37 protein-coding genes and 1 tRNA gene (2 of these 38 running past the window's edge) are annotated in these 57,671 nt (G+C 50.2%); 19 read left to right on the forward strand and 19 right to left on the reverse strand.

The window, feature by feature from the left end:
• On the reverse strand, positions 1-1,142 hold the 5' portion of the coding sequence (locus B0I18_RS02730; protein WP_106521104.1) for a peptidylprolyl isomerase. 982 nt of this gene lie to the left of the window's left edge; 1,142 of the gene's 2,124 nt are visible here — the first part of the coding sequence; it begins with the start codon at positions 1,140-1,142; the stop codon falls past the left edge of the window.
• 206 nt (positions 1,143-1,348) lie between these two features.
• Here B0I18_RS02730 and B0I18_RS02735 point away from each other — a divergent pair, with 206 nt between their 5' ends.
• The 4 genes from B0I18_RS02735 (at position 1,349) to B0I18_RS02755 (ending at position 5,539) form a co-directional block, all read left to right on the forward strand.
• On the forward strand, positions 1,349-2,083 hold the full coding sequence (locus B0I18_RS02735; RefSeq protein ID WP_106521105.1) for a T9SS type A sorting domain-containing protein: 735 nt from the start codon (positions 1,349-1,351) through the stop codon (positions 2,081-2,083).
• 105 nt (positions 2,084-2,188) lie between these two features.
• Positions 2,189-3,817 (forward strand): ABC transporter substrate-binding protein, encoded by a 1,629-nt coding sequence (locus B0I18_RS02740; RefSeq protein WP_245882037.1) that lies wholly within the window; start codon positions 2,189-2,191, stop codon positions 3,815-3,817.
• Positions 3,818-3,941: 124 nt separating this feature from the next.
• A tRNA-Met gene (locus B0I18_RS02745) sits at positions 3,942-4,018 on the forward strand.
• A 999-nt stretch (positions 4,019-5,017) separates the two neighbouring features.
• Positions 5,018-5,539, forward strand: a complete 522-nt coding sequence (locus B0I18_RS02755; RefSeq protein WP_146146636.1) for a hypothetical protein — start codon at positions 5,018-5,020, stop codon at positions 5,537-5,539.
• 131 nt (positions 5,540-5,670) lie between these two features.
• On the opposite strand, the gene B0I18_RS02760 is transcribed toward B0I18_RS02755, so the two are convergent.
• The 3 genes from B0I18_RS02760 to B0I18_RS02770 all read right to left on the reverse strand — a co-directional run bounded on the left by B0I18_RS02760 (position 5,671) and on the right by B0I18_RS02770 (position 8,917).
• Positions 5,671-6,141 carry a nuclear transport factor 2 family protein gene (locus tag B0I18_RS02760; RefSeq protein ID WP_106521109.1) on the reverse strand — a complete coding sequence of 157 codons (471 nt, stop codon included), beginning with the start codon at positions 6,139-6,141 and terminating at the stop codon, positions 5,671-5,673.
• A gap of 136 nt (positions 6,142-6,277) precedes the next feature.
• On the reverse strand, positions 6,278-7,570 hold the full coding sequence (locus B0I18_RS02765; RefSeq protein WP_146146637.1) for an amidohydrolase family protein: 1,293 nt from the start codon (positions 7,568-7,570) through the stop codon (positions 6,278-6,280).
• A 126-nt stretch (positions 7,571-7,696) separates the two neighbouring features.
• Positions 7,697-8,917, reverse strand: a complete 1,221-nt coding sequence (locus tag B0I18_RS02770) for an MFS transporter (protein ID WP_106521111.1) — start codon at positions 8,915-8,917, stop codon at positions 7,697-7,699.
• Between the two features lie 167 nt (positions 8,918-9,084).
• Here B0I18_RS02770 and B0I18_RS02775 point away from each other — a divergent pair, with 167 nt between their 5' ends.
• Together B0I18_RS02775 and B0I18_RS02780 are read left to right on the forward strand one after the other, a co-directional pair.
• The gene (locus B0I18_RS02775) at positions 9,085-10,026 is read left to right on the forward strand and encodes a hypothetical protein (protein ID WP_106521112.1); all 942 of its coding nucleotides are present in this window, start codon (positions 9,085-9,087) and stop codon (positions 10,024-10,026) included.
• A gap of 15 nt (positions 10,027-10,041) precedes the next feature.
• Complete coding sequence (locus B0I18_RS02780; protein ID WP_181358312.1) at positions 10,042-11,106, forward strand: NAD(P)/FAD-dependent oxidoreductase; 1,065 nt, start codon at positions 10,042-10,044, stop codon at positions 11,104-11,106.
• A 4-nt stretch (positions 11,107-11,110) separates the two neighbouring features.
• On the opposite strand, the gene B0I18_RS02785 is transcribed toward B0I18_RS02780, so the two are convergent.
• The 3 genes from B0I18_RS02785 to B0I18_RS02795 all read right to left on the reverse strand — a co-directional run bounded on the left by B0I18_RS02785 (position 11,111) and on the right by B0I18_RS02795 (position 17,306).
• Positions 11,111-12,715, reverse strand: coding sequence for an NAD(P)/FAD-dependent oxidoreductase (locus B0I18_RS02785; protein WP_106521114.1), 1,605 nt, complete (start codon positions 12,713-12,715; stop codon positions 11,111-11,113).
• 65 nt (positions 12,716-12,780) lie between these two features.
• The gene (locus tag B0I18_RS02790; protein ID WP_146146638.1) at positions 12,781-14,517 is read right to left on the reverse strand and encodes a hypothetical protein; all 1,737 of its coding nucleotides are present in this window, start codon (positions 14,515-14,517) and stop codon (positions 12,781-12,783) included.
• Positions 14,518-14,858: 341 nt separating this feature from the next.
• Complete coding sequence (locus B0I18_RS02795; RefSeq protein WP_181358313.1) at positions 14,859-17,306, reverse strand: T9SS type A sorting domain-containing protein; 2,448 nt, start codon at positions 17,304-17,306, stop codon at positions 14,859-14,861.
• Between the two features lie 548 nt (positions 17,307-17,854).
• Here B0I18_RS02795 and B0I18_RS02800 point away from each other — a divergent pair.
• The 6 genes from B0I18_RS02800 to gltX all read left to right on the forward strand — a co-directional run bounded on the left by B0I18_RS02800 (position 17,855) and on the right by gltX (position 31,529).
• On the forward strand, positions 17,855-18,646 hold the full coding sequence (locus B0I18_RS02800; RefSeq protein ID WP_106521117.1) for an OmpA family protein: 792 nt from the start codon (positions 17,855-17,857) through the stop codon (positions 18,644-18,646).
• 83 nt (positions 18,647-18,729) lie between these two features.
• Complete coding sequence (locus B0I18_RS02805) at positions 18,730-20,184, forward strand: TlpA family protein disulfide reductase (protein WP_146146639.1); 1,455 nt, start codon at positions 18,730-18,732, stop codon at positions 20,182-20,184.
• A 318-nt stretch (positions 20,185-20,502) separates the two neighbouring features.
• A complete protein-coding gene (locus B0I18_RS02810) occupies positions 20,503-21,483 on the forward strand; it encodes a hypothetical protein (protein ID WP_146146640.1) in 981 nt (326 codons plus the stop codon).
• A 140-nt stretch (positions 21,484-21,623) separates the two neighbouring features.
• Entirely contained in the window at positions 21,624-22,208 is a 585-nt protein-coding gene (ruvA, locus tag B0I18_RS02815; RefSeq protein ID WP_106521120.1) for a Holliday junction branch migration protein RuvA, read from the forward strand.
• A 173-nt stretch (positions 22,209-22,381) separates the two neighbouring features.
• The gene (gene sov / locus B0I18_RS02820; protein ID WP_181358314.1) at positions 22,382-29,767 is read left to right on the forward strand and encodes a T9SS outer membrane translocon Sov/SprA; all 7,386 of its coding nucleotides are present in this window, start codon (positions 22,382-22,384) and stop codon (positions 29,765-29,767) included.
• A gap of 238 nt (positions 29,768-30,005) precedes the next feature.
• Entirely contained in the window at positions 30,006-31,529 is a 1,524-nt protein-coding gene (gene gltX, locus B0I18_RS02825) for a glutamate--tRNA ligase (protein WP_106522032.1), read from the forward strand.
• 76 nt (positions 31,530-31,605) lie between these two features.
• Here the strand turns inward: gltX and mfd are convergent, their stop codons facing one another.
• Positions 31,606-35,088 carry a transcription-repair coupling factor gene (gene mfd, locus B0I18_RS02830; RefSeq protein WP_106521122.1) on the reverse strand — a complete coding sequence of 1,161 codons (3,483 nt, stop codon included), beginning with the start codon at positions 35,086-35,088 and terminating at the stop codon, positions 31,606-31,608.
• Positions 35,089-35,367: 279 nt separating this feature from the next.
• Here mfd and B0I18_RS02835 point away from each other — a divergent pair, with 279 nt between their 5' ends.
• On the forward strand, positions 35,368-36,963 hold the full coding sequence (locus tag B0I18_RS02835; RefSeq protein WP_106521123.1) for an FMN-binding glutamate synthase family protein: 1,596 nt from the start codon (positions 35,368-35,370) through the stop codon (positions 36,961-36,963).
• Positions 36,964-37,059: 96 nt separating this feature from the next.
• Here the strand turns inward: B0I18_RS02835 and B0I18_RS02840 are convergent, their stop codons facing one another.
• Entirely contained in the window at positions 37,060-37,752 is a 693-nt protein-coding gene (locus tag B0I18_RS02840) for a riboflavin biosynthesis intermediates N-glycosidase (RefSeq protein ID WP_106521124.1), read from the reverse strand.
• Between the two features lie 21 nt (positions 37,753-37,773).
• The gene (locus B0I18_RS02845; protein WP_106521125.1) at positions 37,774-39,432 is read right to left on the reverse strand and encodes a helix-hairpin-helix domain-containing protein; all 1,659 of its coding nucleotides are present in this window, start codon (positions 39,430-39,432) and stop codon (positions 37,774-37,776) included.
• A 138-nt stretch (positions 39,433-39,570) separates the two neighbouring features.
• Between B0I18_RS02845 and B0I18_RS02850 the strand changes: the two genes are divergently transcribed.
• Positions 39,571-43,335 carry a DEAD/DEAH box helicase gene (locus B0I18_RS02850; RefSeq protein WP_106521126.1) on the forward strand — a complete coding sequence of 1,255 codons (3,765 nt, stop codon included), beginning with the start codon at positions 39,571-39,573 and terminating at the stop codon, positions 43,333-43,335.
• Positions 43,336-43,430: 95 nt separating this feature from the next.
• Here the strand turns inward: B0I18_RS02850 and B0I18_RS02855 are convergent, their stop codons facing one another.
• From B0I18_RS02855 to B0I18_RS02895, 9 genes are all read right to left on the reverse strand, one after another.
• Positions 43,431-44,228: a DUF4197 domain-containing protein gene (locus B0I18_RS02855; protein ID WP_245882038.1), complete on the reverse strand. Its 798-nt coding sequence runs from the start codon at positions 44,226-44,228 to the stop codon at positions 43,431-43,433.
• 58 nt (positions 44,229-44,286) lie between these two features.
• Positions 44,287-44,751, reverse strand: coding sequence for a thioredoxin-dependent thiol peroxidase (gene bcp / locus B0I18_RS02860; RefSeq protein WP_106521127.1), 465 nt, complete (start codon positions 44,749-44,751; stop codon positions 44,287-44,289).
• Between the two features lie 8 nt (positions 44,752-44,759).
• Positions 44,760-45,566 (reverse strand): TatD family hydrolase, encoded by an 807-nt coding sequence (locus B0I18_RS02865; protein ID WP_106521128.1) that lies wholly within the window; start codon positions 45,564-45,566, stop codon positions 44,760-44,762.
• 15 nt (positions 45,567-45,581) lie between these two features.
• Entirely contained in the window at positions 45,582-45,881 is a 300-nt protein-coding gene (locus B0I18_RS02870; protein WP_106521129.1) for a hypothetical protein, read from the reverse strand.
• Between the two features lie 34 nt (positions 45,882-45,915).
• Positions 45,916-46,650, reverse strand: a complete 735-nt coding sequence (gene flxB, locus B0I18_RS02875) for a flexirubin biosynthesis SDR family reductase FlxB (protein ID WP_106521130.1) — start codon at positions 46,648-46,650, stop codon at positions 45,916-45,918.
• Between the two features lie 122 nt (positions 46,651-46,772).
• Positions 46,773-48,392: a tetratricopeptide repeat protein gene (locus B0I18_RS02880; RefSeq protein WP_106521131.1), complete on the reverse strand. Its 1,620-nt coding sequence runs from the start codon at positions 48,390-48,392 to the stop codon at positions 46,773-46,775.
• Positions 48,393-48,463: 71 nt separating this feature from the next.
• Complete coding sequence (locus tag B0I18_RS02885) at positions 48,464-49,336, reverse strand: PstS family phosphate ABC transporter substrate-binding protein (RefSeq protein ID WP_181358315.1); 873 nt, start codon at positions 49,334-49,336, stop codon at positions 48,464-48,466.
• A 256-nt stretch (positions 49,337-49,592) separates the two neighbouring features.
• Positions 49,593-50,165 carry a DNA-3-methyladenine glycosylase I gene (locus B0I18_RS02890; protein ID WP_106521133.1) on the reverse strand — a complete coding sequence of 191 codons (573 nt, stop codon included), beginning with the start codon at positions 50,163-50,165 and terminating at the stop codon, positions 49,593-49,595.
• 51 nt (positions 50,166-50,216) lie between these two features.
• Entirely contained in the window at positions 50,217-51,410 is a 1,194-nt protein-coding gene (locus tag B0I18_RS02895; RefSeq protein ID WP_106521134.1) for a pyridoxal phosphate-dependent aminotransferase, read from the reverse strand.
• Between the two features lie 348 nt (positions 51,411-51,758).
• Between B0I18_RS02895 and B0I18_RS02900 the strand changes: the two genes are divergently transcribed.
• The 5 genes from B0I18_RS02900 to B0I18_RS02920 form a co-directional block, all read left to right on the forward strand.
• On the forward strand, positions 51,759-52,187 hold the full coding sequence (locus B0I18_RS02900) for an FKBP-type peptidyl-prolyl cis-trans isomerase (RefSeq protein WP_106521135.1): 429 nt from the start codon (positions 51,759-51,761) through the stop codon (positions 52,185-52,187).
• Between the two features lie 228 nt (positions 52,188-52,415).
• Positions 52,416-53,117, forward strand: coding sequence for a MotA/TolQ/ExbB proton channel family protein (locus tag B0I18_RS02905; protein WP_106521136.1), 702 nt, complete (start codon positions 52,416-52,418; stop codon positions 53,115-53,117).
• Positions 53,118-53,238: 121 nt separating this feature from the next.
• The gene (locus B0I18_RS02910) at positions 53,239-54,288 is read left to right on the forward strand and encodes a glycosyltransferase family 4 protein (RefSeq protein WP_106521137.1); all 1,050 of its coding nucleotides are present in this window, start codon (positions 53,239-53,241) and stop codon (positions 54,286-54,288) included.
• A 10-nt stretch (positions 54,289-54,298) separates the two neighbouring features.
• Positions 54,299-55,624, forward strand: coding sequence for a UDP-glucose dehydrogenase family protein (locus B0I18_RS02915; RefSeq protein ID WP_106521138.1), 1,326 nt, complete (start codon positions 54,299-54,301; stop codon positions 55,622-55,624).
• Positions 55,625-55,827: 203 nt separating this feature from the next.
• Positions 55,828-57,671, forward strand: partial view of an SLBB domain-containing protein gene (locus B0I18_RS02920; RefSeq protein WP_106521139.1) — the 5' portion only. Its footprint extends 622 nt past the window's final position; only the first 1,844 of its 2,466 coding nucleotides appear in the window; its start codon is at positions 55,828-55,830; its stop codon lies off the right edge, out of view.

Genomic DNA, 57,671 nt, shown 5'->3' on the forward strand with positions numbered 1-57,671 from the left:
ACACCGGCTTTAGCCATAGCCATAACGCTGTCGATCCTTGCTTTGGCAGCAGAGTCGGACATTACGGGTTTTCCGCCTTCGGAAGTCTTCACCAGGATGTGGCGGCATTTTACAGAATCAGGAAGGGTTTTCCTTTCTTCGATACGGGCCAGCATAAAAGAGTTGCCGTCATAGAACGGACCTACTACGGTACCGGCAGCAGCATTCATCAGTTCGTCTACATTCGGTAAACCCTGCAGCTGTGTTTTGGTAAAGAAGTTGGCCGGCATCGGGTTTTCGGAATTCTTATTTACGAAAGTTTCGATATCGGTAGTGGTTGCAAATTCAGTTTTGATCTTCTCGAGGTCGCCCAGCGAACGGGCGGAGTCATCGTGCGAAGGCACAACGGTAAAGCTTACATATTCTGCGCTACGGGACGGATCTTTGATCTGGAACATGGCTTTGTGCGCTTCCATGTATTCTTTGATCTCGGCATCGGTTACTTTTACCTGGTCGTCGGCGATCAGGGAGTAAGGCAGTTTTACATAGTTGATATTGGCCAGGGTATTACGGGCTGCAGCCTGGTCGTCTACCATAAATTTAGGAACATACATAGCGCCAGCAACAAGAGCATTGAATTTTGAAGCATAACGACGTTTTACCAGGTCTGCTTCGAAGGCAGCCCAGTTATCTTTCATGTTCGGGTCTTTTTTGATCTGCTGGATCTGTGCAGCAGCCTCCTGCGGGTTAAACACGCCGGTTTCCCGGTTGGTGAAAGCCTGTTTTACCGTCGGATCGGGATTCGGTCCGGTAAGCAGGTCGTTCAGCTCTGCTTTACTTACTATGATACCCAGTTTATCATTGATACCACTCAGCAACTGTTCGTTGACCAATTGGTTCCAAACCTGGTCGCGGATCTGCGCCTGGTTGTTATCATCGATATTGGCACTAGGGTTTTGTGCTTTTATCTCGTTCTCTCTTTGCTGCACCCTGGCTTCGTATTCGGTATAGTCAATTTTTTTACCGTCGATCTTACCAATGGTGGTAGAGCGGGTTCTTCCTCCCTTACCATAGTCCATCAGTATAAAGCCCACAAGCGCTAAAACAATGACGCCACCGGCCAGCTTTGCATATTTATCCCGAATTTTCTGAATTATTGCCATAGTAAATAAAATGCACAATTATTTATTAAAAAGTGCGCAAATGTAATGATAAAAATGGAAAAACGCATACCTGGATGGTCCTAAATATAATAATATAACAAAAAATCTAAACCCGGCCGAAATGCCCGGAGCACCGGACATATTAAGCTTTTTTTGATTTTCAAACAAATTTATTTTATGTATTTTTAGGGCAAATTTAAATACTGATGGATATTAAGAAATTGATCCTCCCCCTTGTATGCTCGGTGTTCTCGGTTGCCGGTGCATTTGCACAACAACGTAGCTGTAATATGGCAGTTACCCTTATTTCCCCGTCCGAAGGAGCAGTGATCGCGGCTTTTGCCCAGTTCGACGTAACGGTAAATATTAAGAACAATGGTACTGCCGATCTCGTAGTGGGCGATACCCTGTGGTACAATACACCACTTATGTTCGACTTTAACCGCCAGCCTTTTGTGCTTACGGAAGGCATAGCCGCCGGGCAGGCCCGTACCATAAAGCTGGCCACGATTACCAATGTGGACGGAAGCTCTACCGACCAGGAACAGGAATTCTGTGTACGGGTAGAAAGTAACCCTACCGGCAACGGCGCATACATAGACCCCGATTTTGCGGATAACCGCGATTGCAATACGATTATCCAGAAAGCCACGCCAACCGCGATAAACGATGTGGATAAACACGGCCGCATGAAACTGCAGTTGTCGCCCAACCCCACACCGGCCATGGTAAAAATGACCTTCAGCACCGAACGGGCCACCGAAGTGAACCTGAGCGTTAAAGATATGACCGGCCGCGAAGTGATGACCCGCAATATGGGTAAAGTAAGCCAGGGTGCCGCCGAACTTCATGCCGATGTATCGGGTCTTGCCCCGGGCATTTATATGCTGGAATTGCAGGGTGGCGGACAAAGCGCCATAGGCAAACTGGTAAAACAATAACATACAACATCAGGATATTCCATTTTACATAAGAACAGATGACTTTCGGGGGGAAGGTCATCTGTTTGTTTTTTGTACATTGCAGGCACAATGCATTTTTCCCGTTTGTTTTTAGCAATACTGGCCGGCACAGGCCTGGCGCTGCTTCCGGCCTGTGGGCATAAGGCGGGCAGCGAAGAGGCCGTGTTCCGTTACAACCAGATCGGCGGTATGGAAACCCTCGACCCGGCCTTTGCCAAAAACCTGACGGTGATGTGGAATGTGCACCACATCTACAATACGCTGCTCGAAGTCGACAGCGCCCTGCATGTAACGCCATCGCTGGCGCATAACTGGGAGGCCTCGGCCGACGGCCTGCAGTACACCTTCCACCTCCGCAGCGATGTTTACTTCCAGGATAATGAAGCCTTTCCCGGGGGCAAAGGCCGTAAAATGGTCGCGTCCGATGTGGTATACAGTCTTGGCCGTATTATCGACCCGGCCACTGCTTCGGCGGGCGCCTGGATCTTTAACGACAGGGTGCGCGACCAGCAACCCTTCGAAGCGCCCGACGATTCTACCTTTGTGCTGCACCTGCGCGAACCCTTCCGCCCGCTGCCCGAGATCCTGACGATGCCCTATTGCTCGGTGGTACCCCGCGAGGTAGTAAGCCGCTGGGGCAAGGATTTCAGGAACCATCCCTGTGGCACCGGCCCTTTTTATTTTAAATACTGGGACGAAGGCAATATGCTCGTATTGCACCGCAACCCGCATTACTGGGAAAAGGATGCTGCTGGCAAGTCCCTGCCTTATCTCGATGCCATACAGGTATCCTTCCACGAAACCCGCGCCATGGAGTTCCTGTTGTTCAACCAGGACAAGATCGATTTCGTAAGCGGTATCGACGGATCGATGAAGGACCTGGTGCTGACGAAAAAAGGCACCCTGCGGCCCGAATTTGCCGACCGGATCAACCTCTCCAAAAAGATATACCTCAATACCGAATACCTGGGTTTTATCGTCGACCCGGATAATAAACTGATCCGCAACAGCCCTATACGGTTATTGAAAATCCGGCAGGCCATCAACTATGCCATAGACCGGAGCAAGATCGTTACCTATTTCCGCAACGGAGTGGGGGTACCCGCTACACGGGGTTTTATTCCGCCGGGTATGCCCGGTACCGAGCAGTCGCCGGTTAAAGGCTACGATTATAACCCGGCGCGGGCCCTGCAACTGTTGCAGGAAGCGGGTTTTGAAGGGGGGAGCAACCTGCCCGTTATTATCCTCACGGCCTCGGATGCCGATGCGGATATCTGCAATTTTGTAGCCAGTCAATTGAACGATGTGGGTATAAAGACCGAAGTGCAGGTGATGTTGAAAAGCTCGTTGCGGCAACAGATCAGCCAAAGCAATATTGCTTTTTTTAAGGCGCAGTGGATTGCCGATTATCCCGACGCGGAGACTTATCTCGCTTTTTTCTATGGAAAGTTCCCGGCGCCGCCCAACTACTCCCGGTTTAAGAATGCCACCTTCGACCGGTGGTATAACCAGAGCCTGCAGACCAATAATGATTCGCTGCGTTTTGCATTGTACGGTAAAATGGACAGCCTGGCCACCAGTATGGCGCCGGTGGTTCCGCTTTTCTACGACGAGCTGTTGCATTTTACCCATCGTGATATCAGCGGCTTGCAAAGCAATGCTTTAAATATGATCGATCTCAGGAGGGTCGTTAAGGAAAAGGGGCATAAATAGTGCAGGTATTATAGCCTTAATTTCCCTGTAAAAAACTGGTTTTCAATTTTATAAAAATTGGAAGACTTAATTTCCATTTTAATTTTTGAACTTTTAAAATTCTGTTTTACCTTTGCAGCCCAATGGCGGGATAGCTCAGATGGTTAGAGCGCAGGATTCATAACCCTGAGGTCACGGGTTCAACTCCCGTTTCCGCTACCAGAGATACAAAGCGTTACAGATTTTTTCTGTGACGCTTTTTTTATTTTTCCGCAACACGTCTCCTGTAATAAATTTTGCGAAGGGGGTGGATTTTGGATGAAGTGGAAAAGTTGGGGGACTCTGGGATACTTACCCTGATTTTTTTATTCTTCTTTGTCTTAATACAAAGAAGCAAAAATCAAGACTGTAGAAAAGGGCTAAAAATGCCTTGTACGCCTAAAAGAAATAAGTCCGGGCGGTAGCAAAAAATGGACGAAGGAATGACGAACGAACTAAGGTACAGGGCCAGACTGTGGGAACTGTATTTCTTTTTATACGGCGTCCTGCAGCATTTATTCGCTGTGTTTTTTATTTTCCTATTGGTGCTCATGAGCGCTACGCGGTTTATTAACGCCCTTTTTCTAAAGGTCGGTATGTTTGGTTGTTTTCTGGCTTGACGTCCCGGCAGTGTATGTAACGGGTGTTGAACGAAGAATGCCTACGCGGTTGGTGACCAGATGTTATGACCAATATACACCCGTTCGCTGCGTCGCCGTATCGCTGCGAGAAAAAACTCATATTCTACTGCTGCAATTAGCAGTAGCGGCCAGGCCAGGTAAATTGGTAGCGAGACACTACGAATAGCTAAGCAAATAAATAGGTATCTGGCAAAACGATGATTCGTTTTAAGAACAAGGCTTTTTATCCCACAGGAATTCCGCTTGATCCCAGATTTTCTCGCAGAGATCTACTTTTTTTTTCGCCATGAGCGCCGCATCGCATCGAGCCATTGACTATAAATTGTTTCCCCGCGACGTTTCCTGCAAGGAACGTTGCGGACAGGAGAGGATAAACATAGATACCTGCAATTTGCTTCTGGCCTTCTGCGATCAGGATGGGTTCTATTGTCCCGCTATGAGCGCTGCGCCGCATCGGGATTATAAAACAAATCGCACAAAACTTGTTCAAGGGATTATGATTAAAAATTATAATTTATTATATTTGGTCAAAATAGCCCCTATGAAAACAACAAGTACATTTAGACTTTATTTGTCCCTTTTCCTTTGCCTGGTTGCGTTTTCCGCTTGTAACAAGCCCAACCAGTTTGATGTAAATTTCTTCTTTCCGGAAGCAAAAACGAATGGGACTTTCACGCGGTTTGTTGCTAAATACGCACTTAGCGAAAGAGGAATACCCGTCGATGGCGACGATCTGCTATCGATTACCGATGGTCTTCAGAAAGAATTTTTCGGAGGTGTGGGTATGAGTGGAACGATCACAATAGATGATCAGAACATTTCGTTCGAACCTACTATAGGAAGTTCCCTGTTGGGAACCGGGTTTAAAAGTTTTCAGATTCCCATCCGGGACATCACGGAAGTCGATAGCAAGTCGTTCCTGGTTATCAGCAAAGCAGTGCTTGTAAATACGCCGAACGGCAGCTTCTCGTTTTACCTTACCAAAGCCAAACATTGGTACAACCCCCTAAAGTACGAAGACGAAGAAATCATTAAGATGATAAAAAGTAAAATGGGTAGATAAACGGAAGTAAACACAGGATCGCAAAGCGCTATTCTCTGCGGCTGTTTGTCTGAACGGCAAGTAGGTACCGCAAAGGGACAAAACAGATCCGTTCTGTTTTGTCCCTTTGTCTTTCTATGGCTTCTTCGTTACTAGTGATTATAACTCAACACCCTTTTTAATTGCCAGTGTGTACCATCGTAGAGCCAGAGGTGTACAAACCGGGCGCTGCCGGTTTTGGTCCAGTCGTTTTTTGATCGGATATAAAAACTATGCAGGCCTTCCTGCACCGCGCCGTATATCTTGCCCTTATCCTTTAGCGGGTATACCTTCATATGATCCAGGCTCCGTTTCATTTTCTCCTTACCGCCGCAGATATTGTTCTTTACGGAACGGATAAAGTCGGCGCGGCCCTGTGTAATACCACCCAGGTCGTGGTAAAATTCCAGGTCTTCGGCAATAATCTCGTCGTAAAAGCTATGGTTACATTTATTGAAACCCTCTTCGAACACCAGGCTGTCGAGTGATACGATCTTTTTGTAGACAGAGTCGGATGGGCGCAGCTGGGCCAGCACTAATTGGGCGAAAAGGCAACAGGCAGCAAGCAGTACATACTTTTTCATGAGAGATTATTGTTTTTGTTTCCTGCTGCATTTGGTGCAGCATAGGCGCTACAAATGTAGGGCTTGTTTTTATGTGGCGAACATATGCAGAACAGGCGACCCAATGGCCGCCTGTTGCGTATTGCTTGTTGAACAGCTACAGCTGCGCCATAATATCTTTTTTATGATAAATGCGGCCGTCGATCAATGTCGTGCATACCGTGGTTATATTGCTGATATCCTCCAGCGGGTTTTGTTCCAGTATGATGAGATCCGCATCCTTACCGGCTTCTATGGTGCCCCAGCGATCGGCCTCGCCGGCAAATAAAGCGGCAGTATGCGTGGCTGATTTTAAAATGGTATAGTTGTCGAGTCCCGCCCGGCTCCAGTTCATCATCTCTTCATATACATTAAAACCATCGGCCTGGAATACGCCCGTGGCATCGCTGCCGATCAGCAGCGGACAGTTATTGGCGGCAAGTTGTTTCAGGACTTCCTGTTTGCGGGCCAGCACCGGGCGGTGGGCATCGCGGTCGGCTATTACCTTGGCACTACCGCCGGCCTTTTCGATGTCTTCTGTATATTTCTTTTCCCAATAGCCGGTATACTTTGCCGGTACCAGGTTATACGTAATCCTTTGCCGGTAGGCATCGGGGTACAACTGGTCGAAACCGATCATATCCCAATCGAGGGTGGGGCAATTAAATACCCCGTGTTGCCGCGTCTGTTTTACTGCTTTGCTGATCGCTGCAGCCTGCTCCAGGTCTTCGTAGCCGCCCAGGTGTTCGATACTGCCAAAACCCGATGCCAATACCTTGTCCATGGGAAGGGGTATCATTTTTTCGCCCTGTGCATAAGCGGGGTAATGGCCGTAAACAGTCATGCCATTGCGCCGGGCTGCGGCCATCAGCTGATCGAATGCTTTTTCGTCGGCCACGCTGAACAGTTTGATAAAGCGGATCTGCTGTTGTTTGAGCGCCAACATCAGGCTGTCGAGTGTTTTTTCGTCGCGTTGCACCTGTTTACCGATCAGGTAACTGTATATAATTTTCGGGCTTACCGGCGCCGCAGCCTGGGCCAGGCGCTGTTTAAGCTCCTGTTGCTGCAGCTTGCGGGCATTCGTTACCCGTATATGCGTAACACCTGCGGCAATGTTCATCAGCAGCAGGGTGTCTGTCCTGGCGGGTTCCGGCAGGTGCACATGCATATCGGTAAGGCCCGGCATCAGGTACCTGCCCTTGCCTTCGATAACCTGTGCGCCGGCCTCCGCCCGGCTGCCGGCGTTTTTACCGATCGCCAGGATCCTGCCATCGCGGATCAGTACGCTTTGCCCGGCAATTACTTTTTTGCCGGTCATCGGTATCAGGTTAATGTCGCGGATCAGGATGTCGCCGGCATGTAATGCCAGTGCCCCAAACATGCAGGAAATAAATGTGGCTATCTTTTTCATAAATACGGATTTGGTTCGCACAAATTAAAGCATGCTTTTTCTTTAGCATGTGTTACTAACCTCCGCTTAACAGCGCCAGGGGCAGGATCGGCCGATCCTGCCCCTGGTTTATACAAGAGAAAAATGTTATTGCTTAACCGGGTTACTTTTTCGGATGCCGGGAAAGGTAGCCAGCACGATAATGCCTAAAACCACCAGCACGAGATAGCTATAGCCCAGCTGGGCCTGGTTTTCGGCCCTGATAAGATAAGTAACGCCATAACTCAGCGTAGAGGTAACGATATAAGCGCCGCCGCCCGTAATGCCGCCGGCCATAGCGGCATTCTGCGGGAACATGGTAATACTGCGGGCAAAGTAATTGGTGAAAGTAAAGCCTGCGGCCATATGCAGGATATAAGCCAATAGGATCAGCACATAGATATTGGGTCCCATGGCCGCGCTTGCAATCAGCAAACCGGCTGCTGCGAGTTGTATCGCTGTTGCCCATGCCGTTTTGCGCAGCAGCGGCCGCCCGATCAGGAACTTGCCCAGGAAGCCGCCGGCCATCCAGGCCGAGCCCAGCAGCAGCGAGATATAACCTGCTGCTATGGCGGAGTAGCCCAGTTTATGCTCCAGGATAAAAGTGCCGCTCAGCCCATACAGCATTACCGTGCCATAGGAGATGCCCAGCATAAGCAGGCCCCAGGTAAAGCTGCGTTGCCCCAGCATCATACGGTAAGCATTGAGCACGGTTGCAAAACGCGGCTCGGAGCGGCGTTGCAGGGTCTCGCCGGAAAAAAGCAGTTCGAGCAGGAACAGCAGTGTGCCGAATATGCCCAGGAAGTAGAAGTTGGCCCGCCAGTTAAACAGTCCTTCGAGATAACCGCCGATATAGGGCGCCACGATTGGCGCTACGCCCCAGACGATGGTAATGATGCTGACATATTTTTTCTGTTTATCACCGCTATATACATCGACAAAAAGTGCGCGCTTCGCTACCAGGATAAAACCTACCGTTATGCCCTGCACCACACGCATAGCCAGGATAAGGTTTATATTATTGGTGATGGCAATCAGATAACAGGATATGGAAAACAACAACAGCGATACCAATGACAGCCGGTAACGGCCGAAGGTATCGAGCAGGCTGCCCACAATACATTGCGATAGCCCGTAGCTGATCAGGAACAACGAAAGGGTAAGCTGTACCGATTGTTCGCTTACCTGCAGTCCCGTAGCCATATGGGGCATCGAGGGCAGGTAGATGTCCGTAGCGAGACCGGAAAGCGGTATCAGCACATAAGCCAGTACCGTGGCGATAGGTATATTGCCGGTTTTAAGGTGCCGGACTTTTGTTGAAGTCTGCATATACCAGGATCAGGTGAGGGCGCAAATTTAGGACAAGCCTGCGATACAGCCGGTGAGAATATACAAATGGTAGTAATCATAAAATTGATAGCACAGCGGGGCCGGGGCTTGGATGGTGCAATAGCGCTTTGAGAAGATGTGCTACATTTGTGGCTCAATTTGTTGCCATGAAACGTATTATACCTTTCCTGCTGTTGCTGGGCGGCATGCTCCAGGCCGGCCGGGCACAGGCTACCGACGAAGAACTGAAGAAAAAGAACCTCAGCGATACCATCCTGTCGAGGACACGCGAGCTGCTGGTACCCGATCCATTCGATGCACAAAAAGTCTTGCTGCAACTGTTTCCCGGTTATTATTACAACCTGTCGCACGATAATTACACCAACGAGCTGATCAGCTGGGAATGCAGGAGCTGCAAGCCCGCACCCGTTTTCGATGCCAACCAGATCGAAGAAAACACTTTTCCCAATGAAAACGGGGTGGCCACCCGGCTGATCAATGTAATGGACTATAAGGATGCAGCAGGCCAGCAATATAAGGTGATGAGCTTTAACCATTCGGAATATGACGCCGACGGTATTACAACCGGCCGGTTTAGCGGTGGCATACTGGGCATGGCTAAATTTATGCGGACGCCTGCCGGCTGGAAGATGCGGATATTCCAACCCGTTATACGGGCTTATGGCGCTTTTTCCCAATGTCCCGAACCTGAACTGTTGCAGATCGGCGAAGATCAGTATGCCTTTATGCTCCGGCACATTAATGGTGGCGCCGGTGGGCCCTTTGACGGAGACTACTACCTGGTGGCCGGCGCCGACGGTGCTTACCGCGAAGTAATGGCTGCTTATAATACCGAACGTACCGAAGGCGAAGGCACCTGTTACTGGAAAAGTGAATACAGCTGTCCGCCCGGCGACAAGAAATTTTTCCGCGATATCGTTATCCTTACCCGCGGTACTTATTATGCCCCGGATAAGGAAGGCCTGCCGCAGATCGTGCGCAGCAAGCTGAAAGGAAAAGCAAAAGGCACCTTCAGCCTGGAGCAAAGATATATTTACAAAGGTGGCAAAGGCTACGAGGCCGCAACACCGGTATGTACCGTAAATTAGAACAAGCCGATGCATGTGGATTTCCTGATTGTGGGGCAGGGCATAACCGGTACCCTGCTGAGTTATGAACTGCTAAAGGCGGGTAAGCGGGTGCTGGTGGTCGACCGGCCCGATGCCCGTAAAGCCAGCCTGGTGGCCGGTGCGGTAATTAACCCGCTATCGGGCAAGGGCTTTCGTGCGGCGCAACATGCAGCGCTGTTGATCCCGGCTGCCCTGCAAACCTATAGATCGCTGGAAACCTTGCTGGACAAAGCTTTGCTGCGGGAGCAAACACTTTATATTTTCCCGGGGGATGAAGAAGAAGTCCGGGCCTTTGATGCGGCTATACAACGCGAAGCGGGCAGCCATTTGCATTGGATGCCGGAAGCAGCCCGCGACGAATGGGGCAATTATTTTCATATGGAGCAAGGTATCGGTATGCAACAACCGGTATGGCAGGTAGATGCAGCCTCGCTGCTGGAGTGCTGGCGTCAATACCTGGTTGCACAGGATGCTTACCGCGAAGAGGTATTCGCTTATGACCAACTGGTGGTTAACGAAACACAGACGCAGTATAAAGATATAACGGCAGGTACTGTTGTGTTTTGCGAAGGAACGGGCGCTGTGCATAATCCTTTCCTACAAGGTTTGCCTTTTACCCGCAACCGGGGCGATGTATTGTTGTTATCGGCGCCGGGCCTGCCTGCTACGGGCATCTATCACCGCGGGCTGCGCCTTGTGCCCCGTGCCGACGGCCTGTTTTGGTGCGGCAGTAATTACCGCTGGCAGTTCGACGACCTGGAGCCCGATACCGGTTGGCAGGCGTATGCGGAAACCCTGCTGGGACAATGGCTGCGGGTTCCGTTTGCTATAGAAGCCCATCTCGTAGCCGAACGCCCGACTACCGCGGGCCAGGTACCGCTTATCGGTCGTCATCCGCGCCACGCGGCACTGGCCGTTTTTAACGGACTGGGTACCCGGGGCTTTTCTTCCGGGCCTTACTGGGCGGCGCAGCTCTGCCGGCTATTGTGCCAAAAAGAATATAGCCTGTCCAACTACAGTAAAGACTGGCTGGACAGGCATTGGAGCAAACAGGCTTAAGGGCTTATTTATCGTCTTTTTCCTCGTGGTATTCCATCTCGGTATTGATCTCCCAGATGTTCTTTTTATCCTTCCTGCCGGCGATGATATTGTCTACCGCCGTCATGGCTGTAAGCATGGAGTGATCGCTGTTGTTGTATTTGTGCATACCGTTACGTCCCACCAGGAACAGGTTTTCGAACTGGTCGGTATACGTCTTCAGTTCGTCGAAACGGTTATAGGTGCCGAAATAAGCCGGGTAGGCTTTTTCCATACGCAGCACGGTACTGTCCAGCACATCGGCTTTATCGATGATCTCGATCTGGGCCAGCTCATCGATGGCGAATTTCTTCAGGGCCTCGTCTTCCATGGTCCACAGCGGATCGCCTTCGTTACAGAAGTATTCCATACCGATCCATACATGGTCAGGGTTGGCTACCATAAAAGGACTCCAGTTATTGAAGATCTGCAGGCGGCCTACTTTTACCTCCCGCTCCTGGATATAGATCCAGTTATCCTTTACGGTATTGGTATTGGCTGCAGGCATTTTTTTATCCCTGCGTATTTTCAGCTTATCCATCAGCAGGCCTACGGTAATAAAGTCGCGGTACAGCAAGCCCTCGGCTACGGTACGCACCGACTGCGGCACGGCGGGTTGCATGGTGGTCAGCAATTGCTTCATCGGCATGGTGGAGAAGAAGTAATCGCAGGCTACGGTCGATTCTTCGCCGGTTTTGCAATTACGCACCGTTACCGCTTTTACGGTATTGCCTTCGTTATGGATGTGGACCACTTCGTGTTCCATATGGATGATACCGCCTTTGGCTTCCACCTGCCGGGCTACTTCTTCCCACATCTGGCCGGGGCCAAACTTAGGATACAGGAAGCGTTCGATCAGGCTGGTTTCCGTTTCTTTCTGGCTGATATTATCGGTTGCTTTGGGGCTTTTCTTTTTCGCTTTCAGGGCGTGTTGTATCGCTTTAATGATCGAAAGCCCTTTAATACGTTGCGCGCCCCAGTCGGCCGATATTTCCTTACAGGCAATACCCCATACCTTTTCGGTATAGTCTTTAAAAAAGGTGAGGTACAGTTCTTTGCCGAAGCGGTTGATAAAGAAATCTTCCAGCGATTTTTCGTCTTTGATCGGGCTGATCTGCGCTGTCATATAAGAGAAAAATATCTTTATGGAGCGGAAAAGGCCCAGTCCGCGCAGGGTTTCAGCAGATAAAGTAACCGGGTAACTAAAAAACTGTTTCAGGAAGTAAATGCGGGACAGGCGGCCACGCACCAGCATGATCTTATCCTGGTCGTTGCTGCTTGCCGTTTCGACATGATGGGTATCGACCAGCCTGGTTTTATTCTGGTATTGGATGCGTACCTGGTCCTCGGAAGTTTTTTCCATGGGCAGGATATGCAGCCACCAGTCCATTACCCGGTCGGATTTGGAGAAAAAGCGATGCCCGCCGATATCGATACGATTGCCTTTATAATTTATGGTTTTACTGATACCGCCGATATCCGTCGTTTTTTCGTAAACGATGGGAATAATATCAGTACGGTGTAACAGCTCGTAAGCTGCTGTTAATCCAGCCGGACCTGCGCCGGCAATAAGGGCTATCTTTTGCGCCATTAAAACTATTTACCTATTTTACTTACGGTTGGCGAAGATAAGTATTCGCAACCTATTATAATCGTCTATTCGTTAAAACCTATTACTTTAAGGTTATTAATAACGCAGGTAGTAGGCCCGTTATTTTCGTTGCTGAAAAGAATTTCCACCTGGTCGAAGTCCTGGTTATCAACCTGTATATCCACATTTATCGTTTGCCATACGCCCTGTTCCAGGAAGCGCTGCACCCGTATACTGCGCTCCTCTAACTGTTGCCCGGCCTTTTTTAACCGGATCCTGAAATGGGTCATAAACCATAAATTCGATTCTTTGGCGGGTGTAAAAAATGCCGCTTCAGCCCTGATCCATTTAAATTTTTGCGCGGGCGCCGGGAAAACAAAAGATTGTTGTACCTCTTTTGTGACCGTAGTCGTATCCGTAAGCGCATTTTGATACAAGACAACGGCGTTCGTAACCGTTCCCTGGAAGAGGTCCTTATTGTCTTTAAGTTTCTGGATTTCGGGTGGCAGGTCGTAGCGGAGCACGGTAGCCCAGAAGTAAGCGCTGGTACCGGGAATATTGCCTGCCAGGCTACCTTTATGGGCCTGGTAGGTCCACCAGAGGTTAAAGTAAATAAACAGTAAGGCAACAGGCGCTACTATCCAGGTCAGCAGTTTGCGGGACAAAACGCTTTGCATAAAGGATGCCAGCGGAAACATAAGTACCGGGTAACTCTGGATCATGGCCCGGCCGCCATAATCCCAGGCGTTCCAGGCACATACGATATAGTAGTTGATTGCAATTAAAGCAAGAATCGCCAGCTTGTTTCTTCCCCGCTTTACAAACGGGATAATGCCGATAAGCGCAAAGAACATAACCGGTGTGTACACCAGCCAGCCACATTGAAAGTTCAGCGTATACTGCCTGAAATGGGGACTAAGCCAGGAGAACCCCTGATCGCCGTAGCTATACACGAACCAGTGACCGGAGGCGTACTTCCAATAAATAAACTGCAGGCTCACGATACACAGACCGATAAACGAAGCGGCCAGCAGGGTCCGGATATGTGTTTTAAACAACCGTATTCTTTCTTTCAGCGCGGTGCGCGAAACAGCCTCCAACCCCCATAGCAGCGGTATCAACACCGCAATGGCTTCTGTTGGGCGCACCAGGGTAATCAACCCGATCAAGGCGCCCAGCCTGAGTGCGTATTTCCGTTGAAACGACTGGTAGTAAAAATGCGTGTTCCAGAGTATAAACACATAAAGCGAAAAAAGCCAGCAATGCGTCATGCCGACGTCTATGCTTGCGTAATTCAGATAACTGGTGCCTAAAACCAGGAGCAGGAGCACAATAGCAGTTACCAGGTCGCTATAATAAAGTAACAGTAACCGCCTCAGGTACCATAGCCCGATGAATACAAAAAGCATGGCACCGGCATAGATCATAAACTGGTAAGGCCTGGAAAACCCGTCGGCATCGTAGCCAAGCGGTTGTGCAGAAACATGCGCGATCGCAAAAAACGGCAATTCCATAATAGCCATTCCTGCAGTGTATTTCATGACATAATCACCCGATGGAAGCTTAAAGCCTTGCTGGAAATCCTCGGGTGGTACGGGATGATATTTTTGTAATATGCTGTCTTTAAATGTCTGTGCCTTCAGGTCATGATAAATAAAAACCGAAGGTAAGTACCAGTAGTATCCCGAGGCATCCCAGGATAACTGGGCTTCGCCGCCTCCCTTTTCCCAACGGGGATAAAACAAAGAACCGGCGTAGGCCATTAAAAAGGCACAGAAAAAGAAAGAAATTTTTGATTTCATAGATGAGGGAGACTACTGGTGTCTATCCAAAAATGTTATAAATATCGGTTTGTGCCGATACGCGTTATACGGTCTGGGCCTGCGACAGGATTAAGGGCACCAAGATACACTAAAAAATAAAGACGTAATTAATAGCATGGATATTATAACGCGGAACCACCGGCCTGCAATTTCTTGTAAAAACGGAAGGTACAGGAACCTGTATGCCCATAATACTGTGGCCGGTAAACCAATTGCCTCCTGTTATAATCTGAAAAAATGCCCCTTTACACAATGGCGCACATCGTGTAAAGGGGCATTCAAATAATGACGCCGGGATGTTTACCCGTTTAAACGCCAGCCTATTTCTTAACGATTTTGTACGTCGTTATATTGAACCGGTCCTGTATTCTTACCAGGTAAAGCCCCGGATTGTAGCCTGAGAAATCAAGTACGATTTCTTTGGGTTGCGGGAATTGTTTTTCAAACAAAGCGCTTCCCCTGAAGTCGACGATAGATATGGTGACATCTGTCGTGATATGATCCGGCTCAATCCTTAATACGTTTTCTACCGGGTTGGGCCCGATTTTATAGGTTGGCGCGCCCAGGTCCTTATTACCGGCTATATGATCGATGGTATAGGCCGGCAATTCGGATATTCCTGTTTCTTTCGGCGGTGCAGGGCGGTTAAGGTTTTTGCTGCCAAAGCAGTTAACGGAATACTCGCAGGCCCGGTATTCAAAAAAGCGCAGAATGCTTTCGCTCGAATTATAAATGATCTGGTTTTGGGTCCATTTGCTTTGCAATATGGAGGACTGGGTTCCGGAAGCGCCAAAGCCAAGATATTCGGGAGCGTCCACGTAATCATTGACGAAATTATGAACCCAGACATAGCTGAATTGTCCGTTTATAAAACTGAGCTTCTGGTTGAGCGATTGGATCCGGTTGTCGGTACCCATGTAGTACAACATATTATGCGTATTGTCCCATTCCAGGCTACCTTTGAGCAGTTCCCCAGTACCATAGGTATAGTTGATCAGTTCGTGCGTCCAGTTATTGGGGCCAAAATAGAACTGGTGTAATTTTTCGTCTGTTCCTATGTAATAAACCTTGCCGCCTGCGCATTTTAATACGCCCTGCTTGTTGCTGTTGATCAGGTAAGCACTGGTATTCCAGTTCGCATCTATATAGGCATTTTCATAATTACTGCCATTGAACCATTGGCACTGCAGCCTGTTGTCCCAGCCCCTGTAGAAAACCGTGATGTTGGCGTTGTTGTCCTGTTCGTCGAGCGTCAATTCTCCGGCGGTGATATTGCTCGGATTGCCATACGAGCCGATAAGCTGGTGGTACCAGGTTCCCCCGGATAGTCTTAACCTGTGGATTTTGTAATCTATACCCACGTAAAAAATATCGCCGTATTTGGAGTTGACTACGCAATTGGGTCCGTTGAGCACTTTAAGGTCGTTGGGCCCGGCGCCAACGGCATTAAAGAAATTAACATGAAAAGTGCCATCGCTCCAGGCATTTATAAACTTAAGGATACCGTTATTGTCACGATAAGTAATAACGCCATATTTCGAATTAAAGGTGATGCCGGAAGTTGTCGTTTCTGCGCCCGATATAACGGTTTCGTTATGTATGATGCCCAGGCGGCGGATTACTTTCTGATCCGGTCCTACAAAGAAAAGCTCGTCCTCATTGGTGTGGTTTATGGCCATACAGTTGTAAAAGCTGGAACTGACATAACGTGGAGGTGGCGGATTCTGAACGAGGTTTGCCGCATAATAATCATTTACCCAACCCTGGGCCGTTTTAAACGGCGAAGTACTGTAGTTACCGTTGTTGGGTTTCCAGACCCTGATGTAATCGATATCCATGTATGCGTTATTCATGTTCGCCGTTTCTCTCATCTGCAGGCTTGCCCGGATGTCTGCTGCACATTGATAGGTTTGCACAACATTGGGGTTTACGGTATAAACCTCCCGGCCATTAAAGAAGAAGGTAACTTTATCCGGCGTCCAGGCAACAGTGTACGTGTTATAGTCATAAGAAAGTCCTCTCAGACCCTTCTTGTAGGCACCCATATTACAACATATATTTTTGGTGGCATTGATGGACCGGTAGATTTTGCCGTCATACTTCACGTACTGGTTGGCGTTATAGTTCGATTCACAATTGAACTCCGGGTAACTACATCCGTTACAGGCACCAATGAACTGCCAGTCGGTTGGATTACCATTGGGAAATCTGCCCCAGTCGATAAGGCCCGACATCCAGCGCCGGTCGGTATCCATATTAACATCATCCATGACATCGATTTCGGTTGGTCCGGTATAGAGCCAGAATGTAGGCCATACGTCGTATATGCTTTCTGAGCCCTCCATGGGTAGCCTCGCCCTCATCTCAAAAATGCCGTAGGTAAATCCCTGGTTTTCGGCCCAGCAGCCGGCGTCCGGGAACATTTTAGACCGGAGCATGCCTGAAACATATTTAACGGTCCGTGTTCTCCCGTCTAAAAGTGTTGCGGTGTAGGGCGATGCAAGTTTGGTCGCGGTTATCCGGCATATACCGTTGCCATCAGGCAGGTTATACAGGCTGATCTTGCTGGCATCAAAAATCTCCGCGCCATAGCCACTTTGAGGATCTCCGCCCGCATTTGAAAATTCCCACCGGGTAGCAAGGTCTGCCTTGGTGGTGCTAAATTGTTCATCGACGATCAGGTGATACCTGGAATAGTCGATCTTGCATTGCGCATGTGCCAGTGCTGAAAAAAGAACCAGCAACGCTGTGTTAATCATTGATTTCATGGTAAACATAGTTTTGAGATGATTACTAAATAAAGGATGGTAAAGAGCGGAAAAATTACCGGGGCCGGTTGTGTAAGGGAATAGTTTTTGAATGCACCTGTGCGATCAGCGTTAATGCCATTGTTATAAGCAATAGCGTTGTTTTTTCTATGGCATTTTTTCAAGTATTAAATATTTTCCGAAATATACACACGGGTTTTATGGAGCAGGGATTATTCTCATAAACGGTAGGAAAAACTGTATTACTGGTATTATTCCTTAAACAAGCCATCTGGCGCCAACCAACCATTTATGACTGTCGTGCATGCAGAAAGAACAATCCGGCAAGGCGAAGAAGGCATTAGTGGAGTATTGAATAAAGTGGCGATCAACACATGATCCCGGTAACTACAAGTGCAGAACAAAACAAGGATTTCAGATTCATAAGAAAGTGAATTTGAGTTTAGTAACCGAACAAAATAATGATAAGCACCAGAGGATACTAAAAGAAAATTTAGGATAATGAAATGTTGTCTTACTTTTAGGTCATCATTTCAAAATGATCTGTCATGACCTACCCTGTTAAAAGTATTTTCGCCCTGCTGGTGGGTGCAGTAATCCTGCCCTCCTGCGTATCCAACAAGAAATTCAACGAATCACAGGCTTCCCTGGCGGCCATGCGTAAGCGTGCCAGCGAGTTACAGGACGACCTGAGCAACGCCAAAAGCAGGCTGCGCCTGATGGAAGAGGCTAACGAATCGGCTGCCAACCAGCTCGACGAAAAAGACAAAAGAATATCGGCTAACCAGCAGGAGCTGGCCGATCAGCAGGAAAGACTGCGCCAGTTGCAGGAGCTGATCGACCGGCAAAAAGCACAGACCGAAGCGCTGCGCGGCAAAATGGCCCAGGCCCTCGGCAACTTTACCTCCGACCAGTTATCGGTATTTACCAAAAATGGTAAGGTATATGTGAGCCTCTCCGAAAAACTGCTGTTCCCCTCGGGCAGCGCCGTAGTAAACCAGGAAGGTAAAGAGGCGCTGCAAAAAGTGGCCGAAGCCCTTAACGAAAACCGCGATATCAATGTGAATATCGAAGGCCATACCGATACCGTACCCATCCGGATCAAGTTTGAAGACAACTGGGCGCTTAGTGTTGCCCGCTCTACCGCTATCGTACGCCTGCTTACTACTACCTACCAGCTGGATCCTACCAGGATTACCGCCAGCGGCCGCAGCCAGTATGAGCCGGTGGCAGACAACAGCACACCCGAAGGACGAGCCAAAAACCGGAGGACCGAAATTATCCTGGCGCCTAAGCTCGATGAACTGATGCAGCTTATCGACGACAGCAAATCCAAATAATACGGACCGCAGACCGCAGGGCATCGTGTGTACCGCGATGCCGCATTTTGTTTACCCAATACCCGCTTGCGGGCCCTACCGAAATGAAAAAGACCTTATTCCTGTTATGCACCTTATGGTGCGGCTGGCAGCAGGCCGCAGCACAGAAGGAGATCACGCTGAAGGGTGTAATCCGCAACCCTGCCGATAAGCGCGTGATCGTTGCCAACCTGAGCGCCAGCCAGCTGGAGCAAAAACAAAACATTAAAGAAGCGACGCTTGCCGACGACGGCACGTTTACCGTAAGCATACCCGCCACCGAAGCCTATAACTGGATGGTAATTCTGAACGGTCGGCAGCGCAGCGATTTTATTGCGCCCAATGGCGCGCAGCTGACCATCAATGCCGATGCCGGCAACTGGGAAAACGCCATACAGTACGCCGGTAAGGGCAGGGAGATCCCCGAATTCTTCGCGGCCTATACCCGCGACAGGGGCATGACCGTGGCTTACAGCAAAAATACCCAGGACCTGGGCCGGCTGGAGCCCGGGGCTTATGAAAAAGCGCTGGACTCGCTGATGGCCGACGAATATGCTTACCTCGACAAGAAGAAAGCAACGATACCGAAGGATTTCTATACCTATTGGAAAGATTATATCCGGTATATGAATTACAGCGCGATGCTGATCTACCCGATACGGCACGAAATGATCCGGCAGAATACGAACAATATCCGTTCTATAGCGCCGGAGCTATATGCCGTGCCCCAAAAAGTGCCTGCAGCCTTCGATGATAAATTCCTGACGCTGGGGCCCTACCAGTCCTACGTGGAAAGTTATTTTGCGGCGAAGCTTAATGCCGCCGGTTTTACGAATGTATTGCGCATGGACCCCACAAACAATACGGAAGACCGTAGCCAGGCCCTGCAGCAAACCGACAGCATATTGCAGCTCCTGTATAAGACCACGCCGAAGAAAACAGCTGAACTGATGGCCGCGAAAGCCATCCAGGCAGGTATGCCCACCTGGACTACCGGAGAGATGCAGCAACGACTGGCCGCTTACAAACGCCAATTTCCCAAGAGTCCCAATAACGAAATACTGGAAAGCGTATACAAGGACGCGAAAAAATTCAATCCCGGCGAGCCGGCAGTCGACTTTGCCTTTACCACGATCGATGGTAAACCGATGAAGCTTTCCGACCTGAAAGGCAAAGTGGTATATATGGACTTCTGGGCCAGCTGGTGCGGACCTTGTAAGGGAGAAATGCCTTACGCCAAAAAGCTCAAAGAGCATTTCAAGGACAAAAAGGATGTGGTGTTTCTCTACGTTTCGATAGATGAAAAAGAAGATGCCTGGAAAAAGGGGATCGAAGCCATGGATATTTCGGGCATTCATACCCGTACACCGGGTTGGCAGGGCGAGATCGCAACCCGCTACGGGATCAGCAGTGTGCCTTCCTATTTCCTGATCGACAAGAAAGGCAATTTCGTGTTGAAAAAGACGCCACGGCCCAGCCAGAGCGAAGAACTGAAAAAAGAGATTGAGAAACTGTTATAAAAAAATGCCGGCATCAGCCCGGCATTTTTTGCCTGGATCAGCAGAAAAACCGGATTTGAAAACTGCGGTTTTTACCTGCTAAAAAAATTGCAATTTTTAATTTATCTTTTTATCTTGCCGGAGAATTGTATGTGCGGTGCGGCAAGGCTTTTGAAAGATACTGGGCGCTTATGTGCCCATTGGGCGCTTTTTTTAGAAAAAATTGGAGGAAAACATACAAGCGAATAACTTTTTTTTTACTTTCAAGGCTCAAATTTTAATTCCATTATGCGGAAATCATTACAAAGTATTTTTATTGCTGGCTTGATGACGGTTGGTTTGGCGACAATCCACACCCGTTCTGACGCGCAACAACACGAATACGATTTTGGAAATCCAGATATTCCCTATATCGAGCAAAGAGGATTTTCGTTGGGTTTGAATTTCGGGCAGACCGACCTGTGGGGCGATGTTGGTACCAAATCGGTATTGGATCATTACAACAACTCGGTATACAAGGACGATATTTTCAAGAATATGCGCTTTATGGGCGGCATGTTCGTACGTTATACCTATGTGCCGGGTATCTCGTTCCGCCTGGGGGTTAACTACGGGGCCTTATACGCTACCGACCAGTGGAACCAGGAAAAAGCGCTTAAAGCCAAAACGGTTGCCGACGATGCTTACCAGCGTTATGTGCGCAACCTGGATATTAAAACAAACCTTTGGGAAAGTAACCTGTTGGTCGAGTTTGCCCCGCTGCGCATCAGCAACTGGGAATTTGGTAAGCTGGCCAAAATGAGGTTCCAGCCTTACCTGCTGGCAGGTGTATCGGGCTTCTACTTTAACCCGAGAGGTACGTTCAAAGATTTCGAAACCGGCAGGGAAGTAGAAGTAGATCTGAAACCGCTGCATACAGAAGGTCAGAACTTTTCTGCACCGGGCACTACCTTTCCAAAAAATTACAGCAATTTCTCCTGGGCCGCTGTGGGCGGTATCGGGTTTAAATTCGATATTGGCAAAGGTCTCGCCCTTGGCCTGGAATACCAGCTACGCTTTACCTTTACCGACTACCTCGATGACGTAAGCGGTAAATATGTAGATCCGCTTAACTTCCAGGTGGCTTACCTGAACCAACCCGGTAAAGGTAACCTGGCTACCAAAATGGCGGACCGCTCCGGCGAGATCATGCCGGGTTATAAGCACCAGGCCGGCGAATTCCGCGGCGATCCCAACAACAAGGATAAGTTCTCCTCCATTTCACTGATGTTCTTCTGGAAGATCAAGAAGCGCGCAAGCCCCTGGTGGAGCACGTATTAATAATAGTTGCTGATCTGCGCAGTTTATCCGCGCAGGACATATAGATTTAATCATTCAAAAAAGCGCTGTTTATCATTTACAGCGTTTTTTTATTTAATACATTTGCACGATTTTAAAAAGGTATTACTTACCACAGTACTATGTTTGGTTATTTAGAGGGTAAATTGGTCGGTCTTTCTCCTATGCAAACCTATCTCGATGTTCATGGGGTAGGTTATGAACTCCAAATCACACTCCATACCTACGACGTCATTAAAGGGAAAGAAACCTGCAGGTTGTATACGCATTTGCAGATCCGGGAAGACGCATGGGTATTATATGGCTTCGCTACCGAAAAGGAGCGTAGCGCCTTCCAGAAATTATTGTCCGTATCGGGGGTTGGTGCCGCAACTTCCCGTATCTTGCTGTCCTCTTTGTCGGCCGAAGAGCTGCATGCAATTGTATGGAACGGAGACAGTAAGGCATTGGAAAAGGTAAAAGGTATAGGGGCCAAAACCGCGCAACGCATTATCCTGGAACTGAAGGGCAAATTGCCACAGGAAACATATGCTGAATTTAATACTGCACCGCACAATACCGATGAGATTGATGCGTTAAATGCATTACTGGGCCTGGGTATCGGCAAAACCCTTGCAGAGTCGGCTGTGAAAAAAGCAAAAGAACAGGCAGGTGATAAAGAAATAACAGTTGAAGAGTGGATTAAGTCTGCTTTAAAAAATTTATAGTTCATAGCGGAGTAAGCATAAAAGACCGGGAAAAACAGGCGACATCCTGACAAACAGTTCCGGACCCTACTGTTCTTTGCTCGTATTCGATTATAGCATTGGTAAAAAGGAAAACAACAAATTTTGGTTATAAGCTGCTGGCAGGAGTTATTCTCATTATAACCCTGGCACAGGTGTTTACTGCCCGTGGCTTTGACGATCCGTTGTTTAACCCGGATCCTACGCCTACGCCCACACCAGCTCCCGACGATTCGCTGCGTTTCCCCATTGAAGAAAAGGAAAACCTGGACCCCTCCCGTAATGCAGGCCGCAGCTCCATAGACCTTAAAGATCCCGCAAACATAAAAAAGGGCGTAGAATACGATCCCGATGAAAAACGCTATTACCTTAATGAAAAAGTAGGGGAGGAGAATATTAAGAACCCGACCTATATGGATGCGGAGGAATACCTGAAATACCGCGGACAACAGGACGAAACAGACTACTGGAAAGAACGGCTCGATGCCCTGAGCATGTTCAACCAGAAACCTAAACTGCCTACGCTCTACAAAGAAGGTATTTTCGACCGGCTGTTCGGTAGCAATAAGATCAGTGTTAAACCCCAGGGTAACCTCGACCTGACCTTTGGCGGTAACTGGCAGAATATGAAAAACCCGAACCTGACCCAGCGGGCGCAGAAGTACGGCATCTTCGATTTCGACATGCAGATGAATGTAAACCTGCTTGCTCAGATCGGCGATAAACTTAAACTCAATATCAGTAACAATACCCAGCCCACCTTTGGCGAGCAGAACCTGCAAAAGCTGGAGTATACCGGTAAGGAAGATGAGATTATTAAGAAAATAGAGGCGGGTAACGTAAGTTTCCCCCTGCACAGCGCCCTGTTACAGGGTCCCCTGGCCCTGTTCGGTCTTAAAGCCCAGTTACAGTTTGGTAAGCTCTTTGTTACCGGCGTAATATCCCAACAGAAATCGCAGCGCAAAAGTATAAACCTGCAGGGTGGGGCGCAAACCCAGGCCTTCGAAATAAAGGCCGACGACTATGAAGAGAACCGTAACTTCTTACTGGGCCAGTATTTTTATAATAACTACGAACCGGCGCTGAAGAACTTCCCGATAATTAATTCGCAGGTCGTGCTTACCAAGGTGGAAGTGTGGCTCACCAATCGTACGGGCGCTACCCAGGGCGTACGCGACATCCTCGCCTTTATGGACCTGGGTGAAAAAAATCCTTACCTGCCTTCGCTGGTTGATCCATCGGGTGGCCAGTTGCCCGATAACCGGGTAAACAGGCTTTACCAGCAGATTACCCAGCTGGCTTCCGCCCGTTCGCAGGCTACAGCCACCCAATCGGCTTTGAGCCTCGGCCTGGCCGAAAACCAGGATTTCCAGCGTGTAACCATGCGCCAGCTGAGTTCTTCCGAATTTACCTTCCAGCCGCAGCTCGGTTATATATCGCTGAATACACAGATCAACCCCGACGATGTGCTGGCGGTGTCCTACCGCTATACCTATAATGGCAAGATCTACCAGGTAGGTGAGTTTGCGGAAGATATGCCGCCCGATACGGCCAATGTAAAAGTAATGTTCCTCAAGTTGCTGAAGGGTACGGCTGCAAGGCCGGTGCTGCCCATATGGAACCTGATGATGAAGAACGTTTATTCTATGGGCGGCGGTAATATTTCGCAGGAAGACTTCCGCCTGAATGTGTTGTACCAGGATCCGGGTGGTGGCGAAAAACGGTATATTCCCGATGGCCCGAGTGCCGGTGTCCCGCTGATCACACTGCTCAACCTCGACCGGCTTAACCCGCAGCGCGACCCCGCGCCGGATGGGATATTTGACTTTGTGGAAGGCATTACGATAAATACCCAGCAAGGCAAGATCATCTTTCCGCAGCTCAAACCGTTTGGCGACGGACTGAAACCTGCAATGGGCGGTGATCCGAGGCTGGAGCGCAGGTACCTGTTCCCGATGCTCTACGATTCTACCAAAACCGTAGCGCGGCAGTTCCAGCAAAACAACCGCTTCCTGATCAAGGGTAGCTACAAAGGCGCGGCGGGTAACGATGTGAGCCTTGGCGGTTACAACATACCCCAGGGCTCGGTAACGGTAACCGCCGGCGGCCAGCGCCTGGCTGAAAATGTGGACTATACCGTAGACTACAGCCGTGGTAGTGTGAAAGTGATCAACCAGGGTATACTGGCTTCCGGTATTCCCATCAATATCTCTTACGAGGATAATGCCACTTTTGGTCTTGTGGCCCAGAACTTCTGGGGTACCCGCTTCGACTATTTTGCAAACGAGCACCTTACTATCGGTAGTACCATTATGCGCCTTACCGAAAGGCCGTTTACCCAAAAGGTAACCTTCGGCGACGACCCGATCAAAAATACCGTTGTCGGTTTCGACGCCAATTACCAGAACGAATTTCCCTGGCTGACCCGCACGCTCGATAAGCTGCCGATCTACAGCACCACCGCACCTTCTCTTATTTCACTGAGCGGTGAAGTGGCCGGTATCTTCCCGGGCCACCAGCGTTTTATCAACGCCATCGATCCGGAAGGCTCCGTATTTATCGACGATTTCGAAGGTACCAACAGCTCTATCGATCTGCGGTTCCCGGTTACCAGCTGGACCCTGTCGAGCACACCGGTAGGAGCAAAAGATGCCAACGGCAGGACCCTGTTCCCGGAGGCTACCCTTAACGGCGACCTGAAAAGCGGTACCAACCGCGCCAAACTGGCCTGGTATATGCTGGAGCCTACACTTATCGACGGTAGCTTCGGTACGCCTGCCAATGTAAAGGCCGATACCAGTATGCAGGACTACTGGCGTATGGTAGAGCAGCGCGACGTGTTCCCCCAGAGAACGCAGATCGCTTCGCAAAATAACCTGTCGACCTTCGACCTGGGTTATTATCCCTATGTGCGCGGACCCTACAACTTTGACGTGAACAACGTCAATATGACTACCGGTAACTTTACCAACCCACGCGATCGCTGGGGCGGTATACAGCGTGCCATCGACAATAACAGCAGCGATTTCGAAGCCGCCAACGTGGAGTACATCACGTTCTGGATGCTCGATCCGTTTATCTATAATACCAACAGCACCGGGGGCGACCTGTACCTCAACCTGGGTAATGTATCGGAAGATGTATTGAAAGACTCGCGTCTCTCTTTCGAGAATGGCATTACCTATCCCAAGGATTATACCAAACTGGATATTACCCCCTGGGGTTTTGTGCCGCGTTTCCAGCAGCAGATCACACGGTCCTTCGACAACGACCCCGAAGCCCGTAAGATACAGGATGTGGGTTATGATGAAATGGACGATGAGGAAGAGGGGCGGAAATTCGCAGACTTCCTGCAGCGGATGCAAGACATGGGCGCCTCGGGCGCAGTGTTGAGCAAGTTGCAGAGCGACCCGGCCTCGGACAATTTCCACCATTTCCGCGGACAGGACTATGACCAGCTGGCTAATCGCCAGGGCGAGGCATTGTTGCGCTATAAAGATTTTAATAACCCGAGTGGTAACTCCCCGGTTACTGATCTCAACTCGCAATTTACCTCCTCCGGTTCTACCATACCGGAGTCGGAAGATATTAACCGGGATAACTCGCTCAACGAGACGGAAGCTTATTACCAGTACCGCATACGGATGATGCCCGCCAATAACCCGGCCATGCAGGTGGGGCAAAACTTTATCGTGGATAGAAAAATATCCGATGTAAAGCTGGCCAACGGCCGTACCCAGAGCGAGACCTGGTACCAGTTCAAGGTACCCATCCGGCAATACGATAATGTGGTCGGCGGTATCGGCGATTTCCGTTCCATACGTTTTGTGCGTATGTTCATGTCCGGCTTCCAGGACAGCGTGATCATGCGTTTTGCCCAGCTGCAACTGGACCGTAACCAGTGGCGCCGTTACCTGTTCTCCCTGGTTAAGCCCGGCGAAAATATCCCCGAAGAAGATCAGCGGACCACTACGTTTGCAGTGAATTCGGTAAGCCTCGAGCAGAACTCGCAGCGCATACCGATACCTTATGTTATTCCCCCGGGAGTTAGCCGGCAGAATACGCCCGGTGGTATCGGCGGACAAAACCTGCAGCTCGACGAGCAATCGTTGTCGTTGCAGCTCTGCGGCCTGAAAGATGGCGATGCCCGGGCGGCATTTAAAGAAACCCGGGTAGATATGCGGCAGTATAAATCGCTGCGTATGTTTATCCACGCCGAATCGGTACCCAGCCAGGCGCCGGTACGCGACGGCGACCTGATGGCTTTCATCAGGGTGGGTAGCGATTTTATCAATAACTACTACGAATACCAGATCCCGCTGAAAATTACCCAGCCGGGTGTTACCTCTTCCGATGCGGAGCTGATATGGCCTGCAGCCAACAGGCTGGACATATTGATGAGCAAGCTTATCGATATCAAAACCCAGCGTAATGCGCAGAATTACCCCAGCTACCTGCCTTTTATTACAAAAGATGATGTGGGCAATACCGTAGTGGTAGTGGGTAACCCCAACTTCGGCGATGTGAAAAACATTATGCTGGGTGTTGCCAATCCTAAAAAGACCCTGCAGACACCGCTCGACGATGGCCAGCCCAAATGTGCCGAGGTATGGTTCGATGAACTGCGTATGGCAGGCCTCGACGAACAGCCGGGTTATGCGGCTTCGGGCCAGACCAATATCCAGCTGGCCGACCTGGGTAATGTACACCTCGGCGCCAGCACGCACACCATTGGTTATGGTAATATCGACCAGAAAGTGGACCAGCGGTTCCGCGATAACTTCTATGCCTACGACGTATCGTCTAACCTGAACTTCGGTAAATTGCTACCTAAGAGCCTGGGCCTGCAACTACCCGTATTCTTCGGTTATACACAAACCGTAAGCAATCCCAAATACGACCCTTACGATAAGGACGTAGTCCTGAGCGACAAGATCGCTTCCGTTGCCGATTCCCGTCAGCGCGATTCCATCCGTAAGGCCTCGCAGGACTTTACCTCTGTAACCAGCTTCAACCTGAGCAATGTGCGTTATATGGGTAACCCTGAAAAACAAGGTAAGGCGCCTATGCCCTGGAGTCTTAAAAACTTTGACCTGAGTTATGCCTATAACCGTTCCTTCAAACGTAACCCCTTGCTGGCGCACGACGAGATGGAGGACCAGCGCCTGGGCATCGGGTATAACTATTCGATCAAGGCTAACCCCATCGAGCCGTTTAAGAAACTGATCAAATCGAAGTCGCGGTGGTGGGCGCCGATCAAGGAGTTCAACTTCAACCTGCTGCCCAGCAGCTTCTCCTTCCGTTCCGATTTGCACCGTATTTTCGGGGAAACCCAGGTGCGCAATATCGACGGCGGCCCTTATGCCATACCGTCTACTTACTTTAAGAATTTTACCTGGGACAGGACCTACAACCTGCGCTGGGAGCTTACCCGCGCCCTGTCGTTCAGTTATACGGCCAATAACCAGTCCCGTATCGACGAGCCTTACGGACGCCTGGATAGCAAAGAGAAGAGAGACTCTATATGGCGTAATATTGCCCGCTTCGGACGTAATACCTATTTCTCGCAGAGTCTTAATGTGACGTATACCCTGCCTACGCAGAAGTTCCCCATCCTCGACTGGACGCGGGCAACAGCCACCTATACCTCTACCTATAACTGGACTGCTGCTTCGCTGCTGGCTAACGACCAGGGTAATATTATGGCCAATACCCAGCTGAAGCAGATCAACGGTGAGTTTACCTTTAGCCAGCTATACAACAAGTCGCGCCTGCTCAAAGCGATCAACACACCAAAAGTGCGGGAACGGACACTGGATTCGAAAACCATGCAGGTGGACGATCCCAGCGGTAAATTGTCGCCTGCAGGCGGGGGCAAGAGCATGATGACCGTGGCGCAGAAAAGCGGTACTAAAGACCAGGCCAAAACCGGGCAGGTACCGCCGCGGCCTAAGAAAAAAGAGATTAAGAAAAAAGACGTGCCCGGCTATGATACTCTGTCGGCAGGCGACCTGCGTGCTGCCTGGAAAAAGCTGAAGAAAGCGGAGAAGGTACGCTTCAAGAAAGAGCTGGCAGCCTGGCGGGCCAAAAAGAAAAATATACTGCCCGAAATATCGGACGGGGTACGCGCTGTGGGCCGTCTTGCGACTATGCTCAAACGCGTAACCGTAAGTTATTCGGAAAGCGCGGGAACCATATTGCCCGGCTTTATGGACAGCACCCAGTTCTTCGGTGTAAACTCGCGCTCAGGTAACTCCTGGTACGACTTCGCCTTCGGCGCCCAGCCCGACCGCGAATGGCTCGACCGGCAGGCTGAATTGCAAAGAATATCCCGGAACCCGATCTTTAACGGCCAGCTGCAGCAAACCTTTAACCAGAACCTGAACCTGGTGGCTACCGTAGAGCCGGTACCCGACCTGCGTATCGATCTTACCTGGACGAAACAGTTCTCCAAAAGTTATTCGGAGACCTTTAAGTTTGATACCTCAGTTAACAAATATGAGCACTACAGCCCGTATAGCATGGGTACCTTCAATGTATCCTTTATCGGCTTAAAAACTATGTTCACCCCGCTGCGTGCCAACGAGCTGTCGGAGCCGTATATGGACTTCCTCAATTACCGGAAGATCATTTCCGAGCGCCTGGGTAATATCAACCCATACACCGGTGGCCTGAACGATCCGGACGATCCGGAATACAAGAAGGGGTATACCCGCTATGCCCAGGATGTGCTGATCCCGGCATTCCTGGCGGCCTACGGCGGCCGCAACCCGGCTACTATCCCGCTGATGAACAACAACAGCAGCAATATCCGGAGCAATCCGTTTAAATATTATACGCCGATGCCTAACTGGCGTCTGACTTATAATGGCTTGTCCAAGCTGCCGTTCTTCAGCGACTATGTAAATACCTTTACGATCAATCATAGTTATACCGGTAACCTGTCGATGAACAGTTTCGTCAGCTCCTTCTATTACCTGGACCAGCTGGCGGTGGGCTTCCCATCGTTTATCGATTCCAACTCGCATAACTATGTGCCGTTCTTCCAGGTGCCCAATATTACCATATCCGAAAGCCTCGGCCCGTTGCTGGGCTTCGATGTGGCCTTTAAAAACGGCGTGAGTATCAGTATCAAGTTCAATAAGACGCGTATGCTGAGCCTTAGCCTGGTAGACTACCAGGTGAGCGAGACCAAATCTACCGAACTGGTAGTGGGTGGTGGTAGCCGTATCAAAGGCCTCAACCTGCCCTTTACGATATTCGGAACCCGCAGGCTGAAGAATGATATCAACTTCCGTATGGATATCGGTTATCGCGACGATATTACCTCGAACAGTTACCTGGCGCAGAATACCAATATCCCGACGCGGGGACAGAAGGTAATCACCATTTCACCATCGATCGACTATATCATCAACGATAACCTGCAGCTCCGGTTCTTCTACGACCGACGGCAAAGTATACCGGTTATGTCGACGTCCTTCCCGATAACGACGACCAGGGCGGGGATGACGCTGCGGTTCCTGTTTGCACCGCAATAAAAATGAAGTTATACCAAGGGAGCCCTGCGGCTCCCTTTTTTATAAGTCTCCGTTTGTCGCATACTAACTGTTACATGCCCAAGCACGAACGGTATCTCAGATGCAAACCGGCAGCAGGCCATTGCCTGGTCCGGGCAAAAGCAACCGGAACACGCACCGGCCTTAGCTTCCGGCATTAGTTTGTGGGAATGTGAAAACCGGTTCATTGCATTCCGTCTTTTCTTTTTATTTTCGCAGCATGACTACACCAAATGTTCGGGTACGATTTGCGCCCAGCCCCACCGGGGGACTGCACCTTGGCGGTGTGCGCACCGTACTGTTTAATTACCTGTTTGCAAAAAAGAATAACGGAACTTTTGTACTGCGCGTCGAAGACACCGACCAGGGGCGTTATGTAGAAGGCGCCGAAGACTATATATTTGATTGCCTCGACTGGTGCGGCCTTACGCCCGACGAAAGTGTGCGTAAGGAAGGTCCTTACGCCCCTTACCGCCAGAGCGAGCGCAAAGTAATCTACCACGACTATGCGGAGCAATTGCTCAAAAGCGGTCATGCCTATTATGCATTCGATACGCCGGAAGAGCTCGAGCAAATGCGCGAGCAGTTTAAAACTGCCGAAAACCCCTCGCCGCAATACGATCACCGTACCCGTGGCCTGATGCGCAACTCGCTGACCCTGCCTGAAGAGGAAACAAAGCAACTGCTGGCTGCCGGCACGCCTTACGTGGTACGCATCAAAATGCCGGAAAACGAAACCGTGCATTTTACGGATATGATCCGCGGCGATATTGCACACGACACCAATGTAGTGGACGATAAAGTACTGATCAAAGGCGATGGTATGCCTACCTATCACCTGGCGGTGGTTGTAGACGATTACCTGATGAAGATAACCCATGCCTTCAGGGGCGAAGAGTGGCTGCCGAGTGCACCGGTGCACATTATGTTGTGGAAAAACCTGGGCTGGGAAAAGGACATGCCGAAATGGGCGCACCTGCCGCTGATCCTGAAGCCCGATGGCAATGGTAAGCTGAGTAAAAGAGACGGCGATCGCCTGGGTTTCCCGGTATTCGCTATGGACTGGACCGACCCGCGTACCGGCGAAAAAACAACCGGTTTCCGCGAGCATGGTTTCCTGCCCGAAGCCTTCGTAAACATGCTGGCCCTGCTGGGCTGGAATCCCGGTACCGAACAGGAGATCTTCTCGCTCGAAGAGCTGGGCCAGGTCTTCAGCATGGAGCGGGTGCATAAAGGCGGCGCCAAATTCGATTATGAAAAAGCAAAATGGTTCAACCAGCAGCATATACAAAGAGCCGATAACGAGCGCCTGGCCACGCTTGCAGCGCCTTTCTTCGAAAAAGAAGGCATCGTTACCGATCCAGCTACACTAGTAAAAGTGGTAGGCCTGATCAAAGAACGTTGCCACCTGCTGGCCGACTTCGTGCCGCAGGGCCGCTTCTTCTTCGAAGCGCCACAGAGCCTGGACCTGGATTCCATTAAAGGCAAATGGAGCGACGAGAAGACCAGCTTCTTCCGTACCTGGAGTGCGCAGCTCGATACCGTTGAATGGTCGCACGACGCACTGGAAGCCTCTTTCAGCGCATTAGCCACCGAAACGGGTATTAAAAAAGGCGAACTCATGCTGCCGCTGCGTATTATGCTGGTCGGTGGTAAGTTTGGTCCTGGTGTATTTGATATTATCGCGATGATCGGTAAAGAAGCCACCCAACAGCGCATCGCTACTGCCTTGGCTGCACTGTAACCCTGTTGAAGACATAACTGTAATACAAGAACGGCCACGCGATAAGTGTGGCCGTTCTGCATCTGGTTAAAGTTCTTTACTTTTTGGTCATGCCCTGCAGGAACCACTCCACATCGCTCATCGATTTGATATGATCGACGATCAGCATAAAGTTTTTACCCACTTGTTTCAGGCGGGCGTTATTGGTTTGCGTCTGGATATACTGCATGATATAATTGAAAGTTTCGCTTTCGAAATAGGGCGAGTCCGGGTTGCTTACAAAGTACAGGCGCATCTGTTCATTCTTCAGGATCAGCTTCTCGAAGCCCAGCTCCTTAGCCATTTTGCGGCAACGCAGTGCCCGGAACAGGTCGTTTACCTGTGCGGGTATCGGGCCAAAACGGTCGCGCAACTCTTCTTCGAACAACTGAAGTTCAGCTTCATCCTCGATATCGTCCAGTTGGGTATACAGCGATAAACGTTCGGTAATATTTTCGATATAACTATCGGGGATCAGGATCTCGAGATCGGTATCGATCGTACAATCGGTAACGAAATCTTTTTTACGGTCCATTTCCTCGGCAAACACTTCTTTAAAGTCCGTGCTCCTGAGCTCGTGCATCGCCTCGGCCAGGATCTTCTGGTACATTTCAAAGCCGATCTCGGCGATAAAACCGCTCTGCTCGCCGCCCAGTATATTGCCGGCGCCACGTATGTCAAGGTCGCGCATGGCGATCTGGAAACCGCTGCCCAGCTCGTTAAACTGTTCGAGGGTTTGCAGGCGTTTGCGGCTGTCGTTAGGCAGGGTAATCATCGATGGCGCCACCAGGTAACAGAAGGCCTTTTTATTGTTACGGCCCACACGGCCACGCAGCTGGTGCAGGTCGCTCAGTCCGAAGTGGTGTGCGTTATTGATGATGATGGTATTGGCATTCGAAATGTCTACACCACTCTCCACGATATTGGTACAGCACAGCACATCGTATTTGTAATTGATGAAATCGAGCAAAGCCTTTTCCAGTTTGCTGCCTTCCATCTGCCCGTGGGCCATACCGATCTCCAGGTCGGGACAAAGCTCGCGCAGCTTCTCGGCCATAGCCGGCAGGCTCTGCACGCGGTTGTGTACAAAGTATACCTGGCCGCCGCGTTCGGTTTCGAAATAGATGGCATCGCGTATAGTAGCCTCGTCAAAGCCCATCACCTCGGTATGTACCGGCTGGCGGTTAGGCGGCGGCGTATTGATAATGCTCATATCGCGGGCATTCATCAGCGAGAATTGCAGGGTACGCGGTATGGGCGTGGCCGTAAGTGTAAGCGTATCCACATTGGCTTTGCGCTCGCGCAGCTTCTCTTTGGCGCTTACACCAAACTTCTGCTCTTCGTCGATAATCAGCAGGCCCAGGTCTTTAAACTTCACTTCCTTACCCAGCAGCGCATGCGTACCGATAATGATATCTACTTTGCCTTCTTCGACCCGCTTCAGTGTTTCCTTTTTTTCCTTGGCCGATTTAAACCGGTTAATAAAGTCCACATTGGCGGGGAAGTCCTTCAGCCTTTCTTTAAAAGTCTGGTAATGCTGGTAAGCCAGGATGGTGGTAGGTACCAGGATGGCGGCCTGTTTGCTGTCGCCTACCGTTTTGAATGCTGCGCGTACCGCGATCTCCGTTTTACCAAAGCCTACGTCGCCGCATACGAGGCGGTCCATAGGTGCGGGGGCTTCCATATCGCGTTTCACATCGGCCGTGGCCTTGCTCTGGTCGGGCGTATCTTCGTAGAAGAAGGAGGCCTCCAGCTCGGTTTGGATATAACTGTCGGGCGAGTGTGCAAAACCTGGTGAGGCTTTGCGGCGTGCATACAGGCGGATCAGGTCGGCGGCAATATCTTTTACCTGTTTCTTGGTCTTGTTCTTCAGCTTCTCCCAGGCATCGCTACCCAGTTTGTTGACCTTGGGTACCGTACCTTCCTTACCGGTGTACTTACTGATCTTGTGCAGCGAGTTGATGTTGACATACAGTACATCGTTATCGCGGTACAGGATGCGCACCGCCTCCTGCATATTGCCGTTCACTTCGATCTTTTGCAGGCCGCTGTATTTGCCTACACCATGGTCGATATGGGTTACAAAATCGCCGGGCTGCAATTCTTTCAGGGCTTTGAGGGTAATGGCCTTGCCCTTGCTGTAAGCCTGTTTGATGCGGTATTTATGATACCGCTGGAATATCTGGTGATCGGTATAGGCAAGGATCTTATGCTCATGATCGATAAAGCCCTTGCTGAGCGAAACCGGTATGGGTACGAAGTTGATCTGTGCATTCGAATCTTCGAAAATAGTACGCAGGCGCTCCAGCTGCTTCGCGTTCTCGGCAAAGATATATGGGGTGTATCCCGCGTCTATATAGCGTTTCAGGTTGCCCGTCAGGATCTCGAAGTTCCGGTTGAACACCGGTTGGTGTTCGGTAGAGAAGCTGACCGGTTGGTAGGCCGAGAAATTGATGGGTTTAAAGGTCGACAGGTCGATCACATTATTGCGTTCGCGTTCCCGGTCTGCTATGGATTTGGTCTCTTCGGTACTGCCCGTGCTTTCATTTTTATCGGCGGTGGCAAACCATTCGATAATGTGTTTGTGCTGCAGTTTGTCGCGCCATTCGCTGGCGATCTCGAAGTCGTCGGCAGCCAGTTCCTTCAGCCATTGCTCCTCCTGCTCTACGGCTGTAATATTGCCCTGGGGCAGCTTTTCGGCCAGGTCCAGCTCCATCTTTGACAATTTGCCCAGGGTAAAGTCGAGGTCCTTAAACCAGAAGGTGGTGTGTTCGGGCAGGTAATCGAGCAGCGATATTTTCTCCTGTGTTTCAAACCGGGTCTCTATATTGGGCAATATGGAAACCTGTAACAGTTTACGTTCCGAAAGCTGGGTTTCGGGATTGAAGATCCGGATGCTGTCGACCTCGTTGCCAAACAGCTCGATACGGTAAGGGTGTTCGTTGCCGAAAGAGTAGATATCTAAAATGCCGCCGCGCATGGCAAACTGCCCGGGTTCGTATACAAAGTCTTCCCGCTTAAAACCCAGTTCCACAAAGCGTTTCATTAGCTCGTCCACTTTCAGGATCTCGCTGGTCTTGATGTGGATCATATTGCTGGAAAGCGACTGGGCGTTGACCACTTTTTCAAACAGGGCTTCGGGATAAGTTACCAGTACTTTCCGTTTTACATTGGCCCCGCTGCGGGTCTTACTTTCCGAAAGGTGGGCCAGGGCTTCGGTACGCAGCATGATATGGCTGCTGTTGAGCCCGGTATATACCCCGGTTTTCTTAAACGAGTCGGGAAAAAAGCAGATATCCAGCGCCTGGGTCAGGCTTTCGAGATCATTATGAAAATAAGCGGCTTCTTCCCGGTCGTTCAGGACAAACACATGGTTGGTTTCGGCTTGCTGCCATACGGCGGTCGCAATAAAGTTGACGGAAGAGCCTCGCAGGTTACGGAGCGATATACGCATCTTGGGTTCCGGCAATGAAAGGCCGGCCGCTAATTGTTTTAAGCGGTTATCGTTGAGATAAATACCCAGCAAAGTTTGCAGGTTCATGAGGGCGCAAAGGTACGCAGAATTGTGCTGTTTCTGTAAATACAGGCATCAACGGGAACTATAACCCCGCCCGGCATGCCTGTTTTATAATCCCTGTTTTATGCAGAATATATAAAATAAATATTTGTATTTTTAACTAAAATTTCGGTTTTATGCATTCGGACCTGCACAAAAGGCGCTTTATTCGTTAAGAAACAGAAAAGGAGCGGCTTTTAGTTGGAAAATCGGGATAATCTTCCGTGCTTAGCCGGATTATTCACTACTTTATGTTGTAAAGTTATGCGTAAACTTTTCGTTATCGTCTCTGCCATCCTGGTATTGAGCACCCTCTTGTTATCCATATTTTTTAGCCCTTACTGGTATCCCTTCTTCGTGATCTTCCTCTTTTTTACCCTCATGGGGTATTACGACATGGTGCAGAAGAAGCACAGTATTATGCGTATTTACCCCGTATTTGGCAGGCTGCGCTACTTTATGGAAGAAATGAGGCCCAAGGTGTACCAGTACTTCGTGGAATCGGATACCGATGGCCGGCCGATCAACCGTATCGACCGCTCTACCATTTACCAGCGCGCCAAAAAAGAAACCGATACCATGCCCTTTGGTACCCAGATCGAAGTGTATAACGAAGGCTACGAATGGATGTGTCATTCTATCGCCCCCAAAAACTTCGATGAGCTGGATCACAACCCCCGCGTGGTATTTGGCAACAAGGACTGCCGGCAGCCCTATTCGGCCAGTGTGCTCAATATCTCTGCCATGAGTTACGGCTCGCTCAGCTCCAATGCCGTAGAGGCCATGAATGCAGGTGCGCAGATCGGCGGTTTTGCCCACAATACCGGCGAGGGCGGTTTGAGTCCCTTCCACCTTAAACATGGCGGCGATATCATCTGGCAGATCGGTACGGGTTACTTCGGCTGCCGCGACGAGCAGGGCAATTTTTCGCCCGAGCTGTTTGCCGAGAAGTCGCGTCATCCCAATGTAAAGATGATCGAGCTGAAAATATCACAAGGCGCCAAACCGGGCCATGGCGGTATCCTGCCGGCCTCTAAAAACACGCCGGAGATCGCTGCTATCCGGCATATCAAACCTTATACCGTGGTGGCCTCGCCGCCTTACCACTCGGCTTTTAGTACGCCGCGGGAAATGGTGGCCTTCCTCAAAAAAATGCGGGATCTCTGCGAGGGCAAGCCTATTGGTTTCAAACTGTGTATCGGGCATAAGAGCGAGTTTATCGCGATCTGTAAGGCCATGATCGAGCTTGATACCTATCCCGATTTTATAACCGTAGATGGTGGCGAAGGCGGTACCGGTGCGGCGCCGCAGGAGTTCTCCAACTATGTGGGCGCGCCCCTGCTCGATGGCCTGGCCTTTGTACACAATATCCTGCGCGGTCTGGATATCCGCAAACATATCCGCATTATCGCTTCCGGCAAGATCATTTCCGGGTTCCATATCCTGCGGGCTATGGCCCTGGGCGCTGATACCTGCAACAGTGCAAGGGCGATGATGATGGCCGTGGGTTGTATCCAGGCGCTGCAGTGCAATACCAACAAATGTCCTACGGGTGTGGCCACCCAGGATCCTTCGCTTGCGGTAGGCCTTGTCGTATCCGATAAAAAGACCCGTGTGGCGAATTACCACAACGCCACGGTTAAGAATTTCGTGGAACTGCTGGGCGCTTCAGGTCTCGATAATATGGGCAATATTACCCGCTCGCATATTTACCGCAGGATATCACTCAACGAAATGCTCACCTTCGAAGAGATCTTCCCTTCGGTGCCCCTGGGTTCGATGACGGATGGCATTATCCCCGAACGGTACCGCGCCGATTTCGGCTGGGCCAATATGGATAAGTGGGGGATCAGTGTATAATCGCGCTGGCATGCCTTTACAGGCTATTCCTGGAGATAATTACAAGGCCCCGTCGCTGACGGGGCCATGTGTTTTTAAGCATGGTCGCTGTTCCTGTTATTGATGGGGCAGGGTAGCCCGCAATTGCATCAGCAACGTACCCAGGTGGTTTTTGCCGGCGCCGGTGCGGCCTATACCCCAGAAGTTATCAAAAGGAGAATTTTCGATGAGCAATCGTTCACCGGTCGAGCGCAGGAGGTCGCGGATACCGGCATGCGTGGCGAATTTCCGTTCCAGCGCGGTACGCATCACTTCGATCTTTACCAGGCGCCAATCCGGGCGTATCGCTATGCTTTGTGTTTTGCCAAGGTCGGCGGCATCTTTGGCCGTGGCTGCCCGTATTACCTGTTGCTTGCAGGTGTTGTCGGTAAACTTTTCGGATTGGTAGTAATGCTCGGCTGTGGCAAAGTATTGCCCCAGGTGACTAAAGCCATGCGGCGAGAAATTGGAAAACACGCCGAAGGGTTGCTCCTGCGGCGTGTAAAAATAAATTGCGGTACTGAAGTCGGTGGTTAAAACGCAGTCCTGCCCCAGTTGTTGCCTGCTTATCCGGTAATAAAGCCCGTGGGTATCATTAGCAGGCAGGATCTGCAGCTGTTCTGCGCCGGGGTCATTGTCCAGGGCTATCCTGAAACTGCTGCCGGCCGCCAGTTCTGCTGTTGCAACAGGTACAGCGCCAGGGGCGGCACCGTTGTATGCCTTTACTGTTAAGGCTTTGCTTGTTTTATAGGTGGTATAAGGCAAGATCATGAAAAGGGCACCAGGACCGGGTTACCTGGCTGTTTTAATAAAGGCTTCCAACGCTGTAAGACTCATCGAGCTCAGGTTGCGGGCTGCAGTCAGTCCGCCTTTCTGCGCGGCATATACGCCGTACTTTACCAGGTCCATACCGTTTATCGAGTGCGCATCGGGGTTTACCGACAGCATAGCGCCTTGTTCCAGGGCATAGGGTATCCAGCTCCAGTCGAGGTCCAGCCGGCGGGGGTGCGCATTGATCTCGATCACCACCTTATGCGCCACACAGGCATCGATCAGGGTTTTATGATCTACGGGGTAGCCCTCGCGCGACAGCAGCAGCCTGCCTGTGGGGTGGCCCAGGATGCGGGTAAAAGGGTTGGTAATAGCTGCGATCAGGCGTTGCATTGCTTTTTCCTCGTTCATCTTCAGGTTGCTGTGTACCGATGCGATCACGAGGTCGAAGGTGCCCAGTACCGATTCGTTATAGTCCAGCGAACCATCGTGCAGGATATCGGCTTCGATACTTTTGAAAATGCGGAAGGGGGCCAGCTTTTCGTTCAGGTGGTCGATCTCGATATGTTGCTGGGCAATGCGTTCGGGGCTCAGGCCGTTGGCGTAGAAAGCCGCCTGCGAGTGATCGCTGATCACCAGGTATTCGTAACCCTTGTCCCTGGCGGCTACCGCCATTTGTTCCAGGGTATTTACGCCGTCGCTCCAGGTAGAGTGGCTGTGTATAATGCCTTTGATATCGGCGGGCTGTATGAGGTCGGGCAGGGTATGGTTTGCCGCCTGCTCCAATACAGGAGCCTGTTCGCGCATGGCGGGTACGATATAGGACAATTGGTTGTGCGCAAATATCGCCTCTTCCGAAGCTGGGGCCTGAGGCAGGGTGTACTTTTCGGCAAAGGCTGCGGCAAACTGAGGCGATGCGGTACTGGTAAAGAGTGTCGTATAAAAATCGCCGGTGGCACAGGTAATAAAACGCAATGCCGGCATGTCCGGTATTTTTACCACCAGGCCTTCGTCGCCGCTATCCGATACGGCTCCGGGTATAGCGCCAAAGTGGCTGCGCAGGCTTGTTTCGTCGAGATCGGTAAGGTAAGAGATGGCCGACAATGCGGGCAATTGCCTGCGGTAGTCTCCTGTAAATTCGGTTTTATGATCCGGGAATGCCTTGCGGATATCGGCCAATACCTGTTCGGCATAAGCTTCGGCTTCGGCCCACAGGTAGAAGCCCTGGTTGTTGCGCAGGAAGGTAATATTCTTCAGGATGCCGTCCTGGGTCTTGGCGCCGAATCCTTTCAGGGTGATCAGGCGGTTCTCGTTGCAGGCATATTCCAGTTCGCCGATCGATTCCAGGCCTAGCTCTTTCCACAGCAGGGCTATCTTTTTAGGCCCGATTCCTTTCAGGCTCAGCATTTCGATCACGCCGGGCGGGGTTTTCAGGATATATTCTTCCAGCAGGGGCAATTTGCCGGTTTCTTTTACCGTGTTGATCTTCTGTGCAACGGCTTCTCCTATACCTGCAATAGACAGGATACGCGCCGTTTCCATCTCGCTCAGTTGTTCCGGTAATTTCTCGATCTTGTAGGCTGCTGTGCTATAGGTTTTGGTCTTAAAACTGTTTTCGCCGTGGATATCCATAAGCTTGGACAGGAGGTCGAACACATCGGCAATTTGCTGGTTGGTCATAGTGCTGCAAAGCTAAAATTTATTGAGAATAGAATAAAATGATAATAAGATCAGAATGTTTAACAGCCTTTGTCTCCTTTTCTGCTTCTTTTTCGATAATTTTGCCGCTTGCCTTTTTCAAAAGGCATTTTTTCAAAAATGTCATTACCCGATTTACTAAAACATGTTTACCATAATGCTACGGATGAAGTGATTCGTAGGGGTAAAAAAATATTTCATACTTCAGGCGTTCAGGTACTCGAAAATGATTCGCTGACCGAGCAAATTTCATTTCGTGTACGCAACGATGTATACAGCAATTACTATAAAGTGATTGTGGAGAATTACATGCACCCCAAAGATCTTTCGCTGAGGTGCCAGTGCCCGTATAATATGGGCAGCGTATGCCGGCACGAGGCCGCAGCCTTATTCCAGCTCAACGACCTGTTGCAGAGCGGCTATTTTGACAATGTCAAAATGGAGTATGACCAGAAGCATACCACGGTGCGGATGCGCCAGATCACGATGCACTTCCTGAAGCTGTTCTCCTCGGCCTCGATCTATGCCAAGGCCGAGACCTGGACCGCCGAGAAACGGGTGCAAATCCTGGAGGCTAAAGACGATGCGGTGACCGCTACGGTTAAAGAAGATAACGGCAAGGTATACGAAGTGCTGCTGAAACAGAACGAAGAACGTTATTTCGATACCTCCTGTACCTGCGATCATACCGAACACCCGCTCTGTGTGCATAAAACCACGGTATTCCTGCAACTGCTCAATACCTATGGCGGCCACTACTTCAGCACCCTGCGCAACTGGGATACCCAAAAGGACAAACTGCTCAGCCTGTATGGTTACAGCCTGAAGGACGACCTGAAGGGAAAGTTCGAATTTTCGTACCACGAAGGCAAACCCTTCCTGCGTGTGCTCGATCCGTCGATCAAAAAAATTGCCCTGCAGCCCGCTGCACCGGTATCCAAATACAAAAAAGAAGAAGTTGTTGAAGAGCCGGCTTCGGTACCGCAAAACCGCAGGCTGGGCGTGGTGGTCAGCAACAAGAGCCCGTATTTCCCGTATACCAGTTTCGACCTGATCTCCGGCGAGGCCGACGAATCGGGCTTCGAGTACAAGGGTAGCGTGGAAAAACTGGAACTGGGGCAGTATATCTCTCCTGCAGGCCTGCAGGACCGCGATAAGCTGCTGATTACCGCGCTGCGCAAACAAAGCGCCGACGAGCTGTTCAAGTCGATTAAACGCGAAACGCCTTTCGGCGAATTCTGGGACTCGCTGCCCAAAGAAATGACCGAAAGCCCCAAGGAAGAGCTGAAAAAGCAAGCCTGGGATTTCTACCTGCCGCGCTACCAGCGCCTGCTGGAGCATTATGCCAGTTATCCTTTCGTTTACTTTTTACCGGCAGATCAGAAACTGGGCCTGGCCCAGTTGCAGAAAACGGGTTTCTCTTCCAAATACTTTCATACCCGCCTGTTTGTGGCGCCTGCTGCCGGCAAAAGCGGCGATGTGATGCTGGAACTGAAGTTCCGGATCGAAGAAGATGTATACGAAAGCAAAGACGTAACCGTGATCAACAGCGCGCTGATCCGGGCCGACGATATTTTTTACGCCGCTGCCGGTCCCGATGCACTCGCCATCGTAGACCAGTTCCCGGCCGACGGCCTGCTCCGGATCCCGGCCGCCGACTGGCCGCGTTATCTTAAAGACGAATTACTGCCGCTTTCGGCCAGTACGGATATTACCTTCCATGAAGACCTGCGGGAGCAGGTAACCGAAGAAGAGCCCGAATTGAAGCTGTACCTGCGGGAAACGGATAAGATGATGGTGTTTAAACCGGTGTTCGATTATGCCGGTGTGGAAAAAGAATGGCTGGACTTTACCCCCGCTGTAACCGCGACCAACGGCAAGGTGGTGCTGCACCAACGCAACGAAGCTACCGAGCAGACCTACCTGAACCTGCTGCGTTACCTGCATCCTGCCATGCAGGAGAGCCGTAAGTCGCACTCGTTCCTGCTGCCGGCCAGCGAAGCCCTGAAAGGCAATTGGTACTTCAGCTTTATGGATAAGCTCAACGAAGCCAACGTACAGATCGTAGGGCACGAAAACCTGAAGCAGCTGCGGATTAATCCCAACAAGCCCAAGACCCAGTTGCAGATCAGCAGCGGTATCGATTGGTTCGACGCCGATATGGAGATCTCCTTTGGCGAAGAGCGGGTAAGCATTGCCGATGTAAAAAAGGCGATGACCAAAAAACAGAATTTCGTTTCGCTCAGCGATGGCAGCATCGGCCTGCTATCGGAAGAGTGGATGGATAAATATGCCCTGATGGTGAAGCTGGGCGCTGCCGGCGGCGGTAATAAGCTGCGGTTGCGCAAGTTCCACTTCTCGGCCATTGAAGGCTTAAGCGAAGAGATCGATGAAAACGAAGTACTGGCCGATATCGCGGAGAAACGCGATCGCCTGCTCAATTTCGATTTTGAAAAAGACAGTCCTTCGATAATCCCGGATAATGTGCATGCAACATTGAGGCCTTACCAGCAGGCCGGTTTCCAATGGATGAACTTCCTGAACGAAACAGGCTGGGGTGGTATCCTGGCCGACGATATGGGTCTGGGTAAAACGCTGCAGACCTTAACCTTTTTGCAGCATTATCTCAATCTCAATCCCGGCGCCCTGTTTATGGTGGCCTGTCCTACGACACTGATCTATAACTGGGAAAACGAGATCCGTAAATTTACACCGGACATCACCTACCTGATCCATCATGGCGCGCAACGCCGCAGCAGGCTGGAAGACTTTGCCGGTGTACACCTGATCATTACGACCTATGGTACCCTGCGCAGCGATATCAAGATGCTGTCGCAAATGCAATTCGACTATGTGGTGCTCGACGAATCGCAGGCCATTAAAAACCCGCAATCGCAGATCGCTAAAGCCTCGCTGTTGCTGCAAAGCAAGAACAGGTTAGCCCTGAGCGGTACGCCGGTACAGAACAATACCTTCGACCTCTTTGCGCAGATGAACTTCCTGAACCCCGGTATGCTGGGCTCGATGGAGTTTTTCCGCAACGAGTTTGCCACACCTATCGATAAAATGCAGGAAGAGGAAGCCAAGGCGCATTTGCGTAAAATGATCCATCCCTTCCTGTTGCGCCGTACCAAAGAACAGGTAGCGCCCGATCTTCCGGAAAAAACGGAAATGGTGCTGTTCTGCGAAATGGGCGCCAAGCAGCGTAAGATCTACGACGCTTACCGCAACAGCTTCCGCTCCAAAATACTGGGTGAGATCGAAGAAAAAGGTATGGAGCGCGTACAGCTCAGCATCCTGACGGGGCTTATGAAGCTGCGGCAGATCTGTGACTCGCCCGCCATCCTGAACGAAGAAGAAAGCTTCGAAAACCACTCGGTGAAGATCGAGGAACTGGTACGGGAGCTGACCGAAAATACCGGTAACCACAAGGCCCTGGTGTTCTCGCAGTTCCTCGGTATGCTTAACCTTATCCGCGAAGAGCTCGACCGGCTTAATATTCCTTATGTTTACTTCGATGGGGGTACCTCGTCGGTCGACAGGGAAAAGGCGATCCAGAGCTTCCAGAACGAAGAAAGCTGCCGGGTATTCCTCATCTCGCTCAAAGCGGGTGGTGTGGGTCTGAACCTTACGGCCGCCGATTATGTGTATATCGTAGATCCGTGGTGGAACCCTGCCGTAGAGCAACAGGCCATTGACCGTACGCACCGTATCGGGCAAACGAAGAGCATCTTTGCTTACCGCCTCATTTGTAAAGACACCATCGAAGAAAAGATACTGTTGTTGCAGGAACGTAAGCTGAGCCTCGTAAAAGAGCTGATTGCCGACGATAATGCCTTCCTGAAAAAACTGACCAAAGAAGATGTGGCTTACCTGTTAAGTTAAGTCCTGAATCGACGAAAAAAGCGCGTAAGAGTCTTTACTCTTACGCGCTTTTTTTATTGATGTGAAGCAAAAATAGTGTTGATGATATCCGGGCCTTATTTGGCGCCGAATACTTTTTGCAGCAGCCCGCTTACCTGGGCGGCAGGGTTGTTCCGGATCTTGGCCTCCTCGTCGCCGATGGAGGTAAAGATACCGCTCAGGGCCCGCTCGGTTACATAACCCGTCAGGTCGGGGTTTACCTTGTTCTGCGCAAGCGGCAGTTTGTTATAGGTGCTGAATACGGTTTTCCAGATATCGGGTGCGCCCACTTTATTGAGCGATTTCTGGATTACGGGTTGGAAGGCGGCCGTTAAAGCGCCGGTCGTTTTTCCCTTCAGGTAAGTGGTCGCTGCATTGCTGCCGCCGCGCAGGATATTGATACCATCGGTAATAGACATAGAAGTAATCGCATTGATAAAGATCGGCGCAGCCTGTTTGGCCGCATCTTCCGCGGCACGGTTCATCGACAGGATGGCTTTATCGACCACGGAGCCCATACCGATCGAACGCAGGGTTTGTTCTACCTGTTGCGCCTCTTTGGGTAACAGGATCTTCAACGCCGCGTTTTTGAAGAAACCATCCGTCATAGACAGTTTGTTCGAGGCATTTTGCGCCCCTATTTTCAATGCCTCTTTAAGGCCGGAGGCGATGTCGGTGCTGCTGAGCCCGGCGCCGAGGCCGCTGTTGCCCGAGCCTGTATTATTGTTGTTGCCATTATTGGTATTGGTGCCGGTCGATTTGGAACCACCGTTTTTTATTGCGTTCAGCAGATCGTCAAAGCTCTGCGCTTTAGCGCCGGAGGCTGCTCCGGCAACGATACCTGCTACGAGCAGGGATGCGATCATCTTTTTCATTGAAAACAGTATTTAATCCCTTGGACTCAAAAAGAATGCCAAAGTTGCATGAACAAAATTATTTCCACAGATCCAGGATCTGCGTGGTATGATCCTTGCTGACTACTTTTTCGATAATGTGCTCAATAATACCCTTTTCGTTTATGAGGAACGTGGTACGGTGCGTACCCATAAATTCCCTGCCCATAAACTTTTTAAGTCCCCATACGCCATAGGCCTCTACAATTTTGCGGTCCGGGTCGGCTACCAGCGGGAAAGGCAATCCGTGCTTCTGTTCAAATTTCTTATGGCTCTTCTCAGTATCGATGCTTATGCCCAATACGACCATCCCGTTCTTTTTCAGCAGGGCATAGTTGTCTCTTATATTGCAGGCCTCGTTGGTACAGGTGGGTGTATTGTCTTTCGGGTAAAAGAAAAGAACCACCTTTTTGCCTTTATAATCGCTCAGTGATATCTTGTCGCCGTTCTGGTCGGTTGCGGTAAATGCCGGCGCTTTGTCGCCGGGCTGTAGCTTTAATTCCATAGGTATAACTATTCCGGGGTGCTTTTTGTTGTTTTGAATAACCGGTCGGCGTTGGCGGTAGTAATCCTTGCGATCTCGGCTACCGGGCATTGTTTGAGCTCGGCGATCTTACCGGCGATAAGCGGTATATAACTGCTTTCGTTGCGGCGGCCGCGGTAGGGTACCGGCGCCAGGTAAGGGGCATCGGTTTCGAGTACAATATGCTCCATGGGTATGGCATCCAGCACTTCGGCCAGGGTACTCTTTTTATAGGTAACCACACCGCCTATACCCAGCAGGAAACCCAGGTCCACGATTTGCCTGGCTTCGGCCACATCGCCGCTAAAGCAATGGAACACCCCGGTCAGGTCGCCTTTCTGTTTGCTGCGTACCAGGTCGATGCCGTCCTGTATCGATTCGCGGGTATGGATCACGATGGGCAATGCATACTGCAGGGCCCAGTCGATCTGTATGCCAAAGGCATCTTTCTGCTCGGCTACAAAGGTTTTATCCCAGTAGTAATCCAGCCCGATCTCGCCTACGGCCGCAAACGGAGCGCGCTGCAGCCAGCCGGCTACGGTATCCAGCTCTTTTTTATAATCTTCTTTTACATAACAGGGATGCAGTCCCATCATCGGAAAGCAATGCTCCGGCCAGCGTTGTACCATGTCCATCATAGGCGCTATGGTACTGTGGTCGCAATTGGGCAGGTACATCCGGTTTACGCCGGCATCTATCGCCCTTTGTATGGCTGCTTCGCGGTCGCTGTCGAACCGCCCGTCATACAGGTGGCTATGGGTATCGGTAAAGTTTAAGGGTTGATTCTGATGTGTCATCGGGTATCGGTTTCATTAGGACATATAATCCCGGTCGTTGCCGAGTTTGCTGATCCAGTCGTCGTTGCCGGAGCGATCGGGCAGGGCTTTGGCCCGCTGGTGCAACACCAGGTAGCTTAATACGGCGCACAGGATACCGGTAATCATCATAGTATCCAGGTCCTTGCCCAGCATAAAGGAGACGACCATGCCGGCAATCTCGGCCAGTATCCAGGCTGCCACCACATACAGTTGCCAGGTGTTGGCGTTGTATCCTTTTGGCTTCACGATTTTCTTCATCCTCCAGCACAGGTAGATAAGCAATATAATGTCCATGTAATTCTTTAAAAATTGTCATTTAAAACGGGTACTAGGTGTACAGTCCGCCATTGATCGAGATCACCTGTCCCGTAATATACCCGGCCTTGTCGGAGGCCAGGAAGCCGGCGAGCTCTGCCACCTCTTCTGCTTCACCAAAACGTTTCATCGGGATCAGTGCCGTCAGTTCTTTCTCATTCAGCTCTTCGGTCATATCGGTTTTAACGAAGCCCGGTGCAATAGCATTCACCGTGATATTGCGTTTGGCCACTTCCTGCGCCAGCGCTTTGGTAGCGCCGATCATACCGGCTTTGGCCGCGGAGTAGTTAAACTGGCCGGGCATACCTTTTAAGCCGCTCAGCGAAACGATATTGATAATACGGCCCGAGCGGTTCATCAGCATCGGGTTCATTACCTGTTTGGTTACATTATACATACCCTGCAGGCTGGTATCCAACACCTGGTCCCACTGTTCATCGCTCATAAAGGCCAGTAAGGCATCCTGGCGTACGCCGGCATTATTAACCAGTACGGCGATCACTTTATCGCTGTTATCGGCCTGCCATTTACCCAGGGTTTGCTGTATCTCTTCCCGGTCGGCCACGTTAAAGCCCAGTACAACTGCGGCTTGCCCCTGTGCTTCTACCAGCCTGGCCGTTTCTTCGGCGGCAGCTTTATTGCCCTTATAATTGATAATTACAGGATAGCCCATCGTGGCCAGCTTGATGCATATGGCCCTGCCTATGCCCCTCGAGCCTCCTGTTACCAGTGCGTAAGCTTGCTTCATTATTGATTTCGATTGTTGCCGCAAAATTAGTTTTTAACCTGCATACGGTAAACTTTATTTAATCGAAAACCCCTGCAGGTCTGGCTGCAGGGGTTTTAAGGGTATAAATGAATTTATAGCGATTACTTGCCGCCTTTGCCTTTAGCGGGTGCCGCTTTGGCTTTGGATTTTGCATAGTAGTCTTTTACCTGGTTAGCAAACTCGTTACCGGGTTCTTTTTCCAGTACTTTGTTGATCCACTCCATCGCTTCTTTCTCATTATTGGTATTGTAATAGTAGTAACCCAGGTACTGGTAAGCATTCATCAGGTCGGCATCTTTATGCTCTTTAGGCGAAGCCAGCCACTCTTTGTAGAAAGGCACGCCGATACCTGTTTTAGCGTCCTGGTCGATAGCCGCCGCTGTACGACCCTGCCAGTACGGGGTAATGGCCTCATCCGGGAATTTGGTTTTCATAGCAGCAAAAGCGCTGGCCGCTTCCTGGTATTTTTTACCATAGTACAGGTACAGGCCCCAGTTAAAGTAATCCAGGTTGGTTGCGGCGGTATCGGCAGCTACGGTTTTACCAAACCATTCGCCGGCTTTGGCATACTCCTTGGTTTCTCTATAACCTTCGGCGATCTGGCGGAACAGGGTCGCTTTATTGGCTGTAGGATCAACAACGGTTACCTGGTTAAAGTAGTAATCGGCGCTGTCGTTGTACATTTTAGCATGTGGCGTATCGATACCGGCCATGGCGCCCATAATCTTACCGTAGTAGATATAGTCGTCGCCTATGATCTTGCTGGCATCTTTCTGCTTGTTGAAAAACTGCTGCATATTGGTACGTGCTTTTTCGTAGTCTTTAGTCTCGTAAGCACTGTAACCGATCAGGCGGTACAGGTAAGGTTTATCCACACCTTTACCGATCAGCTCCTGGATTTTTGCCTGGGCTTCGGGGTATTTTTTAGACAGGAACAACAGGTTGGCATAAGTAATCTGGTCGTCGATAGACTTATCAGACAGGGAAAGGAATTTTTCGCTGTTGGTCAGGGCGTTATCATATTTACCGGCGCGGTAGTATGCGTTAGCCAGCTCTTTGTAAGGCAGCGGGTTAGAAGGATCCTGGTCTTTGGCGAGGTTATAGTTTTTCAGCGCATCCTCGTATTTGTGCGCAGCATACCACAGCGAACCGATCTTAGAGTAGGCCAGGGAGTTGTTGGTTCCTTTCTCTACTGCTTTTTCGTAGCTGGACATGGCATTACCACCGTCCCTTGCTTTAAGGTAAGCGTCGCCCAGGCCGATCAGGGTATTGGCTTCGCCGGGGTTGATCTCAAGCGCTTTCTGGTACCAGGTAATCGCATCCTGGATGTTGCCGCCGTTGCTGTAGGTAATGGCGTCGGCAGCTACTTTATATTTTTCCCATTCTTTCTTTTTCGCTTTATCTACGATAGCCAGCAATTGTTTTGCGGCTTCGTCTTTTTTACCTTCTGCAAAAAGGACGCGGGCCATACCGGCCTGGTTGTAGAAGTTTTCCGGATTTTTCGAAAAAATCTGGCGGGCGGCATCTTTGTTCTCCATGCCCAGTTCGGACAGTCCTAACAGGTAGTTGGCCTGGTCTTCTTTACCGGCTATGGATTCCAATGCTTTTTTTGCACTTTCAAAACGACCATAATTGATCATTTTTTCACCCTCTTGCACAGACTGCGCACCTACATGAAAAGCCAGGGACGTAGCCACTGCTATTGCAATTAATCGTTTCATTTTTTACTTTAATTTATTGTGGTGTAGTTTTAATGTATAAAAAATAAAATTTATGGGGTAAAAAATGGGGTCTAAGGTTTTATTTCCGCTTCACGGATACGTAACTGCACCCTTAAAGGTACCAAACGCGCTTTACTGAAAATTAATTGTCCCGGCTCGCTGCACAGGAAATTAATAAAGCCGGTGCCTAATCCCTGCCAGGATTCCCTGCTTACAAAATAGAGCGACCGTCTCAGCGGGTATTTCTTTAAGGCAATATAGGCCTGGTAAGGTTCGTAGAACTTGCCGGTAGAGTCGTCCATAAGTGAAACCACGCGTATGCCTTTCCGGAACTTGCCTACGCCGTTGATGTCGCTGTCTTCCGGATCGTAAACGTGGCTTACGCCTACAATACCCAGGCTGTTCTCGTTCTCCGTTACATATTTGATAACCGATGCATTGTCTTTTACCGCGTAGGATTTAGACGATAATTTCTGGCCGGGGATTAATGAGTCCATCATATATCTTACCGTACCGGATTGCTGGTTGTCGAAAACGATGGTATACGGCCTCGAAAAAGTACCCTGTAATACCGTGCGCAACTGGCCCAGGGTCATCAGGCTGTCGGGCGAATTGGGATGAACGATCACCGCGATCGCATCCATGGCTACAGGCAGCGATTTTATTTTTATGCCATTACTCTTCATGGTTTCCTTTTCCTGCGTACTCAGGTCGCGGGTGGTCAGGATGAGGCGGGCGCTGTCTTTAAAAAGATCTTCGATACACTGGTTTTCGGGTTTGTATTGCACCCGTATGGTCGCATCGGGAAACGAGGAATCGAAAACCTTCAGTTCCTGCTCGATCACCGGCTTGAAACTTTCATCTACGGTGATGCTGATATTGCCCTTCTGCGTGGTCTCTGCGGGTTCTTCTTTTATCGCTTTCCCGTTGTTGCAGGAAATCATAAAAAAGCCCAGGCCCAAGGCTGCAATTCCGGAAAAAAAGTATGTGCGAAGCGCCATATTGCAATAATACAAGTAATTTGAAAAAGGAAAAAACGAATAACTTATTCTGTAACAAGAAATTAACATCGCGACCCTACGGGTTGTGAATGTTATAATAAAGATGCCTGTTTCTTTAAAATCCACAAATTTACCAAGCTGCAACCGTAAAACAAAGCTTTGTTGCCGGAAGCAACGGAAAGATAAAGCGGCCGGGTGTTCAGGACCGCCCCACCTGCCTGTGCCGGAAACAAGACACCAGGTGGTCATTGATCATACCGGCAGCCTGCATAAAAGCATAACAAATGGTGCTGCCTACAAATTTAAATCCCCGCTTTTTCAGGTCGGCGCTCATGGCATCCGATTCGGGGCTCGTGGCCCGTATATCGTCTGTAGTGCGGCAGCGGGTTTGCAGGGTTTTGCCACCGGTAAACTGCCAGATATAACGGTCGAAGGAGCCAAATTCCTTTTGTACGGCCAGGAAGGCCTGTGCATTGATTACGGCTGCCTTTATCTTCAGCCCGTTGCGGATAATGCCCTCATCGGCCATCAGTGCAGCGATACGGTCCTGGTCGAAGCGCGCCACCTTGCGGGCGTCGAAACCGGCAAAGGCCTTGCGGAAGGCTTCCCGGCGGTACAGTATGGTACGCCAGCTCAGCCCCGCCTGGAAGGCATCGAGCACCAGGAATTCGAACAATTTGCGATCGTCGTGTGCCGGTTCGCCCCATTCTTCGTCGTGGTAGCGGATCATGAGCGGATCGCCAGCCGGCCATGCACAGCTTTTCGTCGCCATAGGCTGATAAAAAAAGTCCCGCAGCCATGCTGCGGGACCGGTTAACAGTTCTTATTTATTGGGATAAGCTTTGAGTGCCGCTTCGAGGCAGTCCATCGCCTTATCGATTGCTTCGTCGTTCAGTACATAGGCAAGCCGTACTTCGTCCTGGCCCAGGCCCGGTGTGGCATAGAAGCCGCTCGCCGGCGCCATCATAACCGTGGCGCCTTCGTGCTCGAACGATTCCAGCAGCCACTGGCAAAAGTCTTCGCTGCTTTTTACCGGCAGTTTGGCCATCGCATAGAAAGCGCCGCCCGGGTTAGGACAGGTAACGCCGTCCATAGCCTGCAGGCGTTTTACCAGCAGGTCCCTGCGCGAGGCATACTCGGCCAGTACGGCATCGAAGTAGTTATCGGGCAGGTCGCAGGCGGCTTCGCCCAGTATCTGTTCGAAGGTGGGTGGAGAAAGGCGGGCCTGTGCAAATTTAAGCGCGGCGTTCAGTACCTCTTTATTGTGCGTAACCAGGGCCCCGATACGGGCGCCGCAGGCGCTGTAGCGTTTAGAGATGGTATCCATCAGGATAGCATGCTGTTCCAGCCCTTCGAGCTGCAGTGCCGAGATATGCGTCTGGCCGTCGTAGCAGAACTCGCGGTAGGCTTCGTCGCTGAACAGGAACAGGTCGTGCTTTACGCAGATATCACGCAACACCTCCAGTTCGGCCTGGCTGTACAGGTAACCGGTAGGGTTGTTGGGGTTGCAGATCAGGATGGCCTTGGTCTTTGGTGTTACCGCTTTTTCGAAGGCTTCGATAGGCGGCAGGGCAAAATTATCTTCGATAGAGGAATTGATCGGTACTACCTTGATTGCTGCAGAAACGGCAAAACCGTTGTAGTTAGCATAGAAAGGCTCTGGGATAATGACTTCGTCGCCCGGGTTGAGACAGCTCATCAGCGCGAAGAGAATAGCTTCCGAACCGCCGGTGGTCACGATAATTTCGTCGGCGTTTACGGTAATGTTGCGGCTGCCGTAATACCCGGCCAGCTTCTGGCGGTAGCTTTCGAAACCCTGGCTGGGGCTATATTCCAGCACTTTTACATTGGCATCGTGTACCGCCTGTATAATGCTGGGCGGCGTTTCGATATCGGGCTGACCGATGTTGAGGTGATATACTTTAAGCCCTTTTTTCCTGGCCTTATCGGCATAGGGCGTCAATTTGCGGATGGGGGAGGGTGGCATCTGCACCCCGCGGTCAGATATTTTTGGCATGGGGCAAAAATAGGCATTTTGCACATCGGTTGCGCATAAGACAAGCGGCGTCTTCCTGTACAGACGGGATGATACCGGTACAAACGCTGGCTGTTTTTATATTGTTTTCTGATCATGGTTAGCTACGCCGTTTATCATTGCGAAAACAGCAGAACCGGTATTGCCGGGTTATCGCCGACTGACCCGGTAAAATATTATCAAAAGATTATCATCCAACCGTAAGGCCCTGTTATTATACATTTTACAATAATATAACCGCGGCATCCGCAGGGATATATTTGCCCGTTTGGTCAAATAGGAATATCTTGCAAACTATTTTAATTTTTAATTCCACAAAAACAGGATTTTATGTCAACAGTAAAAGCGGGCGATACCGTAAACGTACATTACCATGGAAAATTAACAGACGGAACTACTTTTGATAGCTCCGAAGGCCGCGCTCCACTGCAATTTACCGTAGGCGAAGGACAAGTAATTAAAGGATTTGACGATGCGCTGATCGACATGAAAGTCGGCGATAAGAAAACCGTGAACATCCCTGTAGAAGAAGCATATGGTCCGGCTGCACCCGAAAACTTTATCGAATTCCCTAAAACAGATTTCCCACCTGAAATGGAGCCCGTAGTAGGCGCGCAACTGCACCTCAGCGACAACCAGGGTAACCAGTTCCCGGTAGTGATCTCCGAAGTAAAAGAGGAAACCGTAGTATTGGATGCCAATCATCCGCTGGCCGGCAAAGACCTGATCTTTGACATCGAGCTGGTGAGCATCGGGTAATATAACTAAGTTAAAATTTCAGGCCGGAAGCCGGTTTTTGCCTTATCAGCCGATAAAGCAAGAGTTGCTCCGGGCGATGAAGACCAGGCCTGTACCGTAGAACAGGGCATTTAGCCTCCTGCTGATACGGGCCCTGTAAAAAGCGAAAAACCCCGCGGTATTATACCCGCGGGGTTTTTATATAGGCTTTTGTATATTTGCCCATTAAATTTAAACTTGTTACCCCTGATGTCTCTGATCCTTTTCCTACAAGCTCCCGTGGCTGATACGATACACCAACTTACACAGGCTGCTCCGCCGGCTGCGCCCGAACAACTGTCGCTCTGGTACCTGTTGAAAGAAGGCGGCGTGCTGATGATCCCCCTGTTGCTTTGTAGTATCGTGGCGGTATACATCTTTATCGAACGCCTGCTGGCGATCCGTAAAGCGGGTAAGACGCCGAACGATTTTATGCTGCGTATCCGCGAAAAGATAACCGAGGGCAGTATTCCCGGCGCCCAGTCGCTTTGCAAAAGCTACGATGCTGCCATTCCGCGTATGATCAGTAAAGGCATAAGCCGTATCGGTAAGCCGGTAGACCATATCGAAAAGTCGATGGAGAACACCGGCAAGCTGGAAGTATACCAGATGGAGAAAAACCTGAGCGTATTGTCGACCATAGCAGGCATTGCCCCTATGCTGGGCTTCCTGGGTACGATCGCGGGTATGGTTATCCTGTTCTTCAATATCCAGCACCAGGGTTTCGATATTAAAAGTATGGCCGGGGGTATCTATACCAAAATGGTAACATCGGCTGTGGGCCTTATTATCGGTCTTATTGCCTATGTAGCCCATAATTATCTTAATGCACAGATCAATCGTAATGTGAACAAAATGGAAGCGGCCGCCGCCGACTTCCTGGATATGCTGCACCAGCCCGCGCATAGCTAAAGGCATAAAACACCTGTGCTAAGCCACCAGAGTAACAGGTTCGACAGTTAAAATACTTTTTGTTCGCTGCATACTAAAATGTCTTTCCTTTCGTTAGGAAGACGATAACCCTTAAATTATTATGCTGGATGTAGCAGAATATCTATACATTTTTATTGCCTTTGCCTTATCTCTGTTAATTCATTACCTGGTCATTCATTTGACCCACCAGCGTGGTATCTTCCTGGATGAGCACGATAAAGTACAAAAAGTGCATGACCATCCTACACCAAGGATAGGCGGACTGGGTATTTTCCTGGCCTCCATGTTTATGCTCAACGACCAGGCCACCGGCGGCTACCTGATGCTGGCGGCAATTCCCGCTTTTATAGCCGGTTTTCTCGAAGACTATTCCGGCAAGGTAAGCCCGGAGCAACGCCTGGCTATCATGTTCCTCTCGCCGGTAATGGCAATCGTAATGCTGCCCGACAGCATACTTTCCCAATGGTTTTTTACACCGGCTGCTGGCATACTGGGCATCGTTGCCAGCGCCGTGCTGATGGTAGCGCTGGTAAACGGGGTTAACTTTACCGATGGTCAGAACGGCCTGGCCTCAGGCACGGTGCTGATAAGCCTGCTGGCTATGATGATCATCGGCGTACAGCTCAACGACAAATCGGTAGTGTATGTTACGGCCATCGTTGGCGCATCGATCCTGGCGTTCCTGATCTATAATTTTCCTGCAGGCAAGATATTCCTGGGTGACGGCGGGGCCTACCTGCTCGGCTTTATGCTGGCTGCTATCGGTATCATCGTGGTGCAGCGGCACCGTACCGAGGTGTCGCCTTTCCTGGTGGTTGCCCTTACGGTATACCCTTTGTGGGAGGTTGCCTTTTCGACGTTCCGCAAGCTTTTCTACGACCATATATCACCGTTTACCTCCGACGACTACCATATGCACCAGTTGCTGTACCGCAACCATAGCCGGGGTAAGGCTTACCTGCCGGTACTGTTCCTGTTGCCGGCACAGATCGTCGTTTCCTGCTTTGCAATCATCTTTTATAATAATACTTTAGCCTTAATTTTAATCACAGCGGTCTATGTGGTCTGTTATGTAGCGCTTTACTTTTACGAAAGAAGACGAAAAGGTATACGGGGGGCAGCTGCAGGCCGGGGCCTTCATGATGTATAAAAATAAATAAATGAAAATAATAGTTGTAGGTACCGGCTATGTAGGCCTGGTTACCGGAGCTTGTCTGAGCGATGTGGGTATTGATGTGACCTGTATTGATATTGACCGGAAAAAAATAGATAACCTTAACGAGGGTATCCTGCCTATATATGAGCCCGGGCTCGAAGAGATCGTACACCAGAATGCCCAGAAGGGCCGCCTGAAGTTTTCGACTTCTATAGCCGAACATATTACCGACGCCGACATTATTTTTATCGCTGTGGGTACGCCCGAAGGTGAAGATGGCAGCGCCGACCTGCAGTATGTGCTGGCCGTGGCCGACCAGATCGGCACCCACCTGGAGCAATATGCGGTGGTGGTTACCAAGAGCACCGTGCCGGTAGGTTCGTCGGTAAGGGTAAAAGAGGCGATCGGCAAGGCTATGGCGCGCGAAGGCCGCCAGGTACCTTTTGATGTGGCATCCAACCCGGAATTTCTGAAAGAGGGCGCGGCTATCAATGATTTTATGAGTCCCGACCGGATCGTGATCGGGGTGGAAAGCGAACAGGCGCGCAAAGCCCTGGAGCAATTGTACAAGCCATTTTTGCTGAACGGTTTCCGGATTATTTTTATGGATATCCCTTCGGCCGAGATGACCAAATATGCCGCCAACGCGATGCTGGCTACCCGTATCAGTTTTATGAACGATATCGCCAACCTCTGCGAGCGGGTCGGCGCCGACATTAACCAGGTGCGTACGGGTATCGGGTCGGACCCCCGTATCGGTAATAAATTCCTGTACGCTGGGATCGGTTATGGCGGGGCCTGTTTCCCCAAGGATGTAAAGGCGCTGATGAATACCGGCGAACAACACGGACATGCCCTGCGGATACTAGAAGTGGTAGAAGAGGTAAACAACCGCCAGAAACTCGTTCTTTTCCATAAGTTGGAAAAACACTTCGGCGGGGACCTGGCCGGGAAGACCATCGCGATATGGGGCCTTTCGTTTAAACCGCAAACTGACGATATGCGCGAGGCGCCTTCCATATTGGTGGTCGATGCGCTGGTAAAAGCGGGCGTAAAGGTACAGGCCTACGATCCTATCGCTATTAAAGAGGCGCCGCGTTATATACCACACGATATTACCTATGCTGAAGATGAATACAAGGCATTAGAAGGCGCCGATGCATTGCTGCTGCTTACGGAGTGGCGGGAATTCAGGCTGCCCGACTGGGAAAGAGTGAAGGAGTTGATGAAGACGCCGCTTATATTCGATGGCAGGAATATCTATAATGCCAAGGAACTGGAAGGCTTAGGCTTCAACTATTTCTGTATTGGTGTGGGTGGCGTTGTGTAAATCCTCATCGTGCTGAAAGCTAGGCCTGTTTGTGGTTATTTTTTATTTAATAATGGCACGATTTTTGGCACACTGGCTCAAATAGTAGAAAAAGAATAGTAGTTTTGCGCACAATATTGAATTTTTTTACATACCAGAATTTTTATCACCAAATCCAGGTCTGCTGACCAATCCTGTTAAGCATCCACAATTCGTAGTAATAGATGAGTAAGAAATACTTTTTTAACCTGGTTCGCATTTTTTGTTTTGCGTTATTTTTAGCGATTCCTCCTGTTCTTCATGCCCAGAATATAGATCGGCAAAATCTTTCCAATATCAAAGTAGACGAATTGTCGGATGTGCAGATTATGGCTATCCGGGACCAGATCCTGGCTTCCGGTCAAAAGCAGGAGGATGTGGAGAAGATCCTGATCGACCGCGGAATGGCTTCGGAAGAAGTGACAAAATTCAAAGGCCGCATGTCCTCGCTGAAGGAAGGGTCGCTGGATTTTGAAAACAAAGAAGCTGCTAAAACCATTAACGGTAAGAAAGAACTGGCTTTCGAAAAGCCGGTGGCCAAAGACATGGGGCTGCGTATATTTGGCTCCGAGTACTTTGAAAATGCGACCTCCAACTTCGCGCCGAATACCAACCGTCCCACACCTCAAAACTATATTGTAGGTCCCGGCGATAAACTGCAGATCAATGTATTTGGTAACTCTGTCGTAAACTGGAACCTCGAAGTTAATGCCGAAGGCAGCATCCTGTTGCCGGGTATGGGCAATGTTTTTGTTGGTGGCAAAACGATCGAGAATGCTACGCAGATGATCAAAGATCGCCTGAGGGCCAATAGCTATGCCATCGGTAACGGAACAGACGTAAACATCAGCCTGAGCAATATCAGGACCATAAGGGTAAATATAAACGGTGAAGTAAAACGCCCCGGCCCGATCAATATCTCTTCGCTTTCCACCCTGCTTAATGCCTTGTACGAATCGGGCGGCCCTAACAGTATCGGGTCGTTACGCTCCATAGAACTCTACCGGCACAACAGCCTGATCCGCAGGGTCGATATTTACGACTATATCCTGAGGGGAGATAAAAGCGGCGATATCCTGCTGGAAGACGACGATATCATTAATGTACCGCCTTACCGCGTGCGCGTAGCGCTCGAGGGCGAAGTAAAGCGCCCGGCCCTTTACGAGGTAATGCCCGGCGAATCGCTGAAAGATGTGCTCCTGTTCAGTGGCGGTTTTAACGACAAAGCTTATACGGCAAGCGTTAAAGCGCTGCAGCTTACCGATAAGGGCAAACGTGTAAAAGATATCAACGCTTCCGAATTCGACAGTTATGTACCCCTCAAAGGCGACCACTATACGGTAGAGCCGATCCTGGACCGCTTCGAAAACCGGGTAACCCTGAATGGCTCCGTATTCCGTCCGGGCCAGTTTGAACTGCAGGCGGGTCTTACCCTTTCTGAACTGATCAAAAGAGCAGATGGGCTTAAAGAAGATGCTTATCCCGACCGCGGTTATATTACGCGTCTGAAAGGCGACAATACTACCGAGGTGATTCCCTTTAATGTAAAAGGTGTGGTAGACGGCACCGCCGAAGATATCGCCCTGAAGCGGGAAGATATTATCACGATCCCTTCTATTTTCGACCTGAGGGAAACCTATAAGGTGACGATCGCCGGTAGCGTACGTCGCCCGGGTAGCTTCCCATACGACGAAAATATTACGGTTGAGGACCTGATCCTGCGCGCCGGTGGTTTTGCCGATGGCGCCGATATGAAGCGCGTGGAAATAGCCCGTCGCGTAAAAGACAGCGACCGTCGTGCAAAAGATGCAAAGCTGGCCGAGATTTTTAACATCACTATCGATCCGAAGCTTACCCTTGCCGAATCCAAATTCAAACTGCAGCCCTATGACGTAGTTTCTGTTTATTCGCTGCCGGGTTTTGTAACGCCGCAGATCGTTACCATAGAAGGTGAAGTAATGATGCCGGGTTCGTATGCAATGATCAGCAAGGACGAGCGCATTTCCGACCTCATTAAGCGGGCAAACGG

It is taken from the genome of Taibaiella chishuiensis (assembly GCF_003014535.1).
GTDB classification, from domain to species: Bacteria; Bacteroidota; Bacteroidia; order Chitinophagales; family Chitinophagaceae; genus Taibaiella; species Taibaiella chishuiensis.

Coding starts and splice junctions, on each gene's coding strand:
- B0I18_RS02855 (WP_245882038.1), bottom strand. CDS start 44,228: ATGAAAAAGATGATCGCATCCCTGCTCGTAGCAGGTATCGTTGCCGGA.
- B0I18_RS02895 (WP_106521134.1), bottom strand. CDS start 51,410: ATGCCAAAAATATCTGACCGCGGGGTGCAGATGCCACCCTCCCCCATC.
- mfd (WP_106521122.1), bottom strand. CDS start 35,088: ATGAACCTGCAAACTTTGCTGGGTATTTATCTCAACGATAACCGCTTA.
- B0I18_RS02790 (WP_146146638.1), bottom strand. CDS start 14,517: ATGAAATCAAAAATTTCTTTCTTTTTCTGTGCCTTTTTAATGGCCTAC.
- B0I18_RS02785 (WP_106521114.1), bottom strand. CDS start 12,715: ATGGCGCAAAAGATAGCCCTTATTGCCGGCGCAGGTCCGGCTGGATTA.
- B0I18_RS02910 (WP_106521137.1), top strand. CDS start 53,239: ATGCTGGATGTAGCAGAATATCTATACATTTTTATTGCCTTTGCCTTA.
- B0I18_RS02850 (WP_106521126.1), top strand. CDS start 39,571: ATGTCATTACCCGATTTACTAAAACATGTTTACCATAATGCTACGGAT.
- flxB (WP_106521130.1), bottom strand. CDS start 46,650: ATGAAGCAAGCTTACGCACTGGTAACAGGAGGCTCGAGGGGCATAGGC.
- B0I18_RS02870 (WP_106521129.1), bottom strand. CDS start 45,881: ATGGACATTATATTGCTTATCTACCTGTGCTGGAGGATGAAGAAAATC.
- B0I18_RS02765 (WP_146146637.1), bottom strand. CDS start 7,570: ATGAAAAAGATAGCCACATTTATTTCCTGCATGTTTGGGGCACTGGCA.
- B0I18_RS02885 (WP_181358315.1), bottom strand. CDS start 49,336: ATGATTTCCTGCAACAACGGGAAAGCGATAAAAGAAGAACCCGCAGAG.
- B0I18_RS02845 (WP_106521125.1), bottom strand. CDS start 39,432: ATGACCAACCAGCAAATTGCCGATGTGTTCGACCTCCTGTCCAAGCTT.
- bcp (WP_106521127.1), bottom strand. CDS start 44,751: ATGGAATTAAAGCTACAGCCCGGCGACAAAGCGCCGGCATTTACCGCA.
- B0I18_RS02770 (WP_106521111.1), bottom strand. CDS start 8,917: ATGCAGACTTCAACAAAAGTCCGGCACCTTAAAACCGGCAATATACCT.
- B0I18_RS02900 (WP_106521135.1), top strand. CDS start 51,759: ATGTCAACAGTAAAAGCGGGCGATACCGTAAACGTACATTACCATGGA.
- B0I18_RS02865 (WP_106521128.1), bottom strand. CDS start 45,566: ATGACACATCAGAATCAACCCTTAAACTTTACCGATACCCATAGCCAC.
- B0I18_RS02840 (WP_106521124.1), bottom strand. CDS start 37,752: ATGATCTTGCCTTATACCACCTATAAAACAAGCAAAGCCTTAACAGTA.
- B0I18_RS02755 (WP_146146636.1), top strand. CDS start 5,018: ATGAAAACAACAAGTACATTTAGACTTTATTTGTCCCTTTTCCTTTGC.
- B0I18_RS02760 (WP_106521109.1), bottom strand. CDS start 6,141: ATGAAAAAGTATGTACTGCTTGCTGCCTGTTGCCTTTTCGCCCAATTA.
- B0I18_RS02835 (WP_106521123.1), top strand. CDS start 35,368: ATGCGTAAACTTTTCGTTATCGTCTCTGCCATCCTGGTATTGAGCACC.
- B0I18_RS02905 (WP_106521136.1), top strand. CDS start 52,416: ATGTCTCTGATCCTTTTCCTACAAGCTCCCGTGGCTGATACGATACAC.
- B0I18_RS02735 (WP_106521105.1), top strand. CDS start 1,349: ATGGATATTAAGAAATTGATCCTCCCCCTTGTATGCTCGGTGTTCTCG.
- B0I18_RS02800 (WP_106521117.1), top strand. CDS start 17,855: ATGACCTACCCTGTTAAAAGTATTTTCGCCCTGCTGGTGGGTGCAGTA.
- ruvA (WP_106521120.1), top strand. CDS start 21,624: ATGTTTGGTTATTTAGAGGGTAAATTGGTCGGTCTTTCTCCTATGCAA.
- B0I18_RS02805 (WP_146146639.1), top strand. CDS start 18,730: ATGAAAAAGACCTTATTCCTGTTATGCACCTTATGGTGCGGCTGGCAG.
- B0I18_RS02915 (WP_106521138.1), top strand. CDS start 54,299: ATGAAAATAATAGTTGTAGGTACCGGCTATGTAGGCCTGGTTACCGGA.
- B0I18_RS02890 (WP_106521133.1), bottom strand. CDS start 50,165: ATGGCGACGAAAAGCTGTGCATGGCCGGCTGGCGATCCGCTCATGATC.
- B0I18_RS02775 (WP_106521112.1), top strand. CDS start 9,085: ATGAAACGTATTATACCTTTCCTGCTGTTGCTGGGCGGCATGCTCCAG.
- gltX (WP_106522032.1), top strand. CDS start 30,006: ATGACTACACCAAATGTTCGGGTACGATTTGCGCCCAGCCCCACCGGG.
- B0I18_RS02795 (WP_181358313.1), bottom strand. CDS start 17,306: ATGAAATCAATGATTAACACAGCGTTGCTGGTTCTTTTTTCAGCACTG.
- B0I18_RS02880 (WP_106521131.1), bottom strand. CDS start 48,392: ATGAAACGATTAATTGCAATAGCAGTGGCTACGTCCCTGGCTTTTCAT.